This is a genomic window from Nostoc sp. CmiVER01 (assembly GCF_034531135.2).
GTDB lineage: Bacteria > Cyanobacteriota > Cyanobacteriia > Cyanobacteriales > Nostocaceae > Nostoc.
In genome coordinates this window covers 57,672-115,213 of the sequence record NZ_JAVRBU020000022.1, presented here as the reverse complement: position 1 = coordinate 115,213, position 57,542 = coordinate 57,672, and the positions used below count along the sequence as shown (strand labels likewise).

General features: G+C 40.1%; 59 protein-coding genes and 3 pseudogenes (2 of these 62 cut by a window edge). 40 read left to right on the top strand and 22 right to left on the bottom strand.

Translation table 11 applies throughout. The features are described 5' to 3' along the window. The 5 genes from RMZ43_RS30925 to RMZ43_RS30905 all read left to right on the top strand — a co-directional run. Window positions 1–57: the 3' portion of a hypothetical protein gene (locus tag RMZ43_RS30925; protein WP_322650487.1), read on the top strand. Its footprint begins 468 nt before the window's first position; 57 of the gene's 525 nt are visible here — the last part of the coding sequence; its start codon lies beyond the left edge, outside the window; the stop codon is at window positions 55–57. Window positions 58–143: 86 nt separating this feature from the next. Continuing rightward, window positions 144–2,756, top strand: coding sequence for a DNA mismatch repair protein MutS (gene mutS / locus RMZ43_RS30920; protein ID WP_322650488.1), 2,613 nt, complete (start codon window positions 144–146; stop codon window positions 2,754–2,756). A gap of 128 nt (window positions 2,757–2,884) precedes the next feature. Beyond that, window positions 2,885–3,217 (top strand): hypothetical protein, encoded by a 333-nt coding sequence (locus tag RMZ43_RS30915; protein WP_322650489.1) that lies wholly within the window; start codon window positions 2,885–2,887, stop codon window positions 3,215–3,217. Further along, window positions 3,210–3,668, top strand: a complete 459-nt coding sequence (locus RMZ43_RS30910) for a type II toxin-antitoxin system YhaV family toxin (protein ID WP_322655652.1) — start codon at window positions 3,210–3,212, stop codon at window positions 3,666–3,668. Before RMZ43_RS30915 ends, RMZ43_RS30910 begins: the two co-directional genes overlap by 8 nt. Window positions 3,669–3,790: 122 nt before the next feature. Beyond that, window positions 3,791–4,177: a hypothetical protein gene (locus tag RMZ43_RS30905; protein WP_190909429.1), complete on the top strand. Its 387-nt coding sequence runs from the start codon at window positions 3,791–3,793 to the stop codon at window positions 4,175–4,177. Window positions 4,178–4,224: 47 nt separating this feature from the next. Here RMZ43_RS30905 and RMZ43_RS30900 read toward each other — a convergent pair whose 3' ends face one another. Next, window positions 4,225–5,496 carry a lipid-A-disaccharide synthase gene (locus RMZ43_RS30900; RefSeq protein ID WP_322655651.1) on the bottom strand — a complete coding sequence of 424 codons (1,272 nt, stop codon included), beginning with the start codon at window positions 5,494–5,496 and terminating at the stop codon, window positions 4,225–4,227. Beyond that, complete coding sequence (locus RMZ43_RS30895; RefSeq protein ID WP_322655650.1) at window positions 5,493–5,951, bottom strand: helix-turn-helix transcriptional regulator; 459 nt, start codon at window positions 5,949–5,951, stop codon at window positions 5,493–5,495. Before RMZ43_RS30895 ends, RMZ43_RS30900 begins: the two co-directional genes overlap by 4 nt. A gap of 159 nt (window positions 5,952–6,110) precedes the next feature. Here RMZ43_RS30895 and RMZ43_RS30890 point away from each other — a divergent pair, with 159 nt between their 5' ends. The 6 genes and pseudogenes from RMZ43_RS30890 to RMZ43_RS30865 all read left to right on the top strand — a co-directional run bounded on the left by RMZ43_RS30890 (window position 6,111) and on the right by RMZ43_RS30865 (window position 12,828). Then, on the top strand, window positions 6,111–6,923 hold the full coding sequence (locus tag RMZ43_RS30890) for a peptidoglycan DD-metalloendopeptidase family protein (RefSeq protein ID WP_322655649.1): 813 nt from the start codon (window positions 6,111–6,113) through the stop codon (window positions 6,921–6,923). Between the two features lie 454 nt (window positions 6,924–7,377). Next, window positions 7,378–11,361, top strand: coding sequence for a magnesium chelatase subunit H (locus tag RMZ43_RS30885; RefSeq protein ID WP_322655648.1), 3,984 nt, complete (start codon window positions 7,378–7,380; stop codon window positions 11,359–11,361). A 107-nt stretch (window positions 11,362–11,468) separates the two neighbouring features. Then, window positions 11,469–11,696: pseudogene (locus RMZ43_RS30880) on the top strand (element excision factor XisH family protein); the annotation flags it as partial. 135 nt (window positions 11,697–11,831) lie between these two features. Beyond that, entirely contained in the window at window positions 11,832–12,065 is a 234-nt protein-coding gene (locus tag RMZ43_RS30875) for an element excision factor XisH family protein (protein ID WP_322654999.1), read from the top strand. Then, window positions 12,053–12,388 (top strand): XisI protein, encoded by a 336-nt coding sequence (locus RMZ43_RS30870; protein ID WP_322654998.1) that lies wholly within the window; start codon window positions 12,053–12,055, stop codon window positions 12,386–12,388. The genes RMZ43_RS30875 and RMZ43_RS30870 overlap by 13 nt, the downstream gene beginning before the upstream one ends. A gap of 128 nt (window positions 12,389–12,516) precedes the next feature. Next, on the top strand, window positions 12,517–12,828 hold the full coding sequence (locus RMZ43_RS30865) for a HigA family addiction module antitoxin (RefSeq protein WP_322654997.1): 312 nt from the start codon (window positions 12,517–12,519) through the stop codon (window positions 12,826–12,828). 26 nt (window positions 12,829–12,854) lie between these two features. On the opposite strand, the gene RMZ43_RS30860 is transcribed toward RMZ43_RS30865, so the two are convergent. Next, complete coding sequence (locus RMZ43_RS30860; RefSeq protein ID WP_322654996.1) at window positions 12,855–14,012, bottom strand: PIN domain-containing protein; 1,158 nt, start codon at window positions 14,010–14,012, stop codon at window positions 12,855–12,857. Window positions 14,013–14,095: 83 nt separating this feature from the next. On the opposite strand from RMZ43_RS30860, the pseudogene RMZ43_RS30855 reads away from it, so the two are divergent. The 3 genes and pseudogenes from RMZ43_RS30855 to RMZ43_RS30845 form a co-directional block, all read left to right on the top strand. Then, window positions 14,096–14,155, top strand: a pseudogene (locus RMZ43_RS30855) (DUF433 domain-containing protein); the annotation flags it as partial. Window positions 14,156–14,310: 155 nt separating this feature from the next. Continuing rightward, a complete protein-coding gene (locus tag RMZ43_RS30850) occupies window positions 14,311–14,475 on the top strand; it encodes a hypothetical protein (RefSeq protein ID WP_322654995.1) in 165 nt (54 codons plus the stop codon). Between the two features lie 56 nt (window positions 14,476–14,531). Beyond that, window positions 14,532–14,843 carry a type II toxin-antitoxin system PemK/MazF family toxin gene (locus RMZ43_RS30845; RefSeq protein WP_322655002.1) on the top strand — a complete coding sequence of 104 codons (312 nt, stop codon included), beginning with the start codon at window positions 14,532–14,534 and terminating at the stop codon, window positions 14,841–14,843. A 303-nt stretch (window positions 14,844–15,146) separates the two neighbouring features. Here the strand turns inward: RMZ43_RS30845 and RMZ43_RS30840 are convergent, their stop codons facing one another. From RMZ43_RS30840 to RMZ43_RS30830, 3 genes are all read right to left on the bottom strand, one after another. Further along, window positions 15,147–15,575 carry an aspartyl protease family protein gene (locus RMZ43_RS30840; protein WP_322654994.1) on the bottom strand — a complete coding sequence of 143 codons (429 nt, stop codon included), beginning with the start codon at window positions 15,573–15,575 and terminating at the stop codon, window positions 15,147–15,149. Next, complete coding sequence (locus RMZ43_RS30835; protein WP_322650500.1) at window positions 15,568–15,783, bottom strand: hypothetical protein; 216 nt, start codon at window positions 15,781–15,783, stop codon at window positions 15,568–15,570. Before RMZ43_RS30835 ends, RMZ43_RS30840 begins: the two co-directional genes overlap by 8 nt. Window positions 15,784–15,996: 213 nt before the next feature. Continuing rightward, window positions 15,997–16,419 (bottom strand): hypothetical protein, encoded by a 423-nt coding sequence (locus RMZ43_RS30830; protein ID WP_322654993.1) that lies wholly within the window; start codon window positions 16,417–16,419, stop codon window positions 15,997–15,999. A gap of 165 nt (window positions 16,420–16,584) precedes the next feature. On the opposite strand from RMZ43_RS30830, the gene RMZ43_RS30825 reads away from it, so the two are divergent. Continuing rightward, window positions 16,585–17,010: a hypothetical protein gene (locus RMZ43_RS30825; RefSeq protein ID WP_322654992.1), complete on the top strand. Its 426-nt coding sequence runs from the start codon at window positions 16,585–16,587 to the stop codon at window positions 17,008–17,010. A 69-nt stretch (window positions 17,011–17,079) separates the two neighbouring features. Here the strand turns inward: RMZ43_RS30825 and RMZ43_RS30820 are convergent, their stop codons facing one another. Together RMZ43_RS30820 and RMZ43_RS30815 are read right to left on the bottom strand one after the other, a co-directional pair. Then, window positions 17,080–17,703 carry a TenA family protein gene (locus tag RMZ43_RS30820; protein WP_322654991.1) on the bottom strand — a complete coding sequence of 208 codons (624 nt, stop codon included), beginning with the start codon at window positions 17,701–17,703 and terminating at the stop codon, window positions 17,080–17,082. A 70-nt stretch (window positions 17,704–17,773) separates the two neighbouring features. Next, on the bottom strand, window positions 17,774–18,544 hold the full coding sequence (locus tag RMZ43_RS30815) for a pentapeptide repeat-containing protein (RefSeq protein ID WP_322650504.1): 771 nt from the start codon (window positions 18,542–18,544) through the stop codon (window positions 17,774–17,776). Between the two features lie 195 nt (window positions 18,545–18,739). Between RMZ43_RS30815 and RMZ43_RS30810 the strand changes: the two genes are divergently transcribed. Next, on the top strand, window positions 18,740–19,006 hold the full coding sequence (locus RMZ43_RS30810; RefSeq protein WP_322654990.1) for a type II toxin-antitoxin system HicA family toxin: 267 nt from the start codon (window positions 18,740–18,742) through the stop codon (window positions 19,004–19,006). Then, window positions 18,990–19,202 (top strand): type II toxin-antitoxin system HicB family antitoxin, encoded by a 213-nt coding sequence (locus RMZ43_RS30805; RefSeq protein WP_322650506.1) that lies wholly within the window; start codon window positions 18,990–18,992, stop codon window positions 19,200–19,202. The genes RMZ43_RS30810 and RMZ43_RS30805 overlap by 17 nt, the downstream gene beginning before the upstream one ends. Before the next feature lie 258 nt (window positions 19,203–19,460). Here RMZ43_RS30805 and RMZ43_RS30800 read toward each other — a convergent pair whose 3' ends face one another. Then, entirely contained in the window at window positions 19,461–20,528 is a 1,068-nt protein-coding gene (locus RMZ43_RS30800; protein WP_322654989.1) for an L-histidine N(alpha)-methyltransferase, read from the bottom strand. Between the two features lie 205 nt (window positions 20,529–20,733). Between RMZ43_RS30800 and RMZ43_RS30795 the strand changes: the two genes are divergently transcribed. From RMZ43_RS30795 to RMZ43_RS30780, 4 genes are all read left to right on the top strand, one after another. After that, window positions 20,734–22,527, top strand: a complete 1,794-nt coding sequence (locus RMZ43_RS30795) for an ABC transporter ATP-binding protein (protein WP_322654988.1) — start codon at window positions 20,734–20,736, stop codon at window positions 22,525–22,527. 88 nt (window positions 22,528–22,615) lie between these two features. Continuing rightward, window positions 22,616–24,403: an ABC transporter ATP-binding protein gene (locus RMZ43_RS30790; protein WP_322650509.1), complete on the top strand. Its 1,788-nt coding sequence runs from the start codon at window positions 22,616–22,618 to the stop codon at window positions 24,401–24,403. A gap of 51 nt (window positions 24,404–24,454) precedes the next feature. Next, complete coding sequence (locus tag RMZ43_RS30785; RefSeq protein WP_322650510.1) at window positions 24,455–24,709, top strand: TIGR03643 family protein; 255 nt, start codon at window positions 24,455–24,457, stop codon at window positions 24,707–24,709. A gap of 35 nt (window positions 24,710–24,744) precedes the next feature. Next, a complete protein-coding gene (locus tag RMZ43_RS30780; protein ID WP_322650511.1) occupies window positions 24,745–25,278 on the top strand; it encodes a dihydrofolate reductase family protein in 534 nt (177 codons plus the stop codon). Between the two features lie 197 nt (window positions 25,279–25,475). On the opposite strand, the gene trxA is transcribed toward RMZ43_RS30780, so the two are convergent. Both trxA and RMZ43_RS30770 read right to left on the bottom strand, forming a co-directional pair. After that, window positions 25,476–25,814: a thioredoxin gene (gene trxA, locus RMZ43_RS30775; protein ID WP_322654987.1), complete on the bottom strand. Its 339-nt coding sequence runs from the start codon at window positions 25,812–25,814 to the stop codon at window positions 25,476–25,478. Window positions 25,815–26,211: 397 nt separating this feature from the next. Beyond that, window positions 26,212–26,532: a hypothetical protein gene (locus RMZ43_RS30770; RefSeq protein WP_322650576.1), complete on the bottom strand. Its 321-nt coding sequence runs from the start codon at window positions 26,530–26,532 to the stop codon at window positions 26,212–26,214. Window positions 26,533–27,191: 659 nt separating this feature from the next. Here RMZ43_RS30770 and RMZ43_RS30765 point away from each other — a divergent pair. Beyond that, window positions 27,192–27,401, top strand: coding sequence for a hypothetical protein (locus tag RMZ43_RS30765; protein ID WP_322650513.1), 210 nt, complete (start codon window positions 27,192–27,194; stop codon window positions 27,399–27,401). A gap of 116 nt (window positions 27,402–27,517) precedes the next feature. Here the strand turns inward: RMZ43_RS30765 and RMZ43_RS30760 are convergent, their stop codons facing one another. Then, a complete protein-coding gene (locus RMZ43_RS30760; RefSeq protein WP_322654986.1) occupies window positions 27,518–27,841 on the bottom strand; it encodes a hypothetical protein in 324 nt (107 codons plus the stop codon). A 621-nt stretch (window positions 27,842–28,462) separates the two neighbouring features. Here RMZ43_RS30760 and RMZ43_RS30755 point away from each other — a divergent pair. From RMZ43_RS30755 to RMZ43_RS30745, 3 genes are all read left to right on the top strand, one after another. Then, window positions 28,463–28,756, top strand: a complete 294-nt coding sequence (locus RMZ43_RS30755; RefSeq protein ID WP_322650515.1) for a hypothetical protein — start codon at window positions 28,463–28,465, stop codon at window positions 28,754–28,756. Window positions 28,757–29,038: 282 nt separating this feature from the next. Beyond that, window positions 29,039–30,709 carry an ABC transporter ATP-binding protein gene (locus RMZ43_RS30750; RefSeq protein ID WP_322654985.1) on the top strand — a complete coding sequence of 557 codons (1,671 nt, stop codon included), beginning with the start codon at window positions 29,039–29,041 and terminating at the stop codon, window positions 30,707–30,709. Window positions 30,710–31,232: 523 nt separating this feature from the next. Then, window positions 31,233–33,125 (top strand): tetratricopeptide repeat protein, encoded by a 1,893-nt coding sequence (locus tag RMZ43_RS30745; protein ID WP_322654984.1) that lies wholly within the window; start codon window positions 31,233–31,235, stop codon window positions 33,123–33,125. 105 nt (window positions 33,126–33,230) lie between these two features. Here the strand turns inward: RMZ43_RS30745 and RMZ43_RS30740 are convergent, their stop codons facing one another. Continuing rightward, complete coding sequence (locus RMZ43_RS30740; RefSeq protein WP_322654983.1) at window positions 33,231–33,728, bottom strand: pentapeptide repeat-containing protein; 498 nt, start codon at window positions 33,726–33,728, stop codon at window positions 33,231–33,233. Window positions 33,729–34,011: 283 nt separating this feature from the next. On the opposite strand from RMZ43_RS30740, the gene gcvT reads away from it, so the two are divergent. The 3 genes from gcvT to gcvP all read left to right on the top strand — a co-directional run bounded on the left by gcvT (window position 34,012) and on the right by gcvP (window position 38,870). Further along, entirely contained in the window at window positions 34,012–35,148 is a 1,137-nt protein-coding gene (gene gcvT, locus RMZ43_RS30735) for a glycine cleavage system aminomethyltransferase GcvT (RefSeq protein WP_322654982.1), read from the top strand. A 129-nt stretch (window positions 35,149–35,277) separates the two neighbouring features. Continuing rightward, window positions 35,278–35,667, top strand: a complete 390-nt coding sequence (gcvH, locus tag RMZ43_RS30730) for a glycine cleavage system protein GcvH (RefSeq protein WP_100899443.1) — start codon at window positions 35,278–35,280, stop codon at window positions 35,665–35,667. 287 nt (window positions 35,668–35,954) lie between these two features. After that, window positions 35,955–38,870, top strand: coding sequence for an aminomethyl-transferring glycine dehydrogenase (gene gcvP / locus RMZ43_RS30725; RefSeq protein WP_322650519.1), 2,916 nt, complete (start codon window positions 35,955–35,957; stop codon window positions 38,868–38,870). A 14-nt stretch (window positions 38,871–38,884) separates the two neighbouring features. Here gcvP and RMZ43_RS30720 read toward each other — a convergent pair whose 3' ends face one another. Together RMZ43_RS30720 and RMZ43_RS30715 are read right to left on the bottom strand one after the other, a co-directional pair. Continuing rightward, window positions 38,885–39,796, bottom strand: coding sequence for an SDR family oxidoreductase (locus tag RMZ43_RS30720; RefSeq protein WP_322650520.1), 912 nt, complete (start codon window positions 39,794–39,796; stop codon window positions 38,885–38,887). A 78-nt stretch (window positions 39,797–39,874) separates the two neighbouring features. Next, window positions 39,875–40,618, bottom strand: a complete 744-nt coding sequence (locus RMZ43_RS30715; RefSeq protein ID WP_322650521.1) for a tetratricopeptide repeat protein — start codon at window positions 40,616–40,618, stop codon at window positions 39,875–39,877. An 881-nt stretch (window positions 40,619–41,499) separates the two neighbouring features. Here RMZ43_RS30715 and RMZ43_RS30710 point away from each other — a divergent pair. Further along, window positions 41,500–42,027 carry an AbfB domain-containing protein gene (locus RMZ43_RS30710; RefSeq protein ID WP_322654981.1) on the top strand — a complete coding sequence of 176 codons (528 nt, stop codon included), beginning with the start codon at window positions 41,500–41,502 and terminating at the stop codon, window positions 42,025–42,027. Between the two features lie 141 nt (window positions 42,028–42,168). Here the strand turns inward: RMZ43_RS30710 and crtO are convergent, their stop codons facing one another. From crtO to RMZ43_RS30690, 4 genes and pseudogenes are all read right to left on the bottom strand, one after another. Then, window positions 42,169–43,863 (bottom strand): beta-carotene ketolase CrtO, encoded by a 1,695-nt coding sequence (crtO, locus tag RMZ43_RS30705; protein ID WP_322654980.1) that lies wholly within the window; start codon window positions 43,861–43,863, stop codon window positions 42,169–42,171. A 104-nt stretch (window positions 43,864–43,967) separates the two neighbouring features. Then, window positions 43,968–44,723, bottom strand: coding sequence for an LmeA family phospholipid-binding protein (locus RMZ43_RS30700; RefSeq protein WP_322654979.1), 756 nt, complete (start codon window positions 44,721–44,723; stop codon window positions 43,968–43,970). Between the two features lie 101 nt (window positions 44,724–44,824). Continuing rightward, window positions 44,825–46,201: a cytochrome P450 gene (locus tag RMZ43_RS30695; RefSeq protein WP_322654978.1), complete on the bottom strand. Its 1,377-nt coding sequence runs from the start codon at window positions 46,199–46,201 to the stop codon at window positions 44,825–44,827. Between the two features lie 578 nt (window positions 46,202–46,779). Next, window positions 46,780–47,732, bottom strand: a pseudogene (locus RMZ43_RS30690) (cytochrome P450). A 189-nt stretch (window positions 47,733–47,921) separates the two neighbouring features. Between RMZ43_RS30690 and RMZ43_RS30685 the strand changes: the two are divergent. Together RMZ43_RS30685 and RMZ43_RS30680 are read left to right on the top strand one after the other, a co-directional pair. Continuing rightward, window positions 47,922–50,135 (top strand): phosphoketolase, encoded by a 2,214-nt coding sequence (locus RMZ43_RS30685; protein WP_322654977.1) that lies wholly within the window; start codon window positions 47,922–47,924, stop codon window positions 50,133–50,135. Window positions 50,136–50,741: 606 nt separating this feature from the next. Further along, window positions 50,742–51,632, top strand: coding sequence for a hypothetical protein (locus RMZ43_RS30680; RefSeq protein WP_322654976.1), 891 nt, complete (start codon window positions 50,742–50,744; stop codon window positions 51,630–51,632). Between the two features lie 28 nt (window positions 51,633–51,660). On the opposite strand, the gene RMZ43_RS30675 is transcribed toward RMZ43_RS30680, so the two are convergent. Then, the gene (locus RMZ43_RS30675; RefSeq protein ID WP_322654975.1) at window positions 51,661–51,933 is read right to left on the bottom strand and encodes a DUF2281 domain-containing protein; all 273 of its coding nucleotides are present in this window, start codon (window positions 51,931–51,933) and stop codon (window positions 51,661–51,663) included. A gap of 231 nt (window positions 51,934–52,164) precedes the next feature. Between RMZ43_RS30675 and RMZ43_RS30670 the strand changes: the two genes are divergently transcribed. From RMZ43_RS30670 to vapC, 4 genes are all read left to right on the top strand, one after another. Then, entirely contained in the window at window positions 52,165–52,425 is a 261-nt protein-coding gene (locus tag RMZ43_RS30670; RefSeq protein WP_322654974.1) for a DUF2281 domain-containing protein, read from the top strand. Continuing rightward, window positions 52,412–52,825 carry a type II toxin-antitoxin system VapC family toxin gene (locus RMZ43_RS30665; protein ID WP_322654973.1) on the top strand — a complete coding sequence of 138 codons (414 nt, stop codon included), beginning with the start codon at window positions 52,412–52,414 and terminating at the stop codon, window positions 52,823–52,825. The genes RMZ43_RS30670 and RMZ43_RS30665 overlap by 14 nt, the downstream gene beginning before the upstream one ends. Before the next feature lie 445 nt (window positions 52,826–53,270). Next, window positions 53,271–53,630, top strand: coding sequence for a hypothetical protein (locus RMZ43_RS30660; protein ID WP_322654972.1), 360 nt, complete (start codon window positions 53,271–53,273; stop codon window positions 53,628–53,630). Continuing rightward, entirely contained in the window at window positions 53,627–54,028 is a 402-nt protein-coding gene (gene vapC, locus RMZ43_RS30655; protein ID WP_322654971.1) for a type II toxin-antitoxin system tRNA(fMet)-specific endonuclease VapC, read from the top strand. Before RMZ43_RS30660 ends, vapC begins: the two co-directional genes overlap by 4 nt. 49 nt (window positions 54,029–54,077) lie before the next feature. Here the strand turns inward: vapC and RMZ43_RS30650 are convergent, their stop codons facing one another. Continuing rightward, window positions 54,078–54,302, bottom strand: coding sequence for a DUF4926 domain-containing protein (locus RMZ43_RS30650; protein ID WP_322654970.1), 225 nt, complete (start codon window positions 54,300–54,302; stop codon window positions 54,078–54,080). Further along, complete coding sequence (locus RMZ43_RS30645) at window positions 54,299–54,532, bottom strand: DUF6883 domain-containing protein (RefSeq protein WP_322650533.1); 234 nt, start codon at window positions 54,530–54,532, stop codon at window positions 54,299–54,301. The genes RMZ43_RS30650 and RMZ43_RS30645 overlap by 4 nt, the downstream gene beginning before the upstream one ends. A gap of 238 nt (window positions 54,533–54,770) precedes the next feature. Here RMZ43_RS30645 and RMZ43_RS30640 point away from each other — a divergent pair, with 238 nt between their 5' ends. The 5 genes from RMZ43_RS30640 to RMZ43_RS30620 form a co-directional block, all read left to right on the top strand. After that, the gene (locus RMZ43_RS30640) at window positions 54,771–54,989 is read left to right on the top strand and encodes a hypothetical protein (RefSeq protein WP_322650534.1); all 219 of its coding nucleotides are present in this window, start codon (window positions 54,771–54,773) and stop codon (window positions 54,987–54,989) included. Next, window positions 54,986–55,246 (top strand): type II toxin-antitoxin system RelE family toxin, encoded by a 261-nt coding sequence (locus RMZ43_RS30635; RefSeq protein WP_322650535.1) that lies wholly within the window; start codon window positions 54,986–54,988, stop codon window positions 55,244–55,246. Before RMZ43_RS30640 ends, RMZ43_RS30635 begins: the two co-directional genes overlap by 4 nt. 167 nt (window positions 55,247–55,413) lie before the next feature. Further along, window positions 55,414–55,665: a hypothetical protein gene (locus RMZ43_RS30630; RefSeq protein WP_322650536.1), complete on the top strand. Its 252-nt coding sequence runs from the start codon at window positions 55,414–55,416 to the stop codon at window positions 55,663–55,665. Window positions 55,666–55,885: 220 nt separating this feature from the next. Continuing rightward, window positions 55,886–56,473 (top strand): LemA family protein, encoded by a 588-nt coding sequence (locus tag RMZ43_RS30625; RefSeq protein ID WP_322650537.1) that lies wholly within the window; start codon window positions 55,886–55,888, stop codon window positions 56,471–56,473. Between the two features lie 6 nt (window positions 56,474–56,479). Next, window positions 56,480–57,542, top strand: the 5' portion of a protein-coding gene (locus RMZ43_RS30620) for a M48 family metallopeptidase (RefSeq protein WP_322654969.1). 869 nt of this gene lie beyond the right edge of the window; the window shows 1,063 of its 1,932 coding nt (coding positions 1–1,063); it begins with the start codon at window positions 56,480–56,482; its stop codon lies off the right edge, out of view.

Here is a 57,542-nt window from a genome sequence, read left to right as displayed (position 1 = left end):
GCTTATGAACCAGCTAATCCAGCACCTACGCGTCGTAGCAGCCGGACAAAAGGGTAAAATATTTTTGAGCGATCGCCCCTTACCTCTAACATCACGTTATCATCGGATATTGTGGAATTTCCGTGCGTAACTCGATAGCATCTATGACCGCCTCTCACTCTGAAACTCCATCTCCCAAGCCGGATGCAAGTACTTTTATTTCTGACCATCAACAGGTGGATCGCAGTAAGCTAAGTCAAATGTACTTGCACTATGTCGAGACGAAGGATAAATATCCTCACGCGGTATTGCTGTATCGGGTAGGAGATTTCTTTGAATGCTATTTCCAAGATGCTGTAAAACTAGCGCAAGAATTGGAATTAGTTCTCACTAGTAAACAAGCTGGAGAACAGGGACGAGTGGCGATGTCTGGTGTTCCGCATCACGCTTGGGAACGCTACGCGACGATGCTAGTAGAAAAAGGTTATGCAGTCGTAATTTGCGACCAAGTAGAAGATGCTTCTGAAGCTGCTGGTAGATTAGTGCGACGCGAAGTAACGCGCATCCTCACCCCAGGCACTTTGCTAGAAGAAGGAATGCTCAAATCAAGTCGCAATAATTACCTCGCAGCAGTAGTAATTGCGGCAAACCATTGGGGTTTAGCTTATGCAGACATCTCCACAGGGGAATTTCTTACAACTCAAGGTAGTGATTTAGAACATCTGACACAAGAGTTAATGCGCTTGCAACCTTCAGAGGTGCTGGTTCCAACAAATGCGCCCGATTTAGGTAGTTTGCTGCGTCCAGGAGAAACTTCGCCACATCTTCCCCAGTGTTTGCCACCATCATTTTGTTATAGTTTGCGATCGCAAGTACCATTTTCTCAAGGCGAAGCTAGACCTAGATTATTGCAGAAATTTAAGGTGCGATCGCTTGAAGGACTCGGTTGCGATCATCTTCCCCTCGCCGTTCGTGCGGCTGGCGGTCTTCTGGAATACTTGGAAGATACTCAAAAAGAAAACCCAGTTACCCTTCAAAGACTCCGCAGCTACACTGTCACCGATTATCTGATTGTTGATAATCAAACCCGCCGTAACCTGGAAATTACTCAAACCGTCCGGGATGGAACTTTTCACGGTTCTCTACTCTGGGCATTAGATAGAACTAATACAGCGATGGGTGGGCGTGCTCTACGGCGGTGGTTGTTGCAACCCCTAATAGATATTAAAGGCATTCGGGCACGTCTTGATACCATCCAAGAATTGATGGAAAATACACCACTGCGTCAAGATTTACGGCAGTTGTTACGCCAAATTTATGACCTAGAACGCCTGACGGGAAGGGCGGGTTCTGGTACAGCTAATGCTAGAGATTTAGTAGCTTTGGCAGATTCCCTTTCACGCTTACCAGAATTATCCAGCTTGGTAACTGAGGCGCGTTCTCCATTCCTCAAAGCTTTGCAGAAAGTCCCAACTGTGTTGGAAGAATTAGCACACAAGTTACACGCACATCTTGTGGAGTCGCCACCTATACTAATCAAAGAAGGCGGATTGATTCGCCCTAGTGTAAATCCCCTGTTGGATGAAAGAAAGGCAACTGTAGAAGCGGATCAGCAATGGATTGCCAATTTAGAAGTTGATGAGAGAGCTAAGACGGGAATTCCAACTTTGAAGGTAGGATTTAACAAAACTTTTGGTTATTATATCAGTATTTCCCGCAGCAAAGCTGACCAAGTACCCGCTAATTATATCCGCAAGCAAACCCTGACCAATGAGGAACGCTACATCACCCCAGATTTGAAGGAACGGGAAGCGCGGATTCTCACAGCGCGGGATGATTTAAATCAGTTGGAATATGAGATTTTTACAGCATTGCGGGAAGAGGTAGCACAAGAGGCGGAAGTGATTCGCAATTTATCTCGTGCAGTGGCGGCGGCAGACGTGTTGTGTGGTTTGGCTGAGTTAGCGGTGCATCAAGGGTACTGTCGTCCAGAAATGTTGTCAGGGAGGGAGATAAACATTGTTGATGGGCGTCATCCTGTGGTGGAACAGTCTTTACCTGCGGGTTTCTTTGTGCCGAATTCGACTCAATTGGGTCAAGAGTCATTAGTCATTAGTCATTTGTCATTAGCAGATGACCAAGAACAAATTGCAAATGACAATCCCGATTTGATCATCCTCACCGGGCCAAACGCAAGTGGCAAAAGTTGTTATTTGCGTCAGGTGGGATTAATTCAGTTAATGGCGCAGATTGGTAGTTTTGTACCAGCGAGGTTTGCTAGATTGGGAATATGCGATCGCATTTTCACCCGTGTAGGTGCAGTAGATGATCTTGCAACTGGTCAATCTACCTTCATGGTGGAGATGAATGAAACGGCGAATATTCTCAACCATGCCACATCTAGATCCCTAGTACTGTTAGATGAAATTGGTCGCGGAACGGCAACATTTGATGGTCTTTCTATAGCTTGGGCGGTGGCAGAATATATAGCAGTGGATATTCGGGCAAGAACTATTTTTGCTACCCACTACCATGAATTGAATGAATTGGCAAGTATTTTACCGAATGTGGCTAACTATCAGGTAACAGTGAAAGAATTACCTGACCAAATTATCTTTTTGCATCAAGTTCAACCGGGAGGCGCTGATAAGTCTTATGGAATTGAGGCGGGAAGATTGGCGGGTTTACCAGCCGTAGTTATTCAACGAGCAAAACAAGTGATGGGTCAAATTGAGAAACACAGCAAGATTGCGATGGGGCTACAAAATCTGGATTGACATATCACCACATTTCTTTAAAATTTAGACCTATATTATTGCGTGTTTAGGCAGCCAAAATAGCACCAAAAGCGATAACAGTCCATAAATTGTTATCATGTAAGTACGTAATGTACATACCCTTGAAGATGAGTAACTCCTACAGCATTCGTAGTACTAAAATTGGTAACAGTGCAGGGTTTAGGCTACCGGCTGAGTTTTATCGGGAACATCCTCAGTTTGCCAATGCAGATGGTTGGATAGAGGTATTGTCGCCGGATACTGCAATTTTACGGATTTTAAAATCTGGTGATGATGAAGACGCCGAAGACTCAGTAATGATGCGGCTGTTTCTCGATTTTGTTATGGCAGAAGCGCTCAAAAATAACACACTGCAACCTTATACAACTGAAATGTCTGAGGCTGCCCGCGACCTAATTGTAGGTGTGGAATTAGACGATGAGTCATTAGAAGATGGCTAGTTTTGTCAGTAATGGATGGGTAGTTTATTTTCACCCACAACTATTTGCTACTCAATATCAAGAATTATTTGAGCGCGTTTCCCATTTACGGGAGCAATTACCAGAGGCTGAATATAAAACCCATGCAACGGTAAAATTGTTTGCAGCAATTACTGTTGCAATTGAAACTAAGATTCCCTCTGATCCGTTTGCAAGTCATTTTGCCTTGACAGGGGCGTTAAAACGCTATGGACGGGTGAAAAAGATGGGTTTACCGGAACGGTATCGGCTGTTTTTTAAGGCGTTTGATACGGAACAGTTGAAAGTAATTGTAATTTTGTGGTTAGGGTTTCCACGTAAAGAGGGGGCGAAAAATGACTGCTACCAGGTGTTTACTAAGATGGTTGAACAAGGGAAATTTCCAGACACTTTAGATGAGTTGTTGAAAGATTATGAGATAACGGATGATTAAAAGAGCAAGAGAGTTATCAAGTAGTTGAAATCTTGTTAACGTTTATGCTTAAAATTGCACAAGAGGTTTATTTAGCATCTATTAAAAGCTAAAGTCAACCCTTTGCAGGACTCCCATAAGCAATGCTGACTGAAATTTTGCCTTTCCGCTTTGAGTTAGACACGATCGCGATCGCCGGAGCGAGTTTGTGGTCATTGGCGCTATATCTAGGTTTTTCCCAAGTTAATGAATGGGTAATCGAACAACTCAACCGTTGGTTTAACTTTGCCGAGCGATCGCTTTATACCAGTCAATCAGAATTTGAAAAGACTCGTAAAGCCAGAGAATCCCAAAACTCTTTCTACGCCTCATTATTTAGCATTGTGCCTTTTTTGGTAGTCGGTGCTTTATGTAACTGGATTCTAGAAATTAGTTTAGGTGAAAGTTGGGGAATTAGTACAGGAATATTAGCTTGTATGGGCGCTGGCATTTATGAACTTGGGCGCAGGGATGGCGAATCTTCGGATTAATTAGAGAAGAAAGTTAAAGAATAACTTTGAATTGTTTCCCAATCCCTTTACTTCTTAATTTCCTCACCAACAATCTGTGCTATCTTTTGAGCTGCACCACTTTCACCACGAATATTACGGAGTTTAGCGCGAATATCGTCCAATTTTTCTGGATGGGCTAGTAAGTCTAAAACCATTTCTCCAATTTCTTGTGGTTCAAGTTTACCCATAAGTTCTGGCACTATCTCTTCCTGTGCCCAGATATTTGGCCATGCTAATAAACCTTTGCGTCTTACAAATCTTAGGAACAACCAATTAATTACCTTTGTAAAAGGCGTACCTACTCCCGGCAGATTTGCCAACAACCCAGGTAAACCATCCCAAGCACGCATGGCATCAAGTTGCTGAGTTGGCAGCAAAACAATCATTGGCACTCCTAAAGCACCGAGTTCGGCAGTGTTTGCCCCCACTGTAGTCAAGCAGATGCAGCACTGGGATAATAAGTGATATGCAGGGTTTTCTTGCCACAGTTCTACAGTTAAGCCTGTTGTTGTTTTAAGCAATGCTTTGCTATTAGCGTGCTCTGGGACAATTAAGGAAGCACCGCCAAAGCCAAAGATTTCAGTAATAGAGTTCCTTTGAGGATCGGCAAAACTAGCTAAAGTTTGTAAATCTAAAGTTGGAGCTACAGGAATCACAAATTTAGTTTGAGGTCTTTTTGCATGAACGTATTCAGCAATGCCTAGACTTAATGGTACTCCTTGGGCTAATTTTGCGGTTTTTGAACCAGGAAGTAGACCAATGATTGGGGCGTGGGGAGTAGGGAGTAGGGAATAGGGAGTGCTGACTTGTTCTTGTGCTTCTAGCATCAAATCACCGACAACAGTGAATTTGTGAGCATATTTCTGGGGGACACGGGCAGCAACTTCAGGTTTCATCACCCCAAACCGATCAATCCACTTATGCCAACGAGCTTCCCATTCGGCGTAAACTACTGTGCGATATCCCAGCTTTTTGCCTATGACTAAGGGGAAAATTTGATCGCCACCCAGAAAAACTACTACACCGTGACTTCTCCAGTCCCAATTCTCAAAAGTTTTACCCCAAAGCAAAAATTGCCAAAAATGCTCTGCTGACTGTACTCTATCTACTTCTGGGTAAGAAAGAGCGATCGCAGCTTCTTTTCCACTAGCATTTGAGCAAGGTGATAATACCACAGAAATCCTTACTAAAGAAGGGTCATCCCCTAATTCTTGCCGCAGCGCCTTTACCACTGGACGTACCCAGGTTGTTACTTCACCTGGGCCATTTGAAAGGATGAGAATATCTACTTGAGTCATTTATACTTATCTAAATTATGTAATTCATCTTCCAAAAAATTTAAATCTTGAGAAGTTGGAATTTTCATACTAATCAAAAATACTATTTGATTATTTTCAATATTTATATTAATTACATTAACTACTGCTTTATCAGGCGATAAATTTAAGCCTGGAACTGTTATCGACTGATTTTTATACCCTGCATCATCAAGCCATTCAGAAATATTTCGCCAATTTTCTAACTTTTCATCAGACTTATCCAACAGACTTTTTACATACCTGTATATAGTTGCACAGAGGTCAGTTTCTACACCCTTCCCATTTTTACCGAGTTTCTCAGCTATTTCAGATGGACTACAGCCACAAAGCAAACCCCGCAAGTGTCGCTTTTCCACTGGTGTTAAACCCTTACCTTTCATTGATGACAAATCAGAGTAAAGGGTTTCCAAGTCCCAGTTATTCGCTGCTTGCATGAACGGTTCATTGCTGGATGGCATGATTATATTTACGATGGTAACAATTTTTACTGATGTAATCCTAGCATAATTCCTGACGCTTACTAGAAGTTAGTTAGCTTTTAATTAACAGATACTTAGATTATTGACATAAAAGCTACAAACTATACGGACAAGATGATGAACAAATATCAATTAAAAGTTGGAGTAAAGTTAAAATCGATCGCGTTTCCTGCTTTAATCCTGATGTGTTCTGCTGTAGCTACACCAGCTATGGCAGCAGATTGGAGTTTTCCTTGGCAAGCAGGTAAAAGCGCTACGATTAGCAGAGGAACTGGTTCTCATAATGATGGCTGGAATACACAATCGAATGCTGTTGATTTCGCTATTAGTCCGGGTACTCCAGTATTGGCACCTGTTGATTCAACAATAATCAGCGTTTGTCAAGCTAGAGGAGCAGATAATCATAATGCTATTTTCTTTAAATCTCCAGATGGTAATTACACACTAATGCACCTTAAAGCATTTGGTTTGTATCCAGGTCAATTTTTCAAAAAAGGACAACAGATAGGTGTAGTAGCTGCTGACACTCCTAATGATCCTAAGTGTGCGATATCTACAGGCCCCCATCTTCATATAAATTTCCCAAACCGCAACCTAGTTGTGGATGGTTATCAAGTTGTAACTATAACGCGTGGGACATACACTTCCAGAAATGGTATTGTTATTGACGACTTCACCCGTGTCAATTTCAGTGGAGTTACTGCTCCTGGTGGAGTTAATGTGCGCTCTGGCACTTCCACATCTGCTTCAATTGTTGGAAGATTGGGGAGTACTGTGAGAGTTAATTTTGATGGATGGAAATATGGCGATTCCGTAGCAGATACTTGGACAGGTAGGCCCGATCGCCGTTGGTATCGTATTGCTGGTACTAATAATTGGATAGCAAGTGCTGTTATTAATGGTAATGCTCCTGGTTCCCAACCTTAATTTTCTATCTAGTTTTTTAAACTTAAATTTCCCCGCTTTCTGATAGCGGGGTTTTTTATCAAAATTTTAGAAGCCGTAAGTTTTTCTAATATGAAACGCTGCATCTTCACTTTTTTATTATTGATATTTTTAACCTTAAGAAAATTTATCTAAAGCTCTCAAAATCTCTTTTCTCTAAGACTATATTTTTATAGCATTAATAACTAAATAGTTAATTATCGATGTAAATAAAAATTTACAAATTAGTGAGCAGATACTTTTAAATCAGTCAACAATTACAAAGAAATATTTCGTTTTTTATATCGATTTGTGTCAGATACACGATAAAATGCCCACTGGGCAAGCGTTTTCTGATAAAAAACACATATTGCCTAAAGATCACAAAGTTACCTGTGGCTGATGATGCCGCTAGGAACTTCCTTCAGAGAACACGCATCAAAGGAGCCGAAGAAGCATGTTCACACACGTCAAGTCCACCATTAGACACATTGCGCCAGATAACTTACGCGGACGTAATTTAATCAAGGTGGTCTATGTCGTGCTTGAGTCCCAGTACCAGAGTGCTTTGTCGCAAGCGGTTCGCACGATTAACGCGAACAATCCCAACTTGGCGATTGAAATCAGTGGGTACTTGATTGAGGAACTCCGCGACCCTGAGAACTACGAAGAGTTCAAACGAGAAATGGAGAGTGCGAATATCTTCATCGCTTCCCTCATTTTCATCGAAGACTTAGCACAGAAAGTAGTAGCAGCTGTAGAACCACACCGCGATCATCTGGACGTTTCCGTTGTCTTTCCCTCAATGCCAGAGGTAATGCGCCTGAGTAAAATGGGTAGCTTTTCCCTAGCACAGTTGGGTCAGTCAAAAAGTGCGATCGCTCAATTCATGCGGAAACGCAAAGAAAAATCCGGTGCGGGATTCCAAGATGGGATGCTGAAGCTTTTGCGAACGCTGCCGCAAGTGCTGAAGTTTCTACCGATGGACAAGGCACAGGACGCTCGAAATTTCATGCTCAGTTTTCAGTATTGGCTAGGTGGTTCTCCAGAAAATTTGGAAAACTTCTTACTGATGCTAGCTGATAAATATGTATTTAAAGGTTTAGACAAACAAATTGCACCTTCTACATATCAGCAGCCAGTTGTTTATCCCGATTTAGGGATTTGGCATCCTTTGGCTCCTAGTATGTTTGAAGATGTCAGAGAGTACCTCAATTGGTACACAGCTCGTAAGGATATTTCTAACGATCTCAAAGATCCCTTAGCTCCCTGTGTCGGATTAGTATTGCAACGCACTCACCTAGTTACAGGCGATGATGCCCATTATGTCGCAATGGTGCAGGAGCTAGAAGCACTAGGCGCACGGGTATTACCAGTTTTTGCTGGTGGTTTGGATTTCTCCAAGCCTGTGGATGCTTACTTCTATGAACCAAATACCAACACACAGTTAGTAGATGCAGTGATATCGCTAACTGGTTTTGCTTTAGTGGGTGGCCCAGCTAGACAAGACCATCCCAAAGCAATTGAGTCACTCAAACGGTTAAATCGTCCTTATATGGTGGCGTTACCCTTAGTATTCCAAACCACAGAAGAGTGGATGGATAGCGATTTAGGGTTACATCCAATTCAAGTAGCTTTGCAAATTGCAATTCCTGAATTGGATGGAGCAATTGAGCCAATTATATTATCGGGTAGAGATGGGGCTACAGGGAAAGCGATCGCCCTGCGCGATCGGGTTGAAGCAGTAGCCGAACGCGCCTTAAAATGGGCAAATCTGCGCCGCAAACCGAAGCTGGAGAAGAAAGTCGCCATCACCGTTTTCAGTTTCCCACCAGATAAAGGCAACGTCGGAACCGCCGCTTACTTGGATGTATTCGGCTCAATTTATGAGGTAATGAAAGCCCTCAAAAATAACGGCTACGACTTACCAGAATTGCCAGAATCCGCCGAAGCGTTGATGCAAGAAGTCATCCATGACGCCCAAGCGCAGTACAACAGCCCAGAACTGAACGTTGCTTATAAGATGTCGGTTCCTGAGTATGAGGCGCTGACCCCATATTCTCAACGCCTAGAGGAAAACTGGGGCCCACCTCCCGGACACCTTAACAGCGACGGGCAAAATCTGCTAATTTATGGTAAGCAATTTGGTAACGTCTTCATCGGTGTCCAACCTACATTCGGTTACGAAGGCGACCCAATGCGGTTGTTATTCTCCCGTTCAGCTAGTCCTCACCACGGTTTTGCTGCTTACTACACTTACCTAGAGCAAGTTTGGAAAGCTGATGCTGTACTGCATTTTGGTACACACGGTTCCTTGGAATTCATGCCAGGTAAACAGATGGGGATGTCTGGTGATTGTTATCCAGATAACTTGATTGGCTCAATTCCCAACCTGTATTACTATGCAGCGAATAATCCAAGTGAGGCGACGATTGCCAAACGTCGGAGTTATGCCGAAACAATTTCTTACTTGACACCGCCAGCAGAAAATGCTGGTTTGTATAAAGGTTTAAAGGAACTCAGCGAATTAATTGCTTCCTACCAAACCTTAAAAGATAGTGGACGCGGTGTTTCCATTGTCAACAGCATCATGGATAAATGCCGGATCGTGAATCTGGATAAGGATATTGACCTGCCAGAAACCGATGCCAGAGACATGAGTACCGACGATCGCGATAATATTGTTGGCAACGTCTACCGCAAGTTGATGGAAATCGAGTCTCGGTTGTTGCCTTGTGGGTTACACGTTATTGGTAAACCGCCAAGTGCAGAAGAAGCGATCGCAACTCTTGTCAACATTGCTAGTCTAGATCGTCAAGAAGAAGGACTTCAAGGCTTACCGGGAATTATCGCTAACAGCATTGGGCGTAATATAGATGATATTTACCAAAATAGCGATCGGGGCATTTTACAAGATGTCCAGTTATTGCAAGATATCACCTTAGCAACCCGTGCAGCAGTTACCGCCCTTGTTCAAGAGCAAACCGACGCCGAAGGACGAGTTTCTCTAGTTTCCCGGTTGAATTTCTTCAACATGGGTAAAAAAGAACCTTGGGTAGAATCATTGCATAAAGCAGGTTATCCCAAAGTCGATACCACAGCCCTAAAACCCCTGTTTGAATATTTGGAATTCTGCCTGCAACAAGTTTGTGCCGACAACGAACTAGGAGCATTACTTAGAGGCTTAGAAGGCGAGTACATTTTACCTGGCCCTGGTGGCGATCCCATCCGCAACCCGGATGTATTGCCCACGGGTAAGAATATGCATGCTTTAGATCCGCAATCCATCCCAACAACAGCAGCAGTACAATCAGCCAAAATCGTTGTAGATAGGCTTTTGGCACGTAACAAAGCTGAAAACGATGGAAAATGGCCAGAAACCATCGCCTGCGTCCTTTGGGGAACCGATAACATCAAAACTTACGGCGAATCCCTAGCGCAAATTATGTGGATGGTAGGCGTGCGTCCAGTTCCCGATGCTTTGGGACGGGTGAACAAGTTAGAATTGATATCTCTAGAAGAGTTGGGACGCCCCAGAATTGATGTAGTAATCAATTGTTCTGGTGTATTCCGCGACTTGTTCATCAACCAAATGAACTTGCTAGACCAAGGGGTGAAGATGGCGGCTGAAGCAGATGAACCCTTAGAAATGAACTTTGTTCGCAAACATGCTTTGCAACAAGCTGAGGATATGGGGATTAATCTGCGTCAAGCAGCGACGCGCGTTTTCTCCAACGCTTCTGGTTCCTACTCGTCAAATATCAATTTGGCGGTAGAAAACAGCACTTGGGATAGCGAAGCCGAGTTACAGGAAATGTATCTCAACCGGAAATCTTTCTCCTTCAATTCCGATAACCCCGGAATCATGGATGAATCCCGGCAGATTTTTGAAAGTACATTGAAAACTGCTGATGCAACTTTCCAAAATCTGGATTCTTCTGAGATTAGCTTAACGGACGTTTCCCACTACTTCGATTCAGATCCTACTAAGCTTGTGGCAAATCTGCGGGGTGATGGTAAAAAACCAGCATCTTATATTGCAGACACAACCACAGCTAACGCCCAAGTGCGTACACTATCAGAAACCGTGCGTTTGGATGCGCGTACCAAATTATTAAATCCCAAATGGTACGAGGGGATGCTGAATCACGGTTACGAAGGTGTGCGCGAACTCTCCAAGCGATTGGTAAATACAATGGGTTGGAGTGCGACAGCCGGCGCTGTGGATAACTGGATTTACGAAGATACTAACGAAACCTTCATCAAAGATGAAGAAATGCAGAAACGGTTGCTGAACCTTAATCCTCATTCTTTCCGCAAAGTTGTATCAACTTTGTTGGAAGTGAATGGACGCGGTTATTGGGAGACTAGCGAGGAGAATTTAGATCGTCTGCGCGAGTTGTACCAAGAAGTTGAAGACCGGATTGAAGGAATAGAATAACAACCAAAATAGAGGCGTTTTCTAGAACGTCTCTATTCTGCCAACCATTTTTACAGATTACAAAGAATGCGCCTAAATGAAAATAATAAATATAATTAGGGGTATGTATGTCTGCTAAAGATGTTTTTCATGAAGTTGTCAAAACAGCTTTACAGAAAGACGGTTGGCAAATTACTAACGATCCACTCACAATTAGCGTGGGTGGAGTTAATCTTTCTATTGATTTAGCCTCCCAAAAGCTGATTGCAGCAGAACGTGAAGGACAAAAAATTGCAGTCGAAGTCAAAAGTTTTTTAGAAAGGTCGTCTGCTATTTCAGAATTTCATACAGCATTAGAGGATGTTTGAAAAGTAATGATTCATGTATCACATATTTTTTACCCCACCCTAACCCTCCCCTTATAAAGGGGAGGGAACCAGATTTTTCTTGTTTCCCCCCAATATATCGGGGGGATTAAGGGGGGTAAAAATGTGATTAAAAGCACAAGATACCACTTTTCAAACATCCTCTTAGGACAGTTTATTAATTATAGAGGTGCATTACGACGGCGGCAACCGAAGCGTGTTTTGTATTTAGCAGTACCTTTAACAATTTACAAAACATTTTTTCAACTTGATTTCCCTAAAGAGATGATAGCAGAAAATCAAGTAAAAATGCTTATCTATGATGTAGAGCAAGAGGTGATTTTCCAATGGAGAAATTAACTCGATATCGCCAGCTTGTACAACAAATATTACAGGAATATAGTGAGCAGAAACCAACTTACGGAAATATAGAAGTTGAAACAATTTTTGATACAGAACGCAATCATTATCAAATAGTTCATGTAGGCTGGGAAGGTCAAGACTGGGTACATAGTTGTATTATCCATATTGACATTAAGGGTGGAAAAATTTGGCTTCAGTGGAATGGTACAGAAGATGACATCGCAGCTAATTTGGTAGCTGCGGGAGTTCCCAAGGAAGATATTGTGTTAGGTTTTCAGTCCCCTTTTATGAGACAGTTTACAGAATATGCAGTGAGTTAAGAGATGTTTTGAAAATCTCCAAGTACTACTTAATGAATGTTAACCCCAACTCCTGTGTTAATATGATCTTAATGGGCTAGAGAATGCTAAATAAGATTAACTAAATCATAAAGTAAGAAGTATTAATTATGGATAGTTGGCAAGATATTACTGATGATAGATTAGTAAGACCAATACATCCTGGCGAAGTAATTGCAGATATTTTAGATCATTTAGATATTAATACCGCAAATTTTGCAGAAAATTTAGGAGTATCTAATCAAACAGTTCAGAAAATTATTAATGGTCAAAGAGTAATTATAGTAGATATAGCAATACGTCTTGGTAAAGTTTTAGGAAATGGACTAAGACTTTGGCTTAATCTTCAGCAAAAAGTTGAACTTTGGGATGCTTGGCAAAGCCATAAAGAAGAAATTCAAGGAATAGAATACTTATTGTAGGGTAGGCAAAATGCCAAATATTCTATCTAAAAGAAACAAGAATCAAACTCCTTTTCAATCTCCTCAAATTCACCTGGCGTTAACACAATAGTTCCAATCAATCCATTTGGATCTAAGTCAACATTCTCAATAGCATTGAAAGACAAATTGTATGATTCATCTCTAAATAAAATAATTTCTAACTCAACAGGTATTAAAAGTTTATAAGGTACTTTTCCTTCCACTTGTTCAATCCCATAATACACATGATCTTCACTATCCCAATAAGCATATTCCGTACTATCATAGCTAATATAAAGGGTACAACTAATTTCAGTCTTTAGCTCAAAGGTAACAACGGGACATTCAACTTCTTCATCGATATTTACAATAGATTTATCAATAATTATTATCTCTTCTACTACTACTTCTATATATTCACTACCCAATTCAAAGTAACCATGTGCAAAGTCATCACTTAAAGAAAATTCTCTAGAGCTAAAACTATGTGATATTTCATTTTTAATTTCGCCCCAATTATCATCAAGTATTTTGTAACATAAATCTACTTCACTGGATTCTTGTTCTATAATCTCTGTTAACAATTTGTCAATGCTTTCTTTGTAAATTAAATATTCACTCTGACTAGAAGCCTTCTGCCAATCTGGATCGCCACTAATAATATATATTTTTCTATTTTCAGTTTTAGCTTTTTCTTCTATTGCAGCTATGGCAAATGCATCAGGAAATTCATGCTTCTTTTGACCATTTTCAAAAGGAGGAAGTATTTGAAAGTATTTAGTAAAAATATATTCTGCTGATACAGCATCTATTGTTAATATCTCTATTTGTGATTCTTTTATAAATTCGTTGAATTGTTCTTTTAATTCATCGGATAATTCATCCTTATTTAAAGATAAATTTAATAATATTTTAAATTTAAGAGAATTATGAATAATCTTAGCTTGTTTACGAAACTCTTTGTGAAGATTTTTAAATGCTAATGAAGCTTGTTGGGTTAAATGCTCAATATGAGCCATCACTTCTTGCTGTGTAACCGTAGTCAAATACAGACAAACCTTTTCATCTTGAACTAACTCTATAAGTTTTTTGAAGGATGTAGATTGATAGTTAAAGTTTTCCCTATCAAATACTTCTGTATCTAAAGCAACTAAACGAGTAGGTTGTCTGATTTTTTGTATCATTTATTTCTCTGTCTTTCCTAAATACTTGTAATACCTTACATATTTTATACTTTATATGAAAAGTTAGCTGCTGATAAAACCTAGAAGAAATCTTAGATTCATATCCGCAACTCACACACGAGGCAATTCAAGCAGCTATTTGAGAATTGAATGCCTAAATATAAAATAAATAAAGCGATCACTCACCCTTCCACAACAGGCGATGTCTAACAACAAGCTATTACGTGTCTACCTTTATTTTTGAGGTTGTCTGCAAAGCGATCGCTCCTCATAAACTATCGAAGCATAAAATTAAAGCATGACTATTCATAAAACAGATATGCTAAAAACGCTTTGGGCTACTGTTCGGAATGGAAAAATCGAATTGCTGGAGTCAGAGGAATTACCGGAAGGGACAAGAGTGCTAGTAACGCTGCTTCCTGATGATGAAACTGAATTTTGGCTTCAAACCAGTCAAACATGACTCTCATCAGTTTGGGATAACGCTGAGGATGATGTCTATGCCCAACTACTCTAAAAATAACATCATTTTGGTTCAGTATCCCTTTTCAAATTTGTCCAGTTCAAAATGTTAGACCTGCTGTTGTAGTAAGTGCGCCACACATTTCTCAAGACATCTTAATCACACCCTTGACGAGTAAAACTGGGGCATTACTAGAAGGTGAGTTTGTCTTGTCTGAATGGGCAACAGCAGGGCTAAACGTGGCTACAGCAGTTGAGAGAGGTCTATACACAGTACATGAAAGCTTGGTTGTAAAAGCGATCGGCAAGTTAGCTGATGCTGATGCTGAACTTTTAGAGCAATCTTTGCGGTATTGGTTGGGGTTGTGATAAGAGTCAGCAATAGTATTGGCAACTTCACAAAATTGATAATTGAATGCCTAAACAAGATGATCGCACTTCATAAGCCACAACAGGCGATGTCTAACGACAAGCCGCTAGGCGTTTACGCTTTGTATTGAGGTTTTCTGTAAAGCGATCGCTCACTCTTTCACAACAGTCCATCACCGTGTTTTTGAGGTTTTCTGAAAGGCGATCGCTTTTGAGAATGTAACAAGTGTGATCGCTTTATTTTTGAGGTTTTCTGTAAGGCGATCGCTCTTTACAATTACCCCCACCAAAGGTTTCCGCCCACTACTCTAACGCTAACGATTTAGGGCTGATCTCAAACTGTAAATGGGAACGGTAGAAACAAACATCAAACTCCATAAAGAAGTTAACTTGCCCCAAAATCAGAGGTACGTTTGTAGCGTGTGTCCATGCAAATACAAGTTGTACAGGTTCAAATTGCCCAACTACTGCTTGAAGAAGCACGACACGCGCCTCATATTGAGCTAAATTACCTGTCAAACTCAATGCAGTTGTCTGCTGCTCCCATACATAACCAAGCTCAACTCCTACTGAATAAGGAAGCACATTCACGCTTGCTCCAGTATCCAACAGACCGGATATGATCACAGAATTTTGCTGGTAAATCAAAGTAAGAGGTAGATAGGGGCGGAAACTGGCTTCGCCCAATGCAACATCAATCGGGATAAAGGAATACCGTTGTGCATTACGCATGGTCTTGAGTTTTAGCAGCTTCTAGCACTTTTAACATAGTATCTGCTGCTTCAACTGCATCATAAGGCGACCACACAGGATAAGATTGATCGGGCTTAATCAGATCGGTTTCCTGTTGGGCTAACTCTGAGATCAAAACCTGCATAATATAAAACTTATCTGCTCGACTAAGTTCTCGCAAAGCGGAAATTAATTCTGCTGAAACCATGCAAAGCACTCTAGTAAATCAAGTCTGCTTCTCGATCATAGTTTAATTTGTTGGGTTTCACTGCGTTTACCCTAAGCTACAACTAGAGTAATCACGTCTGCGACTTACAGGTGAGACAATTTAAGCAGCTAATAATGCGTAGGCGTAGCCCGTCGTAGACATCGCACTCACTCTTCCACAATAGGCGATGTCTAACGACAAGCCGCTACGCATCTACGCTTTGTCTTTGAGGTTTTCTGAAAGGCGATACCTACGGTAAAGTACGCTAACGCACTCGCTTTTCCAAAATAGCGATCGCATTTGCTTGTTGGGCGACAGTATTTGCTTGTTGAGCGACAGTATTTGCTTGTTGAGCGACAGTATTTGCTTGTTGGGCGATCGCATTTGCTTGTTGGGCGATCGCATTTGCTTGTTGAGCGATCGCATTTGCTTGTTGAGCGACAGTATTTGCTTGTTGAGCGACAGTATTTGCTTGTTGGGCGACAGTATTTGCTTGTTGAGCGACAGTATTTGCTTGTTGGGCGACAGTATTTGCTTGTTGAGCGACAGTATTTGCTTGTTGAGCGACAGTATTTGCTTGTTGGGCGATCGCATTTGCTTGTTGAGCGATCGCATTTGCTTGTTGAGCGACAGCATTTGCTTGTTGCGTTTATCTCGAAACAAGAGACAGATATAATTTGACAAGTATAAACACAGAGTAAGTCTCGATTATTCTGTTTTAATTAAATCCCTGAAACTACTCTTATCACGTAGAAGCAAATGCCAGTATGTTGAAATAGAAGTATTCCAGGAATATCTCCCATGTCTTTAAAAACTCGCGGTTCTGCTGCTGTAGACAAAGCTCAACGCCGTCTCGCCTTGCTTAAATCAATCAATGAGAATCTGGATTTAGGGCATGGATTAAGCATTGAAGCTTATACCCGCCTTATCCATAACACCCGTGCCACACTAGAAGCTCATAATACACTTTTGTCTAATCTTGAGGAATCTCGTAAGACGATAACTCAGATGGAGCAAACACTCTCAGAACTGTCTGAAAGGATGCTTACTGGAGTTGCGACTGTTTACGGCAGAAACAGCATGGAGTATTCAAAGGCAGGCGGCTCTCGCCGAAAGGGGAGTACTAGTCAAAAATCTATTTCACAAGTTCCTTCAGTTGTTGCGGTTCCCACTAATCAACCCACCCAAACTGCAACTAACGGCAAAGGCAGCTTGAGCAATGTTTAAATTTATTTTACTTAATGAAAGAGCTATTATTCGTTAAGTTAGTAAGGTAGCACAGCTAGCTGTGCTACCTTACTCCAAGATCCACGCAGCCTGAAAAAAGTCGCGTTCGCAAAACATCGCATAACGATAGGTTGAATCAACAACGGAATTAGTAACGGCATAATTGTCAACCAAATTTTCTAATTGTTGTGTTAGTGGTTGAAAATCTGCACTGCTGTAAGTACGAATCCAGTCTGCATATTGATGATTAGGAATGCCGTTAGCAGCTAACTTTTCTCCCAAAAAGGCATACAAACGCATACAGGGAGACATCGCCGCAGCAGTTAAGCCTACATCTCCACCCCATGCAGTTGCTAACAAAAAGTCAGTATAGTGGCGGGTAGCGGCTCCTGGTTCTACAGAATGCAAATTGACTCCCCACGCAGAAGCATAGCCATTATGCAGCCGCAGTTCTTCTAAAACTCCACTAGCTAAGTTATGAAATGTAGTGAAACCTAACCAGTCTGGTGCTTTAGCTGCGGCAATACTGTACGCACGGGCAAAAGCTTCTAAAAAAAAAGCATCTTGCCCTACGTAGTAAGCAAATTTAGCTTGCTCAAGAGTACCATCGCCAATGCCTTGAACGAAAGGATGCTCTAGGCAAGCTTGGGCTAAGTCTTGATTTGCTGCCCATAATTCCTGAGATAAAGTCATTTGTTATTTATCACTTGTACTGAGCGTAGTCGAAGTAAGTCGAAGTATTTGTCATTTGTTATTATCCCCTTTAAAAAGGGAAGAACTGAAGCAAGACTGAGCCTAGACTTCCTAAAAAGTCTACAAAACTGGGTTTACCAGCACTTACCTTCTCATTTACAGGTGTTTGCAGTTCTAGAATAAAAGCTTGAGCTGTTTGGGTTCCAGGGGTATTGCTTTGGGATGTAAACAATTTTTCAGCAATTTGAGCATCTTGGAATGCACCTTGTCTATCTAGTATTTGGTAACGAGCGATACCACGAGCTAAATAAGCACCTGCAAATTCTGGTTTAATAGCGATCGCTTGATTAAAATAACTGATTGCTTGCTGTTGGTTGCCTTTTTGCCCTTCTGCTACACCCCAAGCATAAAATTCTTCTGGTGAAGCAATTTGTAATGGTATCCCAACGGCACCTTGAAAGTTAGCACCATTCAAGTTTGCACCAGTCAATTCTGCATTTGCTAAATAAGCATTTCTTAAATCAGCACCCCCTAAATTTGCCCCACGGAATTTAGTCTCGCTCAGGTTAACACCAAACAAACTTGCACCGCTCAAGTTAGCACCCCGTAAATCTGCACCGCTCAAGTTTGCCCGACTAAGGTTAGCACCTGTAAGATTAGCACCGCTCAAATTGGCTCCAGATAAGTCAGCCATCACTAAACCTGCATTAGTCAAATCACAGTTTTGACATTGCTTAGTTGCCAATAACTGTTTAACGTGTTCAGAATTTGCTGCTTGTACGGTTGTTGCCAAACTAATTGTGGTTAAAAAGGCAGCTATGGCTAAAATTTGCTTCTTCATATTTATGTAATATTTATTACTCAATATCTTACGCTAACTGAGATGGATTTATACCTCAGCATTATGATATGAGCAATCTCAACAGTTTGCCCTCTGTAGTTGCCTAGATCACTTATAAATTTGAGTAAACATTTACATATACCCTGATTTTAAATAAATATGAGACTATAGAAGCATTAAGACAGCCATAAAAACGTGAGTCAGCAAGACAAACTCTTAGAAAAGATCCTCTCTGGGACTTCTGATACAGACATCCCTTTCGCCCAACTGTGGCAACTTTTATATCGACTAGGCTTTGAGGAGCGGATTCGTGGCGATCATCGTATTTTTAGCAAAGCCGATGTTGAGGAAATATTAAACCTGCAACATAAGATAGGAAAAGCCAAAAGTTATCAAATTAAACAAGTTCGTGCAGTAATTCTTAAGTATAAGTTAGGAACCCAAAATGATGTTTCGCTATGAAGTTATTCTCTATTGGAGTGAATTAGATCAAGCCTTTATTGCGGAAGTACCAGAATTACCAGGCTGTGCTGCTGACGGTGATAGTTATCAAGAAGCTCTGCATAATGTAGAATTAGTGATGCAGGAATGGATAGAAACAGCTAAAGATTTAGGGCGGACAGTTCCTCAGCCTAGACCGCGTTTGATGTACATTTAATTGATACACAAGCTAAGTCACGTCGCTTCTCTACGAGACGCTAAGGGCGATCGCTCAAAATTCAAAACTCAATAATTTTTGATACCCATAAATTTTGTAGGTTGGGTTGAGGCTTTGCGAAACCCAACAAACACCCGCAAAATGTTAGATTACCCTGCGAAATTTTGCTAAGTTCCTCAACCCAACCCACTAGCGTGACATGCTTAAAATGTTGGGTTTCAAAAAATTACAAAAACCAAAATTCAATCATTAATAGAATTACTCAACCTTACTGGCAATCTTACAAATCACCATGATATGTGATTTATATTTGTCAATAGTATAGTGAATAAGTTGCAATCCAGAACGTTCTAGTTCTTGCAAAAGTTTAGGGATTTCATACTTATGATGTCGCCAAATAGTAATTTCTTCACCTTTAGATATTTCAATCTTTTTATCTATACCCATTTGACTGAAATTTAGAGTGTAATTATGGTGGAGTTTCATCTTAGCAACTATACTATCTGTCTTTAAATCATACTTTCTCACCAATTCACAATCTTCAGATTTAATCCCAATCTTGCTTTTAACCCATCCATATATTTCTTCTACATGATACTTGCAGCCACCTCTGACGTTTCCATCCCATTTAGAGTTAGAACCAATTTCATTGGTAAACACCAGAAAATCATTTTTTCCCATACTATCTCTAAAGTTTTTTAGTACCTCATCTCTATTTTGATGATTACCGATAGTAACACCTAAGTGGAAAAATATTTTGGCTGTGTCGTCAATTTCAAGGCTAACTTTATTTTGAAATAAACTTTTGGGCACACAACTATTCTCTATATCAATTGTGGAACTGATGAACTCAATTAGAGGAAACCATTTGCTAAAATTTTTTTTGGATACATGAAGCAATTCCTCGCTGATATCTAAAGCAATATATTTATTAACTTTTCCTAGTTTATTAAGTCCTTTAATAAACTTTTTAACTGGATATGAATTTCCTGCGCCAACATCTATAATATTTATTTTTTTACCAATTTGAATATTGTCATTCAAGTATTTAAAATTTTCCTTTAAAAGCTCAATTTCTACATTCGATCTTCGATACCATGTTGGAATCACATATTTTCGATAAAAATCGTCCCAGATTTTTGCGCCTCTACCTTTATAAGAATACTTTAGAGGTATTTCTCGCCTGACTTCTAATGCATGAATTATGCCTAAAACTTCTTCCTCAGAAAAAATAGAGAAGAACTCAGAACTTGGCTTTGCTGTGCGATTGATAGCAGTTGACATGTCCGAGGGAAGTTGGAAATTGCTATGAAAATTTTGAGCCATTATTCTTGTTCTTGGGTTTTCTGAAATTATTGAAATGGATTAGCTGCAATGCTTGCCAAAGAGGTATTTTCTCACGCCACTGTCCCAAAATTTGAACTAAAATTTGGACTTACAAGCAGAAATAGATCCTATATTACGTACTGGGCAATTGGTTTTTTACATCAAAATACGAGATAATTTTTCAAAGATACAGGGGTAAATTCCAGTGGTTCAGCAACCAGAACTCCAGGAAACTTCGTCGATACACTCAATCCAGCGCGTGCTTAAGAGTTTAAGCACTTACCGATGGACTTCGCTAGGAGCATTGGTGAGTCTGTTGCTGTTGACGATCGCAAACGCAGTTACCCCACAACTATTTCGGTGGGGAATTGATCAAGGCATCACGAAAAACAACCTCCAAATTGTGCTGTATAGCGCCGCCTGGATGGTACTCGCCGCGATCGCTCGTGGTGTATTTAACTTTGGACAAAGCTATCTAGCGGAAGCAGCGTCTCAAGGTGTAGCTTATGACCTGCGAAACAGAATTTTCAGCAAAATTCAAAATCTCAGTTTCAGTTATCACGATCAAGCGCAGACTTCCCAACTGTTAACCCGTGTCACTAGCGATATTGAGCAGATCCGTACCTTTGTTGGCACTAGCTTAATTCAGGTCGTCGGTTCACTTGTGACATTGGTGAGTATATCAGTGGTTTTGCTGGTGATGAACTGGCAACTAGCACTGATTACACTAACGGTAGTGCCCCTAAATGCATGGTTGATGGCACAATTTGTGAGCCGGAATAACAAACTTTTTCGGCAAGTACAAGAGCAACTAAGCGACCTCAATGCTGTATTGCAAGAGAACTTGTTAGGAATCCGGGTGGTAAAAGCCTTTGTGCGGGAATCAACCGAAAGGTCGCGTTACACGACCATGAATGATTCCCTAGTCAGAGCAAATATGAAGACCATTAGCGCCATCCACAATACCTTCCCGTTTATCTTTTTGCTGAGTAATTTAGTAACATTGGCAGTTTTTGCCTACGGGGGAGAGCAGGTGATTGGGGGTAGGTTCTCCATTGGTGAACTAGTGGCGTTTAACTCATACCTAGCGTTGATTCTCCAACCAATTTTGTTGATTGGGTTTGCTGCACCTGCGATCGCTCAATCAGCTGCTTCCGCCGAACGTGTGTACGAAGTTGTAGATGCAGAGGTAGAAATTCGCGATCGCCCCGGTGCTGTCCCATTTGAAACCTGTGGCGGTAGAATCACATTTGAAAATGTATCCTTTCGCTATCCGGGAGCGACAACTGAAACTCTCAAAGAAGTTTCCTTTGAAACCAAACCCAACGAACTAATTGCAGTTTTAGGGATGACTGGTTCCGGGAAAAGCACAATTATGAACTTAATTCCCCGCTTTTACGATGTCACAGGGGGAGCAGTTCGCATTGACGGACGAGATGTAAAAAGTTTCACCCTCAAAAGCCTCAGATCGCGCATTGGTATTGTATTTCAGGAAACCACCCTCTTCTCTGGTACAATCCGCGAAAATATTGCCTACGCAAAACCCGATGCAACTCTAGATGAGGTGATAGAGGTTGCCAAAACTGCCCAAATGCACGATTTTATTAGTAGTTTACCCGATGGCTACGAGACAATTGTGGGTGAACGGGGCGTGGGTTTATCTGGTGGGCAAAAACAACGAATTGCGATCGCTCGTACCTTACTAACCGATTACAGCATTCTAATTTTGGACGATAGCACCTCAGCTATAGATGCTAAAACGGCTGCCCAGATTCAAGCCGAACTAGATAACTTAATGCGCCAAAAAGCTTGTACAACTTTTGTAGTAGCTCAACGCATCAGCACCGTCAAGAATGCCGATCGCATTTTTCTCATGGATAAAGGACGATTGGTAGCACAAGGCACACACGAGGAATTAATGCAAACCAGCCCCCTCTACGGTGTGATTTTGGAATCTCAAGTAAAGGCGAAAGAGAAAAGTGATACCAAACTAAAATAAATAGTCTTGCATCAAATTTTTATCACAGCCTTGTAATCAAGACAAAGACTTTTAATCAAAAATCCAAAATCTAAAATCCAAAATTGCTATGAGAGGCACAGTTCCCGTTGTTGCATCTGAGGATCAAGCGAGTAAACAACTTTCTACCCTGCGGCGCTTTTTGCAATACTTGCTACTTTATCGCAAAGAAATTCCCATCGCCCTGACATTAGTATTTATTGGCGCTGTAACCCAGGCAATTGGCCCGTTTTTCCTCGGCTGGTCGATTGATCACCTAATTGCACAAGGTAATTTGCAAGGACTACTACTCTTATTAGGACTACTAGCCCTAAACTACGGACTTGGTGTATTAGCAATCCGGGGTCAAATTATTCGAGTCGGCTGGATTATGCAGCGATTGCTGGCTCAACTGAGGCAAGATATTTTCACTAAAATCCAAAGTCTGCCACTTAGCTTTTTTGATCGCAGCGAAGCAGGTGATTTAATGAGCCGCCTGTTAAATGATGTCAATACTGTAAATCAGGCATTTGGACTAACGATCGCCCAAATGCTGGGCAACACTTTCAGTTTGGTAGGCATCATCATTGCAATGCTCTCAATCAACTTACAACTCGGTTTGTTGAGCAATCTGGTTGTGCCACTGATGATTTTTACCACCAGCTTATTTGCACGTTGGGCAAGAGCTAGGTTTCGCGTTACCCGACAAACTATTGGGGAGCTTTCCGCTAAGTTAGAAGAGGATATTAGCAGCGTCAGAGAAGCACAAGCATTTAATCGTGTCCAGATGAATATTCAAGAGTTCGACGTTCTTAACGCTGCCAATAGAGATGCTAACGTCGAGGCTGTAGCAATTACTTCGGCCTTTTTGCCCTCCATTGATTTTCTCAACACCCTAGCAACCGCAGGTGTGCTGGCCTATGGCGGCTATCTCGCAGTCACCGGAGCTGCAACAGTGGGTGTGGTAACATCCTTTTTACTTTACGTCCAGCAGTTCTTCCGCCCGATCCAAATTCTCAGCCAGTTTTACACCCAAGCTCAATCTGCCTTCGCCGGGTTAGAGCGAATCTTTCTATTGTTAGATGAACCGTCACAACTCAAAGACGCACCCAATGCGACAGAAATGCCGCCTATTCAGGGTGAAGTGACATTTGAGAATGTCAAGTTTGGCTATAACCCGGATCAACTGGTTCTCAAAGGGGTAAATTTGCACGCCTATCCAGGACAGATGATTGCGTTAGTAGGGCCGACCGGTTCGGGAAAAACTACGATCATTAACTTGATTTTGCGCTTCTATGATGTATCTGGCGGTGCAGTGAAAATTGATGATATTGATGTGCGTAGCGTTACTCAAGCAAGTCTACGGCGACAAATTGGCATCGTTCTGCAAGACAATATTCTATTCAGTGGCACTGTAGCCGAAAACATTGCCTTTGGCTCTGCCCATGCCACTCAAGCTGATATCGAATCGGCTGCACAGTTGGCAAATGTGCATGAGTTCATTACCTCACTACCACAAGGCTATACAACTCAATTGGGTGAACGGGGTGCACCCTTGAGCCAAGGACAACGACAGCTGATCAGTATTGCCCGTGCCGTGTTGATTAATCCCCGAATACTGATTCTTGATGAAGCAACCAGCAGCATTGACACGCGTACAGAAGCGTTAGTACAAATTGCGATCGCTCGTTTGTTGCAAGGTCGAACCAGCTTCGTAATTGCCCATCGCCTCAGTACAGTTACCCAGGCAGATCAGGTATTAGTAATTCAGCAGGGAGAAATTGTAGAGCAGGGTACTCACGCCGAACTTATCAATCAGCAAGGCGTTTATGCCAACCTTTATGCTCTGCAACTGGGTGCAGCAGACACAACGGTTTAAAACAAAAAGTAAAATATATATAGCTCTAATTTATCAATCGCCAGCAAAGAAATGAAGCTACCTGACCTCGATTCACAAACCATTGATCGCATTATTGAAATGGCATGGGAAGATAGAACCTCTTTCGATGCTATTGAGGCTCAGTTTGGGCTGCTAGAGAAAGAGGTAATCGCCCTAATGAGGCGCGAAATGAAAGAATCTAGTTTCAAGATGTGGCGAGAGCGAGTTACCAAACGCGGTACAAAACATTTATCTAAGCGAGAATTTATTGCAGGTCGGTTTAAATCGCATAATCAAAAAACGTAAGTAATTGGGTGAAAACTACCACATTCAGAAGTACAATGACGAAAGTTACACTCTACATTGCAGCGAGCTTGGATGGCTATATTGCTCGCAGCGATGGCAGAATTGATTGGCTATCAATCCTTGATACAGAAGGTGAAGACTACGGTTACACTGATTTCTACGAATCGATTGATGCGATCGTGTTAGGTAGCAAAACGTATGAAGTAGGGCTTGGTTTTGATAAATGGCCTTATCCAGACAAAAAATCCTTCGTTTTTACCCAGCGCCCTCTCCAATCTGACCGTGAAGACGTTACATTTATTTCTGCTCCAGTGGAGCCAGCCTTAGCAAATATAGAAGCTCAAGGTTATGAAAACATCTGGCTAGTTGGTGGCGGAGCATTAATCAATTCGTTTCTTCAGCACAGCTTGATTGACGAATATATTATTTCAACTATTCCAATTATCTTAGGTGGCGGCATACGCCTTTTCCCACCGCCTAGCCCTGAAGAAGAATTGGAACTGATTAGCTCAAAACAATATTCTACTGGTTTACTTCAAGCACATTATAGGCGAAAACAGAAGGTTTAAAAAATTCATAATTCATAATTACGTGACTGCCATCATTAGGCAGTGGAATCATATCATGTTCCGTTTAACACTTATCATTATGATTGACGCAAGGGAACTTTAATGATCCATGATTATCTGGACTTAATATAAAACCCTTTTTAATTACGAATTACGAATTACGTTAGCGTAGCGGGGCGTAGCCCATTACAAATTACCTAAAGAAGCTTCTGAACAGCTTTGCTAAACTCCTCGTAAGCTGAAACTCCTACGATAGTTTGTGCTAACTCACCATCTTTAAATATTAAAACTGCTGGAATACTGCGAAGACCGAATCTCTTGAAAATTGGCTTGTTGCTATCAACGTCTACCTTAACAACTTTGGCGCGACCTTTATATTCCTCAGCAAGTTGATCCATTAACGGACTGACCAAGCGACAGGGGCCACACCAAGTAGCAGTAAAATCAACAACAACAACTTTCTCTTCACTTCCATTTAAAACAGCATCAAATTCGCTTTCTTGAACGTAAGTAACTATGTCAGTATCTGTAGACATTTTCTAATCCTTTAGTGTCAAACTCAAATTTCAGCAAAAAGCTAACTATACAAACTATACTCCCTTCTGCCTGTCAGATTCATTAATCACCTAGATTCTTGAAAACCCACACCTGGCTTTTGCTTAAGTAAGGCAATGCAAATAAATCGAACTATGTCAGGACTTACGCAAAATTATGAAAAAACGAACCGCAAAGAACGCAAAGAACGCGAAGGAAGAGGGTTTCAGAGAGTTCTTGCATGAGTCCTATATGTTAGTGAATGTAAAATTATTGTAATCATTTCGTAGTAAGGACTTTAGTCCTTCTTTTAGGACTTTAGTCCTTACTACAAACCTTTAATTATTTACGCCGTTTTACATACGCCCTACCAACTGATCTAATCTAAAAACCTATACCTTAAGGCGTAGAGGAATCATTCTCTCGATCAAACAGTTCTAACAAGCCAATTGTGCCTACAAAAAAAGTATAAGTAGCATATTTTATTGGCATCTTTTTTCTTGAAGGTGCATAGAAAGCTGCTATAATACTTTCGATAAAATGGCTAGTGACGGCAAAACGCTCAATCCAAAAAATTGGATTAAGGCTGCTTGGTAGATTAGTATTAGTTATTACTGCATAAATATTCCATGATTCCAATCCAATTGCGCTTGTTATAAGGATTGTAGATATAATTTTTACAAAGGTAAAAATGTATCTTTTTATAAGCTTTAAGTTCATATCATTCACAAAAAATTGTTTAAATTATGTGGCAATACTCAGTAAAGTAATAGACAATTTCATCTATGAAGACTTATGCAAAAAATTTCTAGTACAGCACGGCATAAATAAACCACCCATTCCAAATCAACGAAACTATTACCCTGTATTCATTTTGACTTTTGACTTTTGACTTTTGACTTCCGCCCTGCGGTACTAGCCCGGTTATTTCGCGGTGTCTCCTGTGGTAGTTTGCGGTCAGCCTATTCTCTACGAACGCGCAGCGTGTCGCAGACAGACGTTTTGCATAGCTTGCTTCTCTGTAAAAGTATACGTCTAGGTTTTTCCAGTACTCATGCGTAAGTTTTATGTATTATCTAAAATTCCCCTTAAGTCAACCAATCTTATATCATGATTTCCATTTTTGTAAAAGCCTCTAAAAATACGGACATGATGTATTAAGCTTGCTATACCCGTAAATACTACTAATATAAGGCGGAAGTCAGAAATATTGTATCCCAAGCTTTTGCACCATTTAAAATGGTATGTTTCTTTACGCTGTACTGTACTATGAGTAATGAAAATTAAATTACTAGATATTTAAAAAACGGTGAAACTGTGGAATAATACATAGGTGGTAAATTTAATTGCATTCAGTAGATAGATAAAAATATAAAGCTATGATTACTCAAGATTACAATTCAATTAATTTTGAACCTACCTTGCTTAAGCAAATCAAGATTAAAGAAAATCAGCTAAAAATTGCACAAGAATCTAATATGCTCTATGTAGCTGAAGCATTAGAAGAAGAATTATTAAAGTTACAAGATCAATTATCAGAGTCGCAAGACGTTGAAGTTCTAGCGTTGATGAGTTTACTAGACGATTAAGATTATAAATTTGTGTTGCAAAGTTTATTGAAACACAATAACTCTCTCAGAGAGACGCAGAGCATAATAATTGTGATAACTGAGTCTGCTAAAGTTTTATAAACACATGATAATTCTTACCTAGTTAAGATATTAGGGTTTTGCTGAGTACGGGGTACTTTTATCTGCGGTACTGAATTAATCTTAAGAACAGGTTTAATTGGGCGCAGTTGCCTTAGCCTAAGAATTTGAATTTCTCTCTCCATCGAATTTTTTCCTTGTCTAAAAAATTCTTGAGAGTTATATGGAACTAAGTCGCGGGATAAATGTTGAGCTTGTGTTGGAGTCAAACTAGGAAAGGCTTGTTCAGCATTGGCAGAAATTTGTATAGCCAGTAAAAAAGCTGTTGAAAGCACCAAGGGTTTTATTTTTATACATCCGGTAAATATCAGGTTTAACATGATTGATACATCTATTGCGTGAATGCTATTTCAAACCATCTTATGTTGGTCTGATTATAAGCAAATTTTACTTATTGGCTTACTAATTACTTCCTACAAATGGGTGAATTAATAAGCTAAAAATTTATCGAATAGAATAAAGGCGTCAGTTGTCAGAATTCAATTGGGTAAACTGAGCAGAAATGGCGGATAGCGTAGACTGTAGACTATATCTTTGCTCAGTCGCAGACTCAGAATTCGTTCTGAGACAGGGTAGACGATAATGAAATAGCCTTGTTAGGTTGGATAAATAGGCGATCGCACCTTTGGCAATACATCAGCTAAATTACTAGTTTAGGAATGGTGTCGAGCCGCTTCAGTGATAATGCTGTAGTATATATTCCAGTCTGTAACAGTCAATACTAAATCATAAAATTGTATTTTATACAGGTAGTCTTTCCCAAAATAATAAAATTACTAACTTAGCTATTGGCAAAACCTTGGTTTGCATACAGTCTATTTACTAATTTTTAAAATAGGTAAATATAATTTACACTAAAATATATCAGTATTTTAACTGTTGCTTTACTGATTAATACTTACTTAATATGTAGCACAATCTTTTCCATTATCTTACTCATCGTGAAACCTCTTCTACAGACTTACTTAGAACAAGAAATCTGGATACTAGTACGGGATAAATGGTATTTCGCCACAATTATCGGAGTTTGGGATGATTTGTTGTGTTTTAAACATAGAACTTACAACAAAGATACAGAGGAGGATACTCTTTGGGAAATGGTTGTTAAAATCAGTGAAGTAGTTGCTATCGATAAAGTTAGCTCTGTTATTAGTAGAAAAGCAGATGTGCTTATTTCACGGCTACTAGAAACTGAGCAAGGACTAAACGATTATTATCAAGATCATGAACATTAATTAGCTCAATAGTAAAATACTAGCTTGTCTCTCAGATAAACAGATAAAAGTTGAGACAAGCAGTATAAATCGGTATGATAGAAGATTAGCGGATATTGTTGCTCCCTTTGGGTTGGTTGCCGATAGATACAAATTAATCCAGCTTCAAGGTTTCTCTTGGAGAGCCTATGCCTACGCTAAGACAATAAATATATTTGCATAACAGAGGTTTAATACTAATCTGATAGACTATCTTAAATTTAAAATTATAAAAACTGGTAGCTCAGGGCTGATAACTAAACTATGAGTGAAGCCTTATTCTGTATCGAAAATCTGCGAGTTGCCTATCCTGCACGGAGTGGAGAAGAAGCAAGCTGGGCGGTTGATGATGTATCTTTCACCTTGCAACCAGGTGAAAGAATGGGATTGGTGGGAGAGTCGGGTTGTGGTAAGTCAACTATAGGACGGGCAGTAATGCGTTTACTACCAGCCTCTAGTCGGATTGAGGGACAGGTGACATTTCAAGGACAGTCGGTGTTTGACTTGATGCCTAACCAGTTGCGGAAATTTCGGGGAGAAACGATCGCCTTAATTTTTCAAGATCCCATGACACGCCTCGATCCGTTAATGACGATTGGTAAGCATTGTATCGAAACCCTTCAGGCACACTCACCAGAATTATCAACCCGCGAAGCCAAAGAAAAAGCACTTGCTACCTTAGCAAAGGTGAATATTCCAGCTAGTCGCTGGAATCAGTATCCCCACGAGTTTAGCGGTGGAATGCGCCAACGGGTAGCGATCGCTTTAGCTTTACTCCTCAACCCCAAGTTAATTGTTGCCGATGAACCTACTACCAGTTTAGATGTCACCGTTTCCGCACAGATATTAAAAGAATTAACTCGTCTGTGCGGTGAAGAAAACATGGGATTATTGCTGATTTCTCACGATTTAGCAATGGTGGCTGAGTATTGCGATCGCATTGGCGTCATGTACAACGGCAAAATGGTGGAAATGGGTTCTACAGAAACCGTATTTAGACACCCTCAACATGAATATACGCGATCGCTCTTAAAAGCAGCTTTACATATTCAAGCAGTAAATGACGACGGAGAATTGATAATTGCCAATGACTCAGAAAAGCAATTACCCATTGTTAATAAACAATCCCCAATTTTGAGCGTCAGTGAACTCAAGCAACACTACACCATAGAACCTAACTTTATTGAACGACTGTTTAAGACACAAACCCAGACCATTAAAGCAGTAGATGGTATCAACCTAGATATTTATCCCGGAGAAATTCTTGGCTTAGTTGGGGAATCAGGTTGTGGTAAAAGTACGCTATCACGAACAATCTTGCAACTAATTCGTCCTACTAGTGGCAAAGTTGAGTTTTTAGGACAAGATTTAACTAAACTGTCGCGTCAAGAAATTCGCTCCTCACGGCGACAAATCCAAATGGTTTTTCAAGATCCTCATGCTTGTCTTAATCCAGCGATGACAGTGGGACAAAGTATTGCCGATCCTTTATTTATCCACAATTTAGCCGATCCCGTTAAGGCAAAAGAACAGGTTTTGTGGATGCTAGAGAAAGTTGGGTTAACGCCCCCAGAAGTATATTATGAGCGTTATCCATCAGATTTATCTGGGGGACAACAGCAAAGAGTTGCGATCGCTCGTGCTTTGATTACTCACCCTAAACTTTTGATCTGCGATGAACCAGTAAGTATGCTAGACGCTAGCGTGCAATCGCAAGTGCTGGATTTGATGTTGCAATTAAAAGAAGAATTTGAGTTAACTTATCTGTTTATTACTCACGATCTTTGGTTAGCTCGATTTTTGTGCGATCGTATTGCCGTGATGAATGGCGGTAAAATTGTCGAACTTGGTCTGACAAAAACCATTTTTGCTAATCCTCAGCACCCTTATACCAAAACCTTACTAGCTGCTGCCCCCTTACTAGCACGCGCTTAATCAAACAAACTCCTAACTCTTATAAAGATGCGATTTATCGCGTCTCTGTAGGTTCAGAGGCTCAAGTGGCGATGTCTAACCGCAAGCACTGCCTTTGAATGTTTCTAAGTAGGTCGGTATAAAAATTTGTCCTTGGGATAAGGCAGTTCTTGCTGGAGGGAAGAGGGTTTTAATCCAATAAGCTTGGGTTAGGCATTTTTTTCTTCTCTCTGTTTTGCGCCAGTTGTTTTAAGTCGGGGAACCCGCAAGGGCGCACTAGCTTCTCTGTGCCTCTGCGGTAGCTAGCCTGCGGCCACAACTCTTGGAGAGACTACGCTAATGCGTCTACGTAAAAAAATTTGACTTTGATAAAGAGTTTTAGCCTTAACCCAAGCGTATCGGGTTTTAATCTAGTTTATCTTTCTTCACATAGTTTAGTTTTATTGCACCAACTTAACTTATGCAAATGGTATTTTTAACCCAAAGAGAGGAGATTTCCAAATAGAGACAAAGTAGAATTAAAAATAAACTTCATAAACTGTTTATGCAATGGGCTAATTTTCTAGCCAAAGAAGCTGCTACCCATAGCTTATCTCTAGAGCAAACAGCAGCTTTTCTAAAGTATTATAATAATGAGAATTTAGGTAAAAGTGAAGCTAAACTTATCAGCGAATTAAACGTTGATATTGCTGCTTTCAGAAAATTGATGGGTGAGATATATGAAAAGTTCGCTCAGAGTTATCCTGAGTTAGCTATTTCTAACAATGAAAACAAACTAGAAACTTTACAAACCTACCTGAGAGCGAAATATAATAGCGAATTGGATGTCCTCAAACCATCGGCGGCGATGAAATTATTAAAAACGCTGGTGATTCGGGAAAGACTGCAACAAGAACCTTGGGTTGCGAGAAGAATTTGTAAATTTTTAGGATATTTGCCTTTAGCGTTAGAGTTAGTAGGACAATATCTGTATAAAATGCCAGATTTGTCTTTGGAAACACTGCTAAAGCGGCTAGAGAAAAAACGAGTGGAACATGAATCAGTAGTCAATGCTAACTCATTGATGGCTTATGAATACGGTGTAGCTGAAGCTTTTGAATTAAGTTGGGAAGAGTTGGATGAAAATGCACAAAGTTTTGGCTGTTTGCTAAGTTTGTGTGCTTTAGCTGACATTCCCTTATCTCTTGAGACGGTAGAAGATAACAAAAAACAAGAACTTTGGCGCAAAGCCATAGCTGATTTGCTAGAATTGCATTTGTTACGACAGAAAACTAAAGGAATTTATCATCTCAATCCCCTGATTCGGCAACTTTTTCAAATGAAGTTGGATAAGTCAAATAAGGCGGATGAAGCAAAAACTAATTTTGCAGGGATGATGTTAGAAGTAGCAAAGCTAATTCCGCAACAGCCTAACCATGAAGATATTCTCAACCTCACTCCACATATCCCGCACATTATACAAGTTGCAACCCACCTATCCCAGTATGTAGGCGATGAAAATCTAATCACTCTTTTTACTAAATTGTCTTGGTTTTATCAAGGTCAAGGACTTTATCAGCAAGCAGAATCTTGGTTGCAAAAGTGTGTATATCTGACTCAAAATCGTCTTGGTTTAGAACATACCGATGTTGCTGCTAGTTTGAACAATTTAGCCGGATTTTACAAATCTACAGGACGTTACAGCGAAGCTGAACCTTTGTATCAGCAAGCTTTAAAACTTAGAAAACGTCTGCTAGGAGAGAACCATCTTGATGTTGCCACTAGCCTGAATAATTTAGCACAACTGTACGATTCTATAGGACGTTATAGCGAAGCCGAACCTCTGTATCACCAAGCTTTAAAACTGAGGAAACGCCTGCTAGGAGAAGAACATACCGATGTCGCCACTATCCTAAGCTATTTAGCATTACTCTATGAATCTATAGGACGCTATAACCAAGCCGAACCTTTGTATCAGCAAGCTTTGAAACTGTGGAAACGCCTAGTGGGAGAAGAACATCCCCATGTGGCTACAACCTTGAACAATTTAGCGGCATTGTACTGTTATACAGGACGCTACAGCAAAGCTGAACCCTTGCTTAAAAAAGCTTTAGAACTGAGAAAACGCTTGCTGGGAGAGAACCATCTTGATGTCGCTACTAGTCTGAATAATTTAGCACAACTCTACGAATCTACAGAACGCCACACCAAAGCCGAACCCTTATATCAAGAAGCTTTAGAAATGAGCAGACGCCTGCTGGGAGACAATCATCCTGATGTCGCCATTAGTCTGAACAATCTCGCAGCACTCTACCGTAATACAAGACGGTACAGGAAAGCCAAACCTTTATTTGAGCAAGCTTTGAAAATTTGTGAACAAACTTTAGGTGTAAGTCATCCTACTACTATGACGATTCGGGCAAATTATGCCAGCTTTTTAAGAGAAGCATATCACTAGCGTAGACGCAAAGCGGCTTGTCGTTAGACATCGCTGCGCCTAATTCGTAATTAGTAATTCGTAAAAAAAATATCCCCCTCCCCCCAGCGAAGAAGGGGATAAATTCTACTTACACCCTAAAGACTGGCGAGTATCTACACCAGTTTTAGAATTAACACCACTTGCCTTAACACAAAGTTTCTTCACTTGCGTCCCATCTAAAATTGCATTTGTAAAATCAGCACCTGTGACATTTACATCATCAAAAATAGAACGCAGCATCATTGCATCAGTTAATACAGCATCACTTAAATCAGCATCCTTAAACTGTGTTAAATAGGCTATACCTTCACTAAAATCAGCACCATGCAGATTTACTCCCTCCAGCAGAGTACCGTTAAACACGACACCACGTAAGTCAGCACTGCTAAAATTAGCATTCTCTAATTTGAGATTGGTGAACTCAGTACCAACTAAACTTTGACCAGAGTAATCCTTGCCCTTGAGTTCATCATTACCTACAGAACGGGTAATACTGGAAGAACTTGCAGCTTGCGCCGATAGGGGAAAGCAAAAAAGAACCATCGCTAAGACAAAGCTAGCTAACAGTCGCCAATATTTCATAATGTCTTCTTAATAAATCTCAACACTTGCACCATTAACTATTAAAGCTTATGGAAGGGGACAAGGGAGTGGGGAGCAGAGGGGACAAGGTGACAAAAGTTTAGAACTTCCAACAAGTCTTTCCCCTTGTTTCCAATTCTCCTTGTCCCTAAATCCTCTTTCCCATGCCCAATGCCCAAATTCAATACATAAGACTGTCAAACCAGAAAGCATCTCGTAGGATTATAGATGTTGAGGTGCGACGCCTAACGGCAAGTTGCTCCGCATCTACGCAAAATTATCTGTGGTTAATCAAGAAGACAACGCCCAATCTCTGGCGCGAACCCCTTTATATCAACTGGGTTTAGAACTTAAAGCACGCTTTACCAGCTTTGGCGGTTGGGAAATGCCTGTGCAATTTAGTGGCATTAGCCGCGAACACGAGGCTGTAAGAAATACAGCCGGAATGTTTGATATTTCTCACATGGGCAAATTTACCCTCCAAGGTAAAAACCTCATTTCCCAACTCCAGCCTCTAGTGCCTTCAGACTTGAGTCGATTGCAACCTGGTCAAGCACAATACACCGTATTGTTAAATCCCCAAGCTGGAATTATTGACGATATCATTGTTTATTACCAAGGTGAAGACACTATTGGTATACAGAAGGCATTCATCATCGTCAATGCAGCAACCTCTGCTAAAGATAAAGCATGGCTATTGCAACACCTTGACCTGGATAAAGTGCAATTCCAAGACCTTTCACCAGATAAAGCCTTAATTGCCGTGCAAGGGCCAAAAGCGATTAAATACCTCCAACCCTTAGTGCAAGAAGACTTACAACCAATTAAAGCCTTCGGACATTTAGAAACAACCCTACTAGGGAAACCTGCTTTCCTGGCCCGCACAGGTTACACCGGGGAAGATGGCTTTGAGGTGATGGTAGACCCGGATGTGGGGGTAGAATTGTGGTTAAGTCTCTATAATGCTGGTGTTATCCCCTGTGGACTCGGTGCGAGAGACACTCTGCGGCTAGAAGCGGCGATGGCACTTTACGGACAAGATATCGATGACACCACCACACCTTTAGAAGCAGGTTTGGGGTGGCTAGTTCACCTAGATACCAAAGGCGAATTTATTGGTCGGGAAATTTTAGCACAGCAAAAAGCCATTGGAGTGCAGCGCCGATTAGTGGGTTTGCAAACCCAAGGACGCAACATTGCCCGTCACGGCTATCAAGTGTTATCAGTAGGTAAAGTTGTGGGAGAAGTTACCAGTGGTACTCTATCGCCTACACTTGGTTATCCTATTGCCTTAGCTTATGTTCCTACTCAATTAGCAACCATCGGTCAACAGCTAGAAGTCGAAATTCGCGGCAAAGCTTACCCAGGAGTTGTAGTTAAACGTCCCTTTTTTCGGTCAAAAAATCGTGTCGCCAACTGATAAGCGTCGAGGTTTTTGAGGAATAATGTGTTGTGAGTTAGTCAATGTACATACAGTAAGGTTCATTACTAAATATGGCTTGGATGACTGTTGGGGCAATAATTTTTTTGATAAGGGAGAGGAAGTGATATGTCTTTTGAATATCCTCAAGATTTCAGATACCTGGATTCTCATGAATACGTGCGAATAGATGGTGAAATTGCCACCATTGGTATTACTGAATTTGCTGTACATGAATTGGGCGATATCGTCTTTTTAGAACTGCCAGAAATTGGTGACGCTCTTACTAGGGGAGAAAACTTTGGCACAATTGAATCAGTAAAAGCCGTTGAAGAATTGAATTCACCAGTGACAGGCACAGTTATAGAACGCAATGAAGCTTTAATTAATTCTCCTGAAGACGTGTCAGAAGACCCTTACGGAGAAGGGTGGTTTTTGAAAGTGCGCGTCAATGACCCTGATGAAGTTGAGGATGCTTTGACCGCCGATGAGTATCGCGCACAAGTAGAAGGGGAGTAGGGAGTCAAGGGGCAGGGGGCAGGGGGAAAAACTGCAAATATCTTTTCTCCCCAATTCTTCCCGCTCTCTGCTCCCTTGCCTCTTTTATCTGCCGTGGAATGAAGGGGGGAACATGGGTTGAATCCTCATTCTTTTCTATCCCCCTTGCTCCCTGCTCCCTGCCCCCTCCCTCTTTCCACTGCCCACCCAAAGATAAGTCATGAAATTTAGATGAATTGAAAAGTTACACCTACTTCTCATGAGTATTTATTGCAAAATATGAAATAGTACCATCTGGAGAGTAATTTGTGGTATTGAACGCCCCTATTCTCAAGTCTAATGAGCAGCAAGTGCTGGACGAAAAAAGTCAAAAGTTAAGTAGTTTTGTGCCAAGACACATTGGCCCTAACTCCGATGATATCCAGCTTATGCTTAAGGTTTTGGGGTTTCCTAGCCTGGATGCTCTAATCAACCAAACAGTCCCGCAGGCAATTCGGCTGAAGCAACCGTTAAAGTTACCAGAAGCTGAAAGTGAGTATGCAGCACAGACATCATTAAAAGAAGTTGCTGCCAAAAATCAGGTTTTCCGTTCATACATCGGTATGGGATATTACGACACTATTACCCCACCTGTGATTGGGCGTAATATCCTAGAAAACCCCGGTTGGTATACTGCCTACACTCCTTATCAGCCAGAAATTGCCCAAGGGCGACTAGAAGCATTGCTAAATTTCCAAACCCTAATTATCGACTTAACAGGTTTGGAAATCGCTAATGCTTCCTTACTTGATGAAGCCACAGCAGCAGCTGAAGCGATGAGCCTAAGCTATGGTGTTTGTAAAAATCAGGCAAATGCCTATTTCGTCTCTGGTGACTGTCATCCCCAAACTATCGACGTGTTGCAAACACGCGCTAAACCATTAGGGATTAAGATTGTTGTTGGCGATCATCAAACATTTGATTTTGATCAACCAATTTTTGGGGCTGTTCTGCAATACCCCGCTAGTGATGGGACTATTTACGACTACCGCGCTTTTATAGAAAAAGCCCATGCTAAGGGTGCATTGGTGACGGTAGCAGCAGATCCTTTAAGTTTAACTTTGCTGACCCCTCCTGGGGAATTTGGCGCTGATATTGCTGTGGGTAGCACTCAGAGGTTCGGTATTCCATTGGGGTTTGGGGGGCCTCACGCGGCATACTTTGCTACGAAGGAAGAGTATAAGCGGCTGGTTCCAGGGCGAATTGTGGGAGTCTCAAAAGATGCTCAAGGTAAGCCTGCATTGCGTCTTGCCTTGCAAACTCGCGAACAGCACATCCGCCGTGAAAAAGCTACTAGTAATATTTGTACAGCACAGGTGCTACTGGCGGTAATGGCGAGTATGTACGCCGTCTATCATGGCCCAGATGGACTGAAACAAATTGCTGAAACCATCCACTCATTAACGGTGTTGTTGGCACAAGGACTGAAGCGTTTGGGTTACAAGGTTGTTTCCGAATCTTTCTTTGATACGCTGCGAGTAGAATTGGGAACACACAATTTAAAAAATATTCTGACAACTGCTGAACAACTTCAAATTAACCTGCGGGTTTTTGATACAACTGCTGTTGGTATCTCACTGGATGAAACCACTACACCAGAAGACTTAATTGACCTCTGGCATATTTTCGCTGGTACAGATGATTTACCTTTTACCCTAGAAGAATTAACTTCTCCCTCTGTTCCCCATCTCTCCCTGTGCCGCACAAGTAGATATCTCACCCACCCAGTTTTTAACCGCTATCACTCAGAAACTGAGTTGTTGCGCTATTTGCACAAGCTAGAAAGCAAGGATTTGTCGCTAACAACATCAATGATTCCTTTGGGGTCATGCACAATGAAGTTGAATGCGACAGCTGAGATGATTCCGGTAAGTTGGGAAGAATTTGGCAAGATTCACCCGTTTGCACCTGTGTCGCAAACACAGGGTTATCAAATGTTGTTTGAGCAACTTGAGGCATGGTTAGCTGAAATTACCGGGTTTGCTGGTATTTCTCTACAACCAAATGCTGGTTCTCAGGGTGAATACACGGGACTTTTAGTAATTCGCCAGTATCACGAAAGCCGGGGTGAAGCACACCGTAATGTTTGTTTGATTCCCACTTCGGCACATGGGACAAATCCAGCCAGTGCGGTGATGTGCGGGATGAAGGTGGTGGCAGTTGCCTGTGACTCACAAGGTAATATTGACGTTGATGACCTGAAGAGTAAGGCAGAAAAACACAGTAATGAACTAGCCGCCTTAATGGTGACATATCCCTCAACTCATGGTGTTTTTGAGGAGCCAATTCAGGAAATCTGCGCTGTTGTCCATAGTCACGGTGGGCAAGTTTACATGGATGGGGCAAATATGAACGCTCAAGTAGGGATTTGCCGTCCTGGAGATATTGGCGCGGATGTCTGCCATTTAAACTTGCATAAAACCTTCTGTATTCCTCATGGTGGCGGTGGCCCTGGTATGGGGCCCATTGGGATAGCCTCTCATCTTGTGCCTTTTCTCCCTGGACATCCTGTGGTAGGGACTGGGGAAGAAATTTCTAATTCCCAACGTATTGGTGCTGTGGCGGCTGCACCTTGGGGTAGTGCTAGTATCTTGGTGATTTCTTGGATGTACATTGCCATGATGGGCGCAGATGGTTTAACCGAAGCAACTAAGGTGGCGATTCTCAATGCTAACTACATCGCTAAGAGACTGGAATCGTACTATCCGGTTTTGTATCAGGGGAAAAATGGTCTAGTTGCCCATGAATGTATTTTAGATTTACGATCGCTCAAAAAATCAGCTGCGATCGAAATTGATGATGTTGCCAAGCGTCTTATAGACTACGGTTTCCATGCGCCGACTGTCTCCTGGCCTGTAGGGGGTACAATCATGGTGGAACCTACAGAAAGTGAATCTAAACAAGAGTTAGATCGTTTTTGTGATGCGTTGATTTCTATTCGCCAAGAAATCGCCGAAATAGAATCAGGTAAGGTGGATGCTCAAGATAATGTTTTGAAGAACGCACCCCATACTGCTGAAAGTCTCATCACCAGCGAATGGCATCATCCCTATTCTCGTGAACAAGCTGCTTATCCTGCGCCTTGGACTCGTGAGTATAAATTCTGGCCGGCTGTTGGTCGCATTGATGCAGCCTTTGGTGATAGGAATTTTGTTTGTTCTTGTTTGCCAATGGATGCTTATTAAAATTAAGTGAGGAGTTAGGAGACGCGATTAATTGCGTCTGTACAAGAGTTAGGAGTTTTAATTCCTAACTCTTCTAATTCTTCTCGTAAAGATAAAGGCTGATACCCCAATGCGAATGCTTTGGAACTATCCAAAGAAACATCTGCTGGTCTAGGCGCTGCCATTTTCACATCTTGTTGACGGCAGGATTTAAGACCGATGGCGGGAAGTTGAAATACCTCAACTAATATTTTTCCAAAATCATAACGTGAAATTCGCTCTTTTCCACCTAAATGAATGATGCCGTTAACTTTTTCCAATGCTAATAAAAGTCCTTTGGCGGCAGTTGTTCCACTCACTGGAGTGCGAAATTCATCAATAAATAAATTTAGTTCTTTTTCTGCTTGTAAAGTCTCAATAAATGGCTGAATAAAGCTGTTTGCTGTGGGTGTTTCTGCACCAAACATTAACGGCATCCGACACACTGCTGTCATGGGATATCTTTCTAGCATACCTACTTCTGCCATGACTTTTTGCTCACCGTAAAGATTCACAGGGCACACGGCATCTGTTTCTCTATATGGAGCATTTAAACCATCAAAAACCAAATCGGTTGAGGTAAAAGCACAAGGAATAGAATCATCCGCGCAAAGTCCGGCAATATTGCAGGATGCTATAACGTTAATTGCGTGCGATTCTTCAGGGTGGGTTTGACAAAAATTTGGTTTTGATTGTGCGGCAGTATGAACCACTGCTGTTGGTTTTATATGACTAAAGATGCGCTGCAATTCCTGAAAATTTGTTAAGTTTGCTTTTAACATTTTTATGCCAGGAATCTCTAAAGGATGGGATAAATAAGTACCATAAATCTCCCATTCTTGTTTTGCAAGCTTGCAAATATGCCATCCTAAAAAACCACTTGCTCCGGTGATTAACAATTTTTTCATGTCTAATCGTAAACCGCTCAAGAAAAAATCTTTGTTATAGCAAGCTTCTATTTTACACTGAATGGTGGTTATAAAATCCTATTGCACTAATTCCTGAAACTGCTTTTCACTACGCACTTTTCTAAAGTCTGGGTCAGTTTTTGCTAACTTCTTGTATTTATCAGGAACAAACTGGATTGCTTTATCTAGGTTCTCAATTGCTAATTCGAGATTGTTTTGTAAAGCATAAGAGCAAGCTTTATTGTAATATGCTTGGTGCAAATCCGGCTTGATGGCGATCGCTTTATTATAAGACGCGATCGCATCTTGGTAGCGATGGAGTTTTGTTAGAGCAATGCCTCGGTTAATTAAGGCTTCATATTTGCCGGGTTGAATGGCGATCGCTTTGTCGTAAGATGCTATCGCGTCTTGGTAGCGTTGCAACGATGTTAAGGCTATGCCACGATTATACCAGGCTTCATCTTTGTTGGGTTGGATAGCGATCGCTTGGTCGTAAGATGCGATCGCGTCTTGGTAACGTTGCAACGATGTTAAAGCTATGCCACGGTTAATCCAAGCTTCAGGACTTTCAACTTTGATGGCGATCGCTTTGTCATAAGCTTTTATTGCATCTTCGTAACGGTGTCCATCTAATAAATTATTCCCTTGATGAAAGAAATCTTCTACTTTTTGAGTAGCCTTCGCTTCTATAAAAAGCTGGGTTACATTACTTTCTTGCACAACTTTTGTAGTATTTTCTGTTGATGAGTTTGCCCCACCACTACAACCAAATGCGAAGAAACCTATCAAGCTAGATGCAACCAAGCAGTGCCGAAAAACCATGCTGTACCTACAAAACTTATAAGATAATGTTAAAGACTGTTTGTTTTCTGAGTATTATCAAAATACACTACTTTTTACCCATTAATTTCCTTATATTCTAAGAAATAGCTTTGTTGATAATGCATATAAGCTAGTTAAGCTCAAGTGTATGTTACATTATCATATTAAATACACATAAAGCAATTATTTAGGGTCTGTTTCACTCAAAAAACAATCATTTGTGTTGCTATCGCAATCTGTGTAGGAGTTACGAACAAAAAGATCCCCGACTTGTTGAATTAAGTCGGGGATCTAAGCCTTTCGGTGTAAAGCGAATCAAATAGGATTACTATATTTACGTTGCGTAGGCGTAGCCCGTTGTAGACATCGCATTTTTGTGGTATTATTAATAACAGTGTGATCTTATTAGTACAGCACAGTGTAAATCAAGCTACCATCTCAATTAAAAAGACTTAAGGCTTAAGCTCAAATTGCTACTAATATAAGCGTTTCAAATTATCTTAGTCCCATTCAATTCTGAAACTTTATTAAGACTCTAACTTTAATATAAACAGATTTTTACATAACATTTACTTTCTTAAAGTTTAATTTAAATCAGTTTTGATGCAGCGACTAATAAGAGTAGTTTCATTCTACAAAGCCTTAATATTAAGATAGGTTATATAAAGATTTATAACTAATTTCCAAAATCTTGGAACTAAGTATAATAATTTAATTAATTATTCCTAATAAATGAAATTAGTTAAAACTCTGCGTTGCTTTGCGTTTACATTGCGCTCGTCTGCATTGAAAAACGTGACAATTTTACGCACACAAAGCTGTAGTAAGACTAAATTTCAAATAAGAGCATTGTTGCAAATGGCATTTAAAGGATCGTAACTATGAAAACCTTTTTTGCATTAGCACTAACCCTATCAGCGCTTCCTATATCTATTTCTGCATCAATTAATCCTGCGATCGCACAATCAACTCCTGTTGAACCTACTGTTTCAATACGAGCATTTAATTTTCCTACCTTCTATATTCGTCATCGCAATTTCTTTGGCGAAATTAGCCCCATTTCAAGTTCTCTAGACAGAGCAGACGCAAGATTTACAGTTAGATCGGGGTTAGCGTCTTCTAACTGTGTTTCATTTGAATCCTCAAATTTTCCAGGATACTACTTAAGACATCAGAATTTTACAATTGTATTAGCTCCTAATGACAATACTACGCTGTTCAAAAATGATGCAACGTTTTGTATAAAACCAGGTTTAGCAAGTTTAACAAACGTTTCTTTTCAGTCATATAATTTCCCTACTTACTATATACGCCACAAAAACTTTAAGCTATATATTGACCCGTATAGCACTGATAGTGTGTTTTTCAACGATGCCACTTTTACACTAGTAGCACCGTTCATTCCCTAGCCAGGGTAGCTATAGACGTAGAAAATAGCAGCATCCTCAGCCAGTAATTGTGGTAAATATAGCCTCAAAGCATACGTCTGTTTTTAACTTTTGCAAAAACAGATGTATGCTTTGGTGATAATACACTCTGGCTGTGCAAGCTTAACTAATTCCAAACACCGACTCGACAGTTGACTTAATCGAATCTCTTGCATCCTTCAAAGTTTGGCTAATGGGATGTTTTGCCTGCAAGAATGCGCGGGCACAATTGCGTCCCGGCATTCCCGAAATGGAACCACCTGGATGAGTCCCTGCACCAGTCAAAAATAGATTATCAATTGGCGTTTTGTAATTGGCTATTTCTGGTAAGGGACGGAAAAATATCATCTGATCCAGGGTCATGTCAACATGGTAATAATTCCCTTTGTACGCACCTAATCTTTCTCCTAGTTCTGCTGGACTTTCTACACGACGGGCGATAGTTGCATCTTTGACATTTGGTGCATAATTTGCCAACTTATCAACCACTTTATCTGCAACTTTGTTTTTCAATTCATCTGTCCAACCAGTCCCTTTTAAACCAGTACCTTCTGCACCGGCAATTTGATAAGGAGCAAAAAACTCAATCCATACGGTGTGCTTACCTGGTGGTGCTAATGTGGGATCTAAGTAGCTAGGCATCACCACATACATTGATGGGTCAGCATCAGGAATTTCTCCCAAGGTACATTTACTATGAGCCTGTTCGACATGAGCCACGGAATCGGCAATCAAGATAGAACCAACGAGATATTCGTCTTTATGAGCGTGGTATGGAAAGCGCAGTGGTTCGTCCAAAGCTAAGTCTATCTTGAGGATGGTTTCGTTGTTGTTAACGATGCGGCGTTCTAATCTTTCCCATAAATCTGGGTCGGCTCCATCGATATCACTTTTATCAGTCATTTGTAAAAATAACCGCTTGGCATCGATATTAGAAATAACCCCGTATTTAGCGCGATATTCTTTACCGCCAGCCACTCGGACACCAACGGCTTTTCCATCATCAATTAAAACTTTTTCAACATGCTGGTCTGTGAGAATAACGCCACCTTTGCTTGTGACTAAATTCACCAAAGCTTGCACAAGTGCGCCAGTTCCGCCGCGTGGTCTGGCCATTCCAGGGTTGTGACGCATCGCCATCATAATTGCACCAATGGCAAGGGTTTTTTGCGATGGCGGCGCACCAAGTTCTGCTGCAAGTCTGGCTAATGGCGCTTTTAAAAATTCCTCATCAAACCACTCGTTAAGTAAATCCTCGGCGCTGGTTAGCATGGTGCGAATAAAGTCCAGCGTTTTGTTTGGCGAACCAATAACCGAAAATAAATCTTTGAATTTTTTGATATCGTAGTTGCCAACAATATCTATAATTGACTTTGGCGGTGCATTAAACATCGGAATCATTGCACCGATCGCTCGTTGCCAATAATCTACAAATTCTGCGTATTTTTTAGCATCACGTTCATTATAACGAGCGATTTCTGCACAAGTTTTTTCTAACGATTTATGTGCTAAGAAATACTTACCATCAGGATGAGGACAGAAAACAACTGGATCGCACTCCAAATAATGCAATCCGTATTTTTCTAGTTCTAATTCTTCAACTACTGGCCCTAAATGAATAAATTCATGGTCAATAGCACACAAGTTAAATTTAAATCCAGGAGCCTCTTGTGGTAAACATTCTTCAGTTGTTGCTGCACCACCTGGAACAGAACGCTTTTCTAGTAACAGGACGCTATAACCAGCTTTCAGCAAATAAGCTGCACAAACTAACCCATTGTGTCCAGCACCAATTAGCACAACATCATACTCTTGCATAGTTTAAATTTAGAAATAAGTAGCTTTCTAAATAGTAGAAACATTTTACTACTTTTACATCATCCTTCAGTAGCAAAAATTATTTTTAACTACTGCCTATATTACTAAGGAGATAATATTTCTGATGATGGTATTTGCCTCATTTGAGTTTCTACGAGAAGCACTAAACTACCAGTTTCTACTTTTATATCTTTAATATGAAACACCATATCTTCCCATTTAAAATATGGTATATTCATCCATTCTTTGGCTTTTTGCATTAAAGCTGTAACTACTTCGATGGAAATTCCCCCTCCCTCAGTACAGTTAAAACTCTCTAGCATCGCAGGTTGTGAACTAGTGCGTGGGCGGGCGATCGCAGTGTAAGCCAAAGGGCGAGTATTTCCCTTTTCCTTTAACAGCACTCTTCCTCTACATTCTATTTTGCCATCACCAGGTAAAAATATTTCAATTTTTTGCGCCTCAAAACTCACAATTCTACCATCTACATCCAAATCAAAATCTTGCATCTTGCGGCGAACAAAGTCTGATGCCAAGGTGCGGTTCATATCTACTTCTGTGAGTATAATCCGGGCAATGGCATTTACTGGCTTATTGAGTTCTATTTGACCAAAAATAGCACTTAAAGGATTGATATTAATACTTTCTGTTTGCAGTTTTATTTCTTGTACGCGAATATCTTCTTGGATTACTAATCCTTGCCCTGCAACCGTAACTCCATCCGCCTCCCCCTGAACTATTTTCAACAGATCGGTTTGTACATCTATTTCAATTTTTTCTACGTCATCTAGCTTTTCAGATATTCTTCTTTCAGCTTCTTGCGATAGAAATTGTTCTTCCAACCGATGCTCATCAGGCATAAATTAATAATCTCCTAAATATCCTCTACTATTTACTGTAAAGGCTAGATCCTAATGAGCGGATCTATATTGCGGTATATGCAAATTGGCGGATTGAGTAATCAAGTAGAAAGTATTGTTTGTCTTTTAAGTTTTGCTTTTTTGGTAACAACCATTTTTACACCACCGCTAGGGACAATTGTAATACCACGACGGACTGGATGTACTGGACGTTTATCAGTAAGGCTTAGTTCAAAATGAGATAATATTATGGCTGTTACTAATTTTAGTTCATACATAGAAAATGCCGCACCAATGCAACCACGATAACCTCCACCAAATGGTAAATATTCATAAGGCGAAAACTTTTGGTTGAGGAATCTTTCTGGACGAAACTGTTCTGGTTCTGTGTAAGTCTCACTTCGGCGATGTGCTAAATAAATACAAGGAACTAAAATTGTTTCTGAGGTAAATTTATGCTCCATAATTTCTACTTTATCTTTTACCATTCGCGGTGTGCAAATTAAAGCAATAGGATGAATTCGCAGTGTTTCTTGACAGACGGCGGTAAGATAAGGTAATTGTATGATTGCTTCAGGATTTGTGAGATCGTCCAAGGTATTTAGTTCTTGCATGAGCCGATGTTTCACATCTAGATGAGAGTGAATTAAATAAAATATCCAGGCTAATACGCCAGATGTAGTTTCGTAACCCAATAGCAATAATGAGACTAGTTGATCGCGTAATTCTTCATCTGTCATTTGTTGTCCATTTACGTCACGCGCTGACATTAGCATACTGAGAATATCTGTACGCATAGCAGTATTTTGCAAACGTCTTTCAGAAATTTCTGCATAGATGAGTTTATCAATTTGCTCTCGTCTTTTTAAGAAAGCTCCCCAAGGACTCCATGCACCTAAATCTTGTTGCAGCAAAGGAAAGAAAAACAAGCTAGAATACCAAGGCTTAGTTACATCTTCTAATAAAGAACTTAATTTCTCTTTTAATTCTTGGTAACGCACACCATGAGTAATTCCAAATACCACTTGCAAGATAATTTCTAAAGTTATATTTGACATTAAGTTGTGTATACAAATATTTGTACATAATGTCCAATTTTGTGTAGCTTCTTCAGTTATTTGACAAATTGCTTGTCCATAAGATTTTAAATTATCGCCATGAAATGCTGGTAATAATAACTGCCTTTGTTGTTGGTGCGATCGCGCTTCTTGAAATACAATGGATTTTTCTCCAAACAAGGGTTTAAACACATGGGTTGCTTTCTTAAAATCTAACTTGTGTACAGGGATGGAAAAACAATCACTAATTGCTTGGGGATGGCTAAAAAATACTATCGGTGGCGACTTTAAACCCATTACCTGTACTGTGAAAATATCACCATACTTAGCAGCATTATTTTCTAAAAACTTTGTTGGTTCAGCAATTAATTGCAGAGTTTGTAGCAACGCTGGTGTGCGTAAATTATCAAATAGTTTCATTGTTTATTCGATAGTTTTAGGATTTAAAAAGGCGCAAATAATTCAATCTGCTTGGGTTAAGGCTTAATTCTCTCTAATACTCCTTAAAAAAGATGCAATTAGAGCAAGATTTTTTAATATTTTGAGAGGATCGCCGAGAATTAATCACTATTAATTTTTACAAAGTTAATCATAATATTTTTTCTGAATTTTTAAAGCCATTTATAAAAAAAATTACTCAAATATTTTAAAATAACCCATTAAAATTACATCCTTTGGTGATGTTAAAATGTCTTCTGTTAGTGTATAGTAACAGCCTTAAAAATAATTCTTTTTACAGTTGTAATATATCAAAATCCATCATGACCCTCCTTAAAAAAGGGCTATGAGAAATTGTTTAAAAGCACTGAAAATCTATCTAAATGTAGAGATGATTGAAGGTTTGCTGAATGCACCCATTAGACCTCTTGCAAAAGTACTTTTTGCAAGAGGGGAAAAAGGGGTTCATGTTAAAGGGGAACGGGATAATACAGAACCTTTCCCCCTTTCCCCTTACCCTTTTCCCGACTTATGCAAGAAGTCTATTAAGCCTCACAGCATCAAACAGTGGTTGTCTGTAGAACGGGAGATTTGACCTGACGTTGACTGGTGACAATCATCTGGATGGTACGATTTGGGCCTGTGACTAAACCACGGCGCTTAGGTCGCACTTTACCATTGTCAACTAGTTCTAATTCTCGACTGGAAAGGATTTTAGCAAGTGCTAGCTTCATTTCCAACTGGGCAAATGCTAAACCAATACACCGCCTTGCACCACCTCCAAAAGGCAAGTATTCATAAGGAGAAAATTGCCGTTCTAAAAAGCGTTCTGGTTTAAACTGCTTAGGTTCCGGGTATAAATCTTCTCGTTGGTGGGTCAAGTAAATTGAACCAATAACACCTGTACCTGGTTTAAGTTCGTAGCCACCCAAAGATATAGGTGTTCTAACTACTCTGGCAAAGGTTAGCATTGCGACTGGGTAAATTCGCAAGGTTTCGGAACAAACAGCATTGAGGTAGGGTAATTTAAAAATGGCGCTAGGGTCAGGGCTATAACCCAGGCTATCTAGTTCTTGGAGTAACTTTTGGCGTACTGATGGGATTTTGTGAATCCAGTAAAATGCCCATGCGATCGCTGTTGCTGTAGTTTCGTGTCCTGCTATCAACAGAGTCATTAATTCATCGCGTAACTCTTTATCAGTCATTGGTTGACCTGCTTCATCCTTAGCTGCCATGAGTAAGCTATGGTAATCACAGAACGCTTACCAAGTAAAGATTCAAACACCAGATTTGTATCACCAGATGCTTCTAACGCTTTGGTATCGTTGGTTAAAATCTGCTGTAGCACTTCAGGGTTACTGACAAATATCAATGGCGGAGATTTACTTTCTAACCTGATGGTGAACATGTCCCCATATCTTTCGGCACAAGTTTCCATAAATGACATGGGGCTGGTAATCCAGCGTAGCATCTGTAAAACTGCTGGGCTTTGCGGGCCATTTGGTAATTTCATAAAATTCTTTTGTTAATTTATATCTTGTTCTTACTTTAACTAACTGAAACTCATGAATTTTTGTTGATTCAAGTTACTTATACTGTGATTGCGAAAAAGCAATAAACTGTTACAACCTCAAAGATGTAAAATTTTTGTTAAATTCAACGAGCATCTACAGTTTTATCTAATCGTCACAAGGTACTCAGCATGACTGCAATTTCTCCAAAGGCATCTTCAGCGCTTCCCGATTTTTCTGAAGGAATTCAATATTTTGGTGAAGCTTTACCAGATTTTGAAACTTATGGTGCAACACCTGCTATAGAATCGGGCAAAGTAGCGATCGCATCTCCCACAGAACCGAATGCTGTATATCAAACTTTACTTGCTGCTGATGCCTTACGCTACCTAACTTTGCAAGTTACTGCTAGTAAAGCTTCTGGGCATCCCGGTGGATTCGCCAGCCAAGCGGAAGCTTACGCATCTCTTGTCATGCTGGGATACAAAAACATTATTACTGAAGTCGGACACCACGCCCCCGGATTTTATAGTGCCATGTTCTTGGATCGTTCGCTAGAGGACATGGGAATTTTTACAGTTCAAGAATTGCGCGATCGCTTCCGAGAAAAGCACGGATTATTAGGACACCTTTCTGGTTACATTCCCGGTATTCTTGCACCTGCGGGGCCTTTGGGACAAGGGCAACACTTTGCAATGGCGGCTGCACTGTTGCACAAAGATAAATTATTCCCCTTTACAGTTGGTGATGGTGGATTGGGTGAGCCTTATATTGTAAGTGCGATCGCACATTTCCATACAGCTTATCCTGCTGTCACCAACTTCTTGCCGGTGTTGGTGTGGAACGGTTACAGCCAAGAACATCACAGCATGGTTTCCCTGAAAACCAACCCAGAGATGCAAGCATATTGGCAAGGTAACGGTTTTGATGAAGTGGTGTTAGTGGATGCCAAGGATTTCGACGATCAAAATCAACCAGGGGATTACGTTGATAGTACTGCCTTTTCTTTTGAGAAACGCCTAGAATTTACTCAAGCAGTACTTTCTGGTGTAGATAAAGCAGCGCGATCGGCATTGGATGGTAAACTTACCGTCTTCATTATTAAACAACTCAAAGGTGCAGGAGTCCACGCGCGGGGGTCAAAATCTCACAACCTCTATCCCAAAGATACGCTGGATGCGCCTCATATTGTTAGTGCATTGCAAACCCGTGCTTTGTCTGCGGAAGCTTGGCAATTAGTTAGAACAAATGCCGAACGCGCCGGTGGTGGCCCAGCAGCAAAAACTGTAGTAACAGAATTTGAATTTCCATTACCAGATTTAGGCGAATTACCTTTAGAAGAATATGCTGTTGGTGGTGAAGCAAAAGTTTCCACAACCGCGATGGGACGATTGGTAGGAATAGTTGGAAATAAAGATCGAAATTTCCTCGTCACCAACGCCGACGGTAACGAAGCATCTGGAATTGCCAACATCAACCAAGCATTAAAGATTATTCACCCCACAACCGACGACTTATATAATCAAGCACCAAACGGACAAGTTTATGAACCTTTGAGTGAAGATGCTTGTGCTGGTTTAGCTGCGGGTTTGGCGTTAATGGGTGCGAGAACTTTGTGGTGTTCTTACGAATCTTTTGCCATCAACGGATTACCAATTTGGCAAACTGTAACCCAATCAATGGCAGAATTGCGCCGTCAAACTCCCTCGACTATTACTTTATTCACAGCAGGCGCATTAGAACAAGGGCGCAACGGTTGGACTCACCAACGTCCTGAAATTGAAGCTTACTTTGCTTCATTGATGCGAAATGGAAATGTTTTCCCATTATTTCCGCCTGATGCTAATAGTATTCAAGCTTGTTATGATTGGGCTTTGAAAACTAAAAATAAGGGAATTGTAATTACTGCAAGTAAATCGCCGTTACCAATTCGTACAACTTTAGAACAAACTCGTCAAGGGTTGCGCGATGGTGCAGTGTTATTACATGAAATTGCTGGCGATAGACAAGTTGTATTTGCTGTAATTGGTGATATGACATTGATGCCAGTATTTGAAGCTGCGGCTTTCTTAGAAACTGAAGGTATTGGCGTGAAGATAGTTTCTATTATTAATCCTCGGCAATTGTACCGTAGTCATGATACTGCATGGGATATTTGTTCTGAACCCGAAGGCGGTTTCTTGGATGATGCGAAATTTGCCAAATTATTTGATGGCGATGCGCTAATTGCTGTTACTGGTGGTGCTGCGGGGATGCTAGAACCAATTCTGTTACGGAGTACGGCGAAGCGCGACACCTTCGCGTGGAAACGTGGGGAGACTACCGCGAGTGCTGGTGAGTTGATGGCGTTTAATGGATTGACTGCTGAGGCGTTGACGAAACGTGCGATCGCATTAGTACATTAAAGCTGCGTAGACGTAGCCAGCCGTAGGCATCGTCTTTTATTTTATCGCAAATATACGTATGGGAATGCTGAAAAATTGCGTTTAATGCGTATATTTGCGTTTTTTTATGAGAACTTCTAAGGCATTGAGATTAGTTTATAAATAAATCTGGTTAGATTTGCTGAAATTCTTTAACATTAACAGGTTTTCAAGTCACAAAAGCTGCTTTTCAAGTCACAAAAGCTGCTTTTCAAGTCACAAAAGCTACTTTTCAAGTCACAAAAGCTACTTTTCATGTCGCAAAAGCTGCTTTTCATGTCGCAAAAGCTGCTTTTCATGTCACAAAAGCTAGTTTACGAGTTCAAAACTTGATTTATAAGCCAGGATGAAACGGATATTTTTATGGAAAACATGACGTTTAATGGATTCACTGTGGAGGCTTGACGAAAAGTGCGATCGGGTTAGTACATTCAGTAAGATTGTGTAACTAGAAAAGTCTGAATTTCTAACAGCATATGCACGCAGATAAACGCAAATAGATTAGCGGTTTAATACGTGTATATCCTGTTTTTATTGTAATTATTTTTTTGTATATTTTTAATATGTAAATAATACCCAAAATATTTTATGTATAAGATAGAGGTCAAGATTGATGGGCAATTTATCAATAACTTTTCTAATGATTCTATCTATGATTTGGTTTTTCTTGACTTAGAATTTTGGCCGGATTATTTACAGATACAGGGAAAAGCAGTACAAAAAATATATGGATACACTATTACTCGGCTTCTCAAAACAAGTAAGCAACAATATATAAAAATTAAGTTTTTAGAATTTGAATCTGAGGAAAATCAACTTGTTGAGGAAATCATAAAAGATATTGAAAGATTTAAAAACAAAATATTTATTGGCTTCAATATAAAAAATAGTGATCTAATAACGTTGAGAAATAGATCAAAAGTTTTAGCCATACATTCAAACGTTAATGAAATAAAATTATTTGATTTTAGAGATTATTCACAATTATATGGCTATAAAGGTTTAAATGGTTTGTTTGAACATCTTGAAATTAAAGTAAATAAAAAGATTGATGGGAGTTATTTTCGTAAGAATCCCAGAAAAGTATTTTTACGAAAAAGCGGTTGGATAGATATTTTATTAAATATGTTTGAGTATTGTTTAGAAGATGCCGCAGGTTATTTTCAAATTGTGTCAAATTGGAATAATAAAAATCCTTTAATAACTAAAAACATGATTATAAATGAATGCTTAAATTACTCTGAACTAGAGAAAGAAACATCACTTACACTAATAGATCAAGATACAAAAATATTTTCTATGCAAAACTTTCAACCAACATCAGACCAGCTTCTAAGTAGTCTCACAGTAGCAGACTTGGAAGCTTTAATCGTCAAAATTGTTCAGAAAACTCTTAAAGAAGAGATACAGAAGCTAAAGCACGATGATTTACTAGATCAAACAACACAGATGAATCATCCACTAAAAGTTTTTGTATAAGCATTTACAACAAAATAATATACACGTATCACAGTCTAGAGATTGGGGAATACCCATCGTCCGATCGCGAACCGTAACCATCCATATAATCTTTATTCGTAGACAAATCACTTGCTGCTTCCACACAACCAATGTATTCTTGAGCCAGAGTCAAACCAGAAACCCCTGAATTCTTTTTTTGAGATGATAACTCTTGCTTTTGGATTTTTGCAAGCAAAAATTCTACAAAATCTAACGCCTCTTGTTGCTTATCAGGAGGTAATATTCTTACCTTGTCTATAATAATTTCTTCAATGCTCATTTTCTCTAGCGTCTCGCATAAACTAAATATATTTTAAACTTTAAAGTATTATTTGGCTGTATGCCTTTAGCCGCGACTTCAATTGTTAAGCACTCAAGAGGATAAATTTATGAAGTATACATCCCACTGTTTACATTAATTTATCAGGCGCGATCACGTCACCTCACCCAAGCTTAAAATTAGTCTATAATAGGGTCATACCGAAAATTTTCCTCAATTTAGAAGTTAATTATGCTGATAAAATTTGAAGAAATATATAGAGATATTGATACTTTACCAGAAGAAGCTCAAATATTACTACTAGATTTTATTCAGTTACTCAAAAAGCGTTATCCCCAAGTAGAATCAGAAAATCATAGTCAAGAAAAAAGTCTCTATGAAAAGTTTGATGAAATTGGATTAATTGGTTGTTGTTCTGTTGACGAAAATTTATCAACAACTTATAAAGAAGTTTTATTTAATACATTGACAACTAAATATGATCATAGTTGATACAGGATTTTGGTTAGCTCTTATTGATAAAAAAGACACATACCACGAAAAAGCAAAACAGGCTTTAAAACAATATAATGAACCTTTAATTACAACATGGTGTGTTGTCACAGAAACCTGTTATCTTTTGCTAACTCGCAAGGGAATTGACGCTGAAATTACTTTTATAAATAGTTTGGAACAAGGATTATTTACAGTTTTTAATTTAGAACTTCACCATACTGCTCGAATTATTGAATTAATGAGAAAATATGCTGATCTTCCAATGGATTTGGCTGATGCCTCCTTAGTGATTTTAGCAGAACATTTAGGGCATGGACGCATTTTCTCAGTAAATAAACGTGACTTTAATACCTATCGTTGGAAGCAAAGTTATCCTTTTGAAAATCTTTTATTTTGAGCTAATTAGAAACAGCATAAATCACTATTATCTGAAATTTATTGCTCTACCCAAAGTAGTCGGATTGTAAGCGATACCTACGGCTGGCTACGCCCATGCAATTATAATCTGTGAACTATTTATTTGATACTAATATCTGTTTTACGTTTGTCAAAGTATTTATTGCTAGGCAGTATAATAACGCAGCTTTTTACTGTGGCATAATACGGAAATAATTTGGTTTTAGCCACCGATTCAATCGTTAGGTACTCAAGAGGATAAATTTAGCAAGTATATATCGCACTGTTTACATTAATTTACTGCGCGCGATCGCGCAATTTATCTTCTACCAATGGGATGTACTTGTATGCTATGGAGGTAAACAATAGCAAAAATCCTGACTTTATTTCTTAAGATAGTTTTAGCCAACTATAATATACTTAAGATTTTACACAAGGATGGAACCATGACTAACGCTCAAAAGATGGTTCGCTTAAACTTAGATTTGTCACCTGAACTAAATCAGATATTAGACGAACTAGCAAATAAAATAGGCACAAGCAAAGGTGATGTTTTGCGTCAGGCTATAACGTTAATGCAAATGATGATTATAGCTAAAGAGGAAACTAAAAAATTAGGAATCCCAGAAGCAAATCAATTGATAGTTAATGAAATCATTCTCTCATCTGAACAGCAGTCAAAACCGCATCCACTAGACACATTTATGGAAAGGCTTGGCCCTTGGGAAGATGAACGTACTGCTGAGGAAATAGTCAAAGACATTTATGATAGCCGTACTATTTCTAACCATGATATTAGTCTATGACTTATTTACTTGATACTGATACTTGCATTTATTGGATTAAAGATATTAATTCAGTCAGAAATAAAGTTAGAGAAATAGGATGGGAGCAAATTTATATTTGTAGCATCACAGTTGCTGAGTTATATTTTGGTGCTTATAATTCTCAACGAGTAGTGGAAAATTTAACTCGTGCAGAAAACTTCATTCAAAACTTACCCGTTGTACCTTTAACTGATCCTGCTCTGAGAAAGTATGGTGAATTAAAAGCAGAACTCCGTAAAATAGGACAAACAATTGCTGAATTTGATTTACTAATTGCTAGTGTTGCACTTGCAGAAGATTATACTTTAGTAACAAATAATACTCGCCACTACGAACGTATCAATGGATTAAAGTTGGAAAACTGGATTATGCCTTAGAAACTCAACATTAGTTAGTCCCGATTATTTGGCTGTATGCCATTCTAAATTAGATTATCAACTGCGATCGCGCAATTTCTCTTCTACCGATTGGACGTACTTGTATGCTGTGGAGTGAAACAATTGCCACAGTTTCCCCATCCAATGTGACAAATTCAACTTCATATCCTTTGCCACCCTGATGTACTAAAACAACTGTACCTGTATCACCCTCTTCTAAACTATATTCTGGTACATCACTAGTCAGAATAACTCTATCAAGTTCTTGAATCATTCTTCTCTCCGTTTCAGTGGGTATGAAGTAACAAATTTAGGAATAGTTTCCCCTGTTTCAATAAACCAAGCCGAACTAATCACGGCGTTTCTGCCATCTGGTGAAAGCAGTGTACCTTCTATAGCATATCGAGTTCCAAATGGTGAATCTTCAATCTTTGTAACATCGTTAGATACTTTGGTGTGAATCAAAAGCAACCTTATCAATTCCCAATCATCGGGAATTAGCACCTGGGTTACTTAGAAGTTTGATTCGACAGGTAGGAATTACAGTTGATGAATTCCTCGAAAACAAATGAACTCAGATATAAGCATCATTATATTAGTCAGCATAACCCTATCAAGTTATTGAATCATCGCTGTTAATTTTACAGCCTTAGCTAACTATAATTTACTTAACATTTTACGTCTCAGCAATGATTACCGATAGACTAAAATTGGTAAATAAGCCTTTTATGAAATCACCACTATGCAAGTTAATAATCTTACCATTGACGAACTTAAAGCCCTGATTCGAGAAACTGTTAGAGAGACAATAGAAGAATTTCTAGCAGATCCAGATGCGAATCAAACAATCAAGGAGAATTTTAAACAAGAACTATTAGCAATTCAGAAGCGTAGAGAGGCAGGTTTTAAAGGTATTCCCGCAGCAGAAGTTATGCAAAGACTCGATTTAGGGAACGGATGAATTACTTAGTTGAGTATGAACCAGAAGCCCTAGCTGACCTAGAAAAGTTGACAAAAGCAGTCTCTGGAAGAATTGTTAACAAAATTAACTGGTTGGCTGATAATTTTGACCAAATTACACCGCAACCTCTGACGGCTGACTTATCAGGTTTTTTTAAACTGAGAGTTGGAGATTATCGAGTTATTTATGAGTTTGACCTTGATAAAAAAACTATTTTTATTGATCGAGTTGGACATAGGAGAGAAATTTACAACTGAATTCTGTACTTTATTTTTGGTCAAATATTAAAATATTGAGTTCAATCTCTAAGGATTTTCTATGGAAAAGTCACAATCTACTTCTGAGCAACATTTAAATCTTCTCACAGTAACAGACTTTGAAGATTTAATCGTCAAAATTGTTTATAAAGTGGCATCTAAATAGCATGATAGATAGAACAGATTTATCAAAAATAATTGCCAGCAAAGGCGACAACCCACTAATGCTGCTACCTGAAAATTTACAGTCGCAAGAAGATGTAGAACTTGAGCGAAAACTGCGGGAACTCAAGTTTAAACAAGAATTAAGAAAAGATTGGATTTTATTTATTGTCAGGGATGTAATAATTTTTCCTACCGCTATCCTTTTTATTTTTGCTGTCAGTGGTTATTCCCTATTTCTTCATATTCATGGGTAACTTATCTGATGACATATAGCAATTTTATCTGATTGGTGAAAATCGTAAGGCTTAGATCCCCGACTTCTTCAAAAAGTCGGGGATTTCGTGCATTATAAGTAAATATGCGTAACTAATTTTACAGAAGACGAAGCCAACTTGCTACAAGTAGACTCATCTTTATATCCACACAAATTTTGCTGGATATAAAGTAAGTATCTGATGGAAATCATCTAAAAATATGGGGCTTTTAATATTTTCTGTCGCTTTATTTGCCATTGTTGCTGTAATTATCATTAATGCTTACAACGATTTAGTTAAGTATCGCAATCGTTACAAAAATGCTTACTCTCAAATTGATGTTCAATTACAGCGCCGCTATGACTTAATTCCCAATTTGGTGGAAACTGCCAAAGGGTACATGAAACATGAACGGGAAACTCTAGAAGCAGTTATTGCGGCTCGGAATTCTGCAATTAATGCTAGCAGTCGTGCGGCACAAAATCCCGGCGATCCACAAGCGATGCAACAGTTAGGTAATGCTGAAGGGGCGCTGACGGGTGCTTTAAGTCGGTTGATGGTACTTTCAGAATCTTATCCAGAATTGAAAGCCGATCGCGCCATGACTCAGGTTATGGAAGAATTATCTTCCACTGAAAACCGGATTGCTTTTGCCCGTCAGGCTTTTAATGACGCCGTGACACTTTATAACACCAAGAGCGAATCTTTCCCCAGCAACCTTGTAGCCAATACTTTTAACTTTACTGTTGCAGAATTGCTTCCCGAAGCTACTCCAGAAATTAGAAATGCTCCACGCGTGTCTTTTTAGGTGTCTATGAATTTCTTTGAACATCAGGATCGGGCACGCCAAAATACGCAACAATTAATCGGGTTATTTTCCCTGTCGATCGCAGTCATGATTATGGCGATTTATATTGCCACTTTATTTCTGTTTCGCATGGCTCCCCGTGTTTGGTGGCATCCAGGGATATTTCTTTACGTGGCTGGGATTACAATAATTGCGATCGCAATCGGAAGCTTATATAAAATTGCCTATCTCCGTGAGGGCGGAAGCGTAATTGCCCAAGAGTTGGGGGGAAGACTCCTGCTACCAGATACAGCCGATGAACAAGGGCGACAACTATTAAATATTGTCGAGGAAATGGCGATCGCTTCTGGTATTTCCGTCCCAGAAGTTTATCTGCTTGAGAGAGAAACCGGGATTAATGCCTTCGCTGCCGGATTTACGCCCAATGATGCTGTAATTGGAGTTACCCGTGGAACTTTGCAACACCTGAACCGGGATGAACTACAAGGAGTCATCGGCCACGAATTCAGCCATATTCTCAATGGAGATATGCGGCTAAATTTGCGTTTGGTGGGATTATTGCACGGGATTTTGTTCATTTATTTAACTGGGGAATTGCTGTGGCGGATTCGTGATAGCTTCCGTTTAGGAAAGGAAGACAAAGGTTTACCTATCTGGGCTTTTGGTTTGGCATTGATGGCAATTGGCGGTATCGGATTATTCTGTGGACGCTTAATTAAAGCCGCCATCTCTCGCCAACGCGAATTTCTCGCCGATGCTTCGGCTGTACAGTTCACTCGCAACCCCAATGGACTTACCGGAGTCTTCCAAAAACTCCAAAAGATGGATTCACGCTTGATTGCGCCCGGAGCAGAAGCCGCTAGCCACATGTTTTTTGGCAACGCCCTCAACCCCTCTTTCTGGGAAAATATGTTTTCTACCCACCCACCCTTAGCAGAACGTATCCGCCGCGTTGGGGGTTTGAATGTCAGCAATTTACCAGCAGTGCCATCTCGTAATCAAGGGCGTTCCCCCTCCCAGGAATCTCTAACAATGGGCTTTGCTGGTGGTTCTGGCCCCACACCAGAAC

Coding starts and splice junctions, on each gene's coding strand:
- mutS (WP_322650488.1), top strand. CDS start 144: ATGACCGCCTCTCACTCTGAAACTCCATCTCCCAAGCCGGATGCAAGT.
- RMZ43_RS30915 (WP_322650489.1), top strand. CDS start 2,885: ATGAGTAACTCCTACAGCATTCGTAGTACTAAAATTGGTAACAGTGCA.
- RMZ43_RS30910 (WP_322655652.1), top strand. CDS start 3,210: ATGGCTAGTTTTGTCAGTAATGGATGGGTAGTTTATTTTCACCCACAA.
- RMZ43_RS30905 (WP_190909429.1), top strand. CDS start 3,791: ATGCTGACTGAAATTTTGCCTTTCCGCTTTGAGTTAGACACGATCGCG.
- RMZ43_RS30900 (WP_322655651.1), bottom strand. CDS start 5,496: ATGACTCAAGTAGATATTCTCATCCTTTCAAATGGCCCAGGTGAAGTA.
- RMZ43_RS30895 (WP_322655650.1), bottom strand. CDS start 5,951: ATGCAAGCAGCGAATAACTGGGACTTGGAAACCCTTTACTCTGATTTG.
- RMZ43_RS30890 (WP_322655649.1), top strand. CDS start 6,111: ATGATGAACAAATATCAATTAAAAGTTGGAGTAAAGTTAAAATCGATC.
- RMZ43_RS30885 (WP_322655648.1), top strand. CDS start 7,378: ATGTTCACACACGTCAAGTCCACCATTAGACACATTGCGCCAGATAAC.
- RMZ43_RS30870 (WP_322654998.1), top strand. CDS start 12,053: ATGGAGAAATTAACTCGATATCGCCAGCTTGTACAACAAATATTACAG.
- RMZ43_RS30865 (WP_322654997.1), top strand. CDS start 12,517: ATGGATAGTTGGCAAGATATTACTGATGATAGATTAGTAAGACCAATA.
- RMZ43_RS30860 (WP_322654996.1), bottom strand. CDS start 14,012: ATGATACAAAAAATCAGACAACCTACTCGTTTAGTTGCTTTAGATACA.
- RMZ43_RS30850 (WP_322654995.1), top strand. CDS start 14,311: ATGACTATTCATAAAACAGATATGCTAAAAACGCTTTGGGCTACTGTT.
- RMZ43_RS30840 (WP_322654994.1), bottom strand. CDS start 15,575: ATGCGTAATGCACAACGGTATTCCTTTATCCCGATTGATGTTGCATTG.
- RMZ43_RS30835 (WP_322650500.1), bottom strand. CDS start 15,783: ATGGTTTCAGCAGAATTAATTTCCGCTTTGCGAGAACTTAGTCGAGCA.
- RMZ43_RS30830 (WP_322654993.1), bottom strand. CDS start 16,419: ATGCTGTCGCTCAACAAGCAAATGCGATCGCTCAACAAGCAAATGCGA.
- RMZ43_RS30825 (WP_322654992.1), top strand. CDS start 16,585: ATGTCTTTAAAAACTCGCGGTTCTGCTGCTGTAGACAAAGCTCAACGC.
- RMZ43_RS30820 (WP_322654991.1), bottom strand. CDS start 17,703: ATGACTTTATCTCAGGAATTATGGGCAGCAAATCAAGACTTAGCCCAA.
- RMZ43_RS30815 (WP_322650504.1), bottom strand. CDS start 18,544: ATGAAGAAGCAAATTTTAGCCATAGCTGCCTTTTTAACCACAATTAGT.
- RMZ43_RS30805 (WP_322650506.1), top strand. CDS start 18,990: ATGATGTTTCGCTATGAAGTTATTCTCTATTGGAGTGAATTAGATCAA.
- RMZ43_RS30800 (WP_322654989.1), bottom strand. CDS start 20,528: ATGGCTCAAAATTTTCATAGCAATTTCCAACTTCCCTCGGACATGTCA.
- RMZ43_RS30790 (WP_322650509.1), top strand. CDS start 22,616: ATGAGAGGCACAGTTCCCGTTGTTGCATCTGAGGATCAAGCGAGTAAA.
- RMZ43_RS30785 (WP_322650510.1), top strand. CDS start 24,455: ATGAAGCTACCTGACCTCGATTCACAAACCATTGATCGCATTATTGAA.
- RMZ43_RS30780 (WP_322650511.1), top strand. CDS start 24,745: ATGACGAAAGTTACACTCTACATTGCAGCGAGCTTGGATGGCTATATT.
- trxA (WP_322654987.1), bottom strand. CDS start 25,814: ATGTCTACAGATACTGACATAGTTACTTACGTTCAAGAAAGCGAATTT.
- RMZ43_RS30770 (WP_322650576.1), bottom strand. CDS start 26,532: ATGAACTTAAAGCTTATAAAAAGATACATTTTTACCTTTGTAAAAATT.
- RMZ43_RS30765 (WP_322650513.1), top strand. CDS start 27,192: ATGATTACTCAAGATTACAATTCAATTAATTTTGAACCTACCTTGCTT.
- RMZ43_RS30760 (WP_322654986.1), bottom strand. CDS start 27,841: ATGTTAAACCTGATATTTACCGGATGTATAAAAATAAAACCCTTGGTG.
- RMZ43_RS30750 (WP_322654985.1), top strand. CDS start 29,039: ATGAGTGAAGCCTTATTCTGTATCGAAAATCTGCGAGTTGCCTATCCT.
- RMZ43_RS30745 (WP_322654984.1), top strand. CDS start 31,233: ATGCAATGGGCTAATTTTCTAGCCAAAGAAGCTGCTACCCATAGCTTA.
- RMZ43_RS30740 (WP_322654983.1), bottom strand. CDS start 33,728: ATGAAATATTGGCGACTGTTAGCTAGCTTTGTCTTAGCGATGGTTCTT.
- gcvH (WP_100899443.1), top strand. CDS start 35,278: ATGTCTTTTGAATATCCTCAAGATTTCAGATACCTGGATTCTCATGAA.
- RMZ43_RS30720 (WP_322650520.1), bottom strand. CDS start 39,796: ATGAAAAAATTGTTAATCACCGGAGCAAGTGGTTTTTTAGGATGGCAT.
- RMZ43_RS30715 (WP_322650521.1), bottom strand. CDS start 40,618: ATGGTTTTTCGGCACTGCTTGGTTGCATCTAGCTTGATAGGTTTCTTC.
- RMZ43_RS30710 (WP_322654981.1), top strand. CDS start 41,500: ATGAAAACCTTTTTTGCATTAGCACTAACCCTATCAGCGCTTCCTATA.
- crtO (WP_322654980.1), bottom strand. CDS start 43,863: ATGCAAGAGTATGATGTTGTGCTAATTGGTGCTGGACACAATGGGTTA.
- RMZ43_RS30700 (WP_322654979.1), bottom strand. CDS start 44,723: ATGCCTGATGAGCATCGGTTGGAAGAACAATTTCTATCGCAAGAAGCT.
- RMZ43_RS30695 (WP_322654978.1), bottom strand. CDS start 46,201: ATGAAACTATTTGATAATTTACGCACACCAGCGTTGCTACAAACTCTG.
- RMZ43_RS30685 (WP_322654977.1), top strand. CDS start 47,922: ATGACTGCAATTTCTCCAAAGGCATCTTCAGCGCTTCCCGATTTTTCT.
- RMZ43_RS30680 (WP_322654976.1), top strand. CDS start 50,742: ATGTATAAGATAGAGGTCAAGATTGATGGGCAATTTATCAATAACTTT.
- RMZ43_RS30675 (WP_322654975.1), bottom strand. CDS start 51,933: ATGAGCATTGAAGAAATTATTATAGACAAGGTAAGAATATTACCTCCT.
- RMZ43_RS30670 (WP_322654974.1), top strand. CDS start 52,165: ATGCTGATAAAATTTGAAGAAATATATAGAGATATTGATACTTTACCA.
- RMZ43_RS30665 (WP_322654973.1), top strand. CDS start 52,412: ATGATCATAGTTGATACAGGATTTTGGTTAGCTCTTATTGATAAAAAA.
- RMZ43_RS30660 (WP_322654972.1), top strand. CDS start 53,271: ATGACTAACGCTCAAAAGATGGTTCGCTTAAACTTAGATTTGTCACCT.
- vapC (WP_322654971.1), top strand. CDS start 53,627: ATGACTTATTTACTTGATACTGATACTTGCATTTATTGGATTAAAGAT.
- RMZ43_RS30650 (WP_322654970.1), bottom strand. CDS start 54,302: ATGATTCAAGAACTTGATAGAGTTATTCTGACTAGTGATGTACCAGAA.
- RMZ43_RS30640 (WP_322650534.1), top strand. CDS start 54,771: ATGCAAGTTAATAATCTTACCATTGACGAACTTAAAGCCCTGATTCGA.
- RMZ43_RS30635 (WP_322650535.1), top strand. CDS start 54,986: ATGAATTACTTAGTTGAGTATGAACCAGAAGCCCTAGCTGACCTAGAA.
- RMZ43_RS30630 (WP_322650536.1), top strand. CDS start 55,414: ATGATAGATAGAACAGATTTATCAAAAATAATTGCCAGCAAAGGCGAC.
- RMZ43_RS30625 (WP_322650537.1), top strand. CDS start 55,886: ATGGGGCTTTTAATATTTTCTGTCGCTTTATTTGCCATTGTTGCTGTA.